Origin of the sequence: Microbacterium resistens (assembly GCF_021172025.1) — a bacterium.
Lineage (GTDB): Bacteria > Actinomycetota > Actinomycetes > Actinomycetales > Microbacteriaceae > Microbacterium > Microbacterium resistens.
Window position 1 is genome coordinate 737,692 of sequence record NZ_CP082781.1, and the last position, 55,940, is coordinate 793,631.

Genomic DNA, 55,940 nt, shown 5'->3' on the forward strand with positions numbered 1-55,940 from the left:
ACCGCATGGCCGAGATCATCCGGGAAGCGGCCCTGGAGGGCGTGCGGGATGAGCTGCCGCACTCGATCGCCGTCACGATCGACGACGTCGCCCCGCGCGAGGACTCGGACATCCTCGACGTGCACGCCAGCATCGTCGTGGAACGGGACAGCCAGAAGGGGATCATCATCGGGCACAAGGGCGCGCGTCTGCGGGACGTCGGCTCGCGCGCGCGGGCCGGGATCGAGGAGATGCTCGGGACGCGGGTGTTCCTGGGGCTGCACGTGCGTGTGGCCAAGGAGTGGCAGCGCGATCCGAAGCAGCTCGGCCGGCTCGGGTTCTGACATGGCGGGCACGGCGCGACAGTGGGTCGCCCCGTCCTGGGGAGCCCCGGAGACCTGGCGGTTCCTCGAGACCCCGGTGCGCGACCCCGGACCCGGCGAGGTGACCATCCGGGTCCGCGCCGCGGGGGTCAACCCCGCGGACGCGAAGCACGTCGCGGCACCGCGCTCCACCGGGCCCGCCGTCGAGTGGCCGGTGCCGATCGGCTACGAGGTCTCGGGAGAGATCGTCGCCCTCGGTCCGGGGACGGCCGGAGAGCCCGTCACCCGGATCGGCTCCGGCCCGGCGGCGCAGGGGGACGAGGTCATCGCCTTCCGGGTCCGTGGCGGCTACGCCTCGGCGCTCACGATCCCGGCCGAGAAGGCCTTCCGGAAGCCGGCGGGGATGGACCATCCCGCGGCGGCGAACCTCCTGCTGGCGGGGACGACGGCGGCCGAGATGCTGGCGGTGACGGAGGTCTCGGCCGGCGACCTCGTGCTCCTGCACGGCGCGTCCGGCTCGGTCGGGATGAGCGCGCTGCAGCAGGCCCGGCGGATCGGCGCCGTCGTCATCGGGACTTCGAGCGCTGCGGGAGCGGACCGGGTGCGCCGGTTCGGCGGGCATCCCGTCGTCTACGGGCCGGGCCTGATCGACCGGGTGCGGACGATCGCCGCCGAGATCGGACGCCCCCTGTCCGCCGCGTGGGATGCCGTCGGCACGGACGAGGCCGTGGAGGCGTCGCTCGCGCTCGTGCAGGATCGGGCGCGGATCGTCACCATCGCCGCCGCGGACCGCGCGTCGGCGGAGGGGTTCCGGTGGATCGCCGGATCCCGGCCGGACAGCGCCCGGTTCCGCGACGACGCGCGAGGGCGCCTCGTGGAGCTCGCCGAACGCGGCGGGCTGGAGGTGCCGGTGTCGCGCACCTTCCCCCTGGCCGAGGCGCCGGCGGCGCTGCGCCTGCTCGCCCAGGGGCACCCGGGCGGTGCCTTCGCCCTGATCCCCTAGCTCCGCCCTCGGGCGGTCAGCGTCCGCCGGAGAAGCCGCCGCCTCCTCCGCCGCCGGAGAAGCCTCCGCCGAACGATCCGCTGGAGGAGGACGAGGAGGACGCGACCGGCGTGGCGTGGAGCGAGGATCCCATGCGCGACAGCGAGGACCCCAGCGACCCGATGGCGTACCCCGTGTACCAGGACGGGGCGGCGTCCTCGTTCTCGTAGTGCACGGCCAGCACGCGGCCCCACTCCTTCTCCATCCCGAAGAGCATGGCGTACGGGAGCAGGCGCTCGTACAGCACGATCACGTCCGCCTGGCCGTCCCGGCGCCGCTCGGCACCCGTGTAGGACTGGAGCATCCGGATCCGATCCGCCTCGGCGAGGCGGATGTACTCGCGTGCGCCCTGGAGGTGCTCCCAGGCCTCCGCTCCCGCCGGGGTCAGCAGACTCATACGCTGCGACAGCACCACGGCCATGACGATCAGCACCGCCGTGAGAAGGATCGAGATCACGAAGGCGGCGATGGCGGCGTCGCGCTGGACGACGAGGCCCGGGACGCTCAGCCCGATCGCGACCAGCCCGGCGAGGACGCCCGCGATGCCGATGACGACGGCCGTGCGCGAGCGCGCCCGACGGATCAGTCCGCGTCGCTCGGCGGCGTCGCGGCCCGCCTTCGGCAGCCGGGAGAGGCGTCCGGCCACGGCGTTGTCGGGCTCGGCGAGGTCGAGCCGTGTCCCGGCGACGCGAGCGGGGAACAGCGCGGCGAGGGCCGCACCGTCCAGCGGGTCAGGGATGCGCGCGGGATCCTGGAGCGTGAGCGTCGGCTTCTTCCCGCCCTCTTCGATCCGGAGGGCGCCGTGCACGCCGAGATGCACGATCTCGGCGGCGGTCGCCCGCGAGGCGGCACCGAGGAGCTCGCCGGCCAGCAGCGGCGGAAGGACCGCCGGCACCTCGTACTGCGCGATGACGACACCGCGTCCCTGCGCGCGGTGGCGACGGCGGACCGCGCCGCGCGCGACGGCCCCCAGGACCGGAACCAGCAGCGCTCCACCGCCGGCGACCGCGTACGGCACGACGTCGGTCACCGCGTCCGGCCTGCTCGCCGGCGACGGCTCCACCGTCCCGGGCTCCATCGCGAACGCGACCGTGATGCCGGCACCCGCGGGCAGATCCCGGGCACCGACGCGGAAGCCGCCCGCTCCGTCCGGGGCGATCTCGCAGGTGTCCCGCGAGCCGTAGCCGCCCCGATAGCACGAACGATCGCCGGTCAGGCGGCCCGCCAGCGCGTCGGAGAACTGGATCGTGGCCTGGAACGCGTCGACCGGCTGCGTGCTGTCGAGCGGGAGCAGATCCCAGTAGAACTCGTCGACGTCCGCGTCGTCCGGCCGGTGCACCACATCGCGCATCGTGTACTCGATGACGTACGTCGTCGAGCCGTGCTGGAAGGAGTCGTCCCCGATCGCGATGAAGAGGACGTCGTCCTCGGAGTCGGTCTCATACGGCACCGACGCGCCGTCGGCGTCCCGCACGGAGACGACGGTGGGGAAGATCGGCACGCCGCGGTACTTCTCCGGCAGGCCCCGGACGATGCCGCGGTTCTGGTCGGTCTCGGGGAACTCGGCGACCACCGTCTCCGTCACCCGCAGCGAGGCGCGACCCGCGTCGTCGAGACCGAGCTCGTAGCGCGCGTCCCACGACGAATAGCGGAAGTCGTTCACATCCGCCGTCGCCGCCGACGGCATGGCGACCGCGACCGCGGCGAGCACCAGGGCGACGGCGGTCAGGACGATGGTTCGGAGTCGTTTCGCCATGTCGGCCAGGCTAACCCGGTCGGGCGGCGCGTCCGGGTCAGTGCCGGGCGTGCTCGGCGATGTACGTCCGCAGCGCCTGCTCGTCGTTCGGCATCTCGGTCACCCGCTGCGGGGCGTCGAGCATGGCGCGCAGCTCGGGGGAGTAGTCCAGGTCGATCCCCAGGGCCTCGTGGATCGTGTCGGCGAACTTCTCCGGCTTCGCCGTCTCCAGCACCAGCATCGGCACCCCGTCCTCGACGAAGCGGCGGGCGACGGCCACCCCGTCGGCGGTGTGCGGGTCGATGACCTCGCCCGAGGCGGCGTGGACCGCTCGGATGGTGGCGACACGGTCCTCGTGCGTGCTCGTCCCGCTGGCGAAGCCGAACTCGCCGTCGAGGCGCGACAGCTCTGCGGAGAGGTCGATCGCACCGGTCTCGGCGAGCTCGGCCCACGCCGCGCGCACCCGGGAGGGGTCGCGGTCCAACAGGTCGTAGACGAAGCGCTCGAAGTTGGAGGCCTTGGAGATGTCCATCGACGGGCTGGACGTCGCGAGGGTCTCTGCGGCCGACCGCGGCCGATACACACCGGTGCGGAAGAACTCGTCCAGGACGTTGTTCTCGTTCGCCGCGAGGACGAGCCGCCGGATCGGCACGCCCATCCCCTTCGCGTAGTACCCGGAGAGGATGTTGCCGAAGTTGCCGGAGGGAACCGTGACGGAGACCGCGCTGTCGGCACGGCGCGGCGCGGGTACGGCGTCGGTGGCACGCAGCCAGGCCCAGAAGTAATAGACCACCTGCGCCGTGATGCGCGCCAGATTGATCGAGTTCACCGCGCCCAGATGCTGGGCCTGCTTGAACGTCAGATCGCCGGAGAGGCGCTTGACGAGGTCCTGGCAGTCGTCGAAGACCCCCTCGACCGCGATGTTGTGGACGTTGTCGTCCTGGAGCGAGTACATCTGGGCGCGCTGGAACGGACTCATCCGGCCCTGCGGGGAGAGCATGAAGACGCCGATCCTGTCCTTGCCGCGCAGCGCGTGCTCGGCGGCGGAGCCCGTGTCGCCCGACGTCGCGCCGAGGATGTTCAGCACGCCGTCGGTGCGCTCCAGCGCGTACTCCAGCGCGTGTCCGAGGAACTGCATCGCCATGTCCTTGAACGCCAGGGTCGGGCCCTCGGAGAGGCCGACCAGCGTGATCCCGCCGTCGATCGCCCGCAGCGGCACGGGGGTCGGGAACACCTCGGGCGCATATGCGGCGCGGCACAGCGCCGCCAGGTCCTCGCGGGGGATGTCCGTCGCGAAGCGGCCCAGGACCTCTGTCGCCAGCTCGGCGTAGTCCAGCTCGCGCCAGGACTCGAGCTCCTCGGCGGACACCGTCGGCAGCGAAGCGGGCACCGACAGCCCGCCGTCCGAGGCCAGACCCTCCAGCAGCGTCTCGACGTACGTCCTCGGCTCCCCGCCGCCGCGGGTGGAGATGTAGTGCACGGATGCTCCTCGATCGTTCGGGGTGTCGGGCCGCGCGACGGGCGCGCCCTTCGATTCTCGCAGGAACCGCGCCCGCTCCGGGCCTCCATGACGCGGAGTGTGCGCCCGGCGGAACGTCGGTGCTAGCATGGCCGCATGCGCGCGGGCGTTCTGCTTCTCCTTATCCGCCGCGACGAGTCCTCGTTCTAAGGGCCCACCTCGTCGCGGTGTTCGCGTTGGCCCGACTCCCGCGAGACCCGAGAAGAGAACGCCCCTCATGAAGAACACGCAGCGCCCCTCGTCCATGCCGGTCCACAAGTACCGGCCCTTCCACGAGCAGATCCGGGTCGACCTCCCGGATCGCACCTGGCCGTCGAATCGCATCACGCAGGCTCCGCGCTGGTGCGCGGTCGACCTGCGGGACGGCAATCAGGCCCTCATCGACCCGATGTCGCCCGAGCGCAAGCGCGTCATGTTCGAGCTCCTCGTGCAGATGGGCTACAAGGAGATCGAGGTCGGGTTCCCGTCGGCGAGCCAGACGGACTTCGACTTCGTCCGCCAGCTGATCGACGAGGGCCTGATCCCCGACGACGTCACCATCCAGGTACTCACCCAGGCGCGCGAGCACCTGATCGAGCGGACCTACGAGGCGATCGCGGGAGCCAAGCAGGCCATCGTGCACCTCTACAACTCCACGAGCGTCCTCCAACGGGAGGTCGTCTTCCGCTCCGACCGGCAGGGGATCATCGACATCGCCCTGAACGGGGCCCGGCTGTGCCGCGAGTACGAGAAGCGCATCCCCGAGACCGCGGTGTACTACGAGTACTCGCCGGAGAGCTACACCGGCACCGAGCTCGAGTTCGCGGCGGACATCTGCAACCAGGTGCTCGAGGTCTTCGAGCCCACGCCGGAGCGCAAGGTGATCATCAACCTCCCGGCGACCGTGGAGATGGCGACCCCGAACGTCTACGCCGACTCGATCGAATGGATGAGCCGTCATCTGAACCACCGCGAGAACGTCATCCTCTCGCTGCACCCGCACAACGACCGCGGCACCGCGGTCGCCGCCGCGGAGCTGGGCTACATGGCGGGCGCAGACCGCATCGAGGGGTGCCTGTTCGGCAACGGGGAGCGCACCGGGAACGTGGACCTCGTCGCGCTCGGGATCAACCTGTTCACGCAGGGGATCGATCCGCAGATCGACTTCAGCGACATCGACCAGGTCAAGCGAACCGTCGAGTACTGCAACCAGCTCCCGGTGCCCGAGCGCAGCCCGTGGGCGGGGGACCTGGTCTTCACCGCCTTCAGCGGATCGCACCAGGACGCGATCAAGAAGGGCTTCGAGGCGATGGCCGCCCGGGCCGACGCCGAGGGCGTCTCCGTCGACGAGATCGAGTGGGCGGTGCCGTACCTGCCGGTGGACCCGAAGGACCTCGGGCGCTCCTACGAGGCCGTGATCCGGGTGAACTCGCAGTCCGGCAAGGGCGGGGTCGCCTACCTCCTGAAGGCCGACCACGCGATCGACCTGCCCCGCAAGCTCCAGATCGAGTTCTCGGGCGTCGTCCAGGCGAAGACGGACGCGGAGGGCGGCGAGGTCACGAGCGAGCAGATCTGGTCGATCTTCTCCGACGAGTATCTGCCGGCGGCCTCGTCCGAGGACAAGTGGGGGCGGTTCGAGCTCCTCGCGACGCAGACCCGCAGCGACATGTCCGGCGAGGTGGTGCTCGACGTCGTGCTCCGCGACGACGAGCAGGAGCTCGCCGTGTCCGGCTCCGGCAACGGGCCCGTCGCGGCGTTCGTGGAGGTGCTGCGCGCGCAGGGCTTCGACATCACGGTCTACGACTACGTCGAGCACGCTCTCAGCTCCGGCGGCGACGCGCAGGCCGCCGCGTACGTGGAACTGCAGGTGGGAGACCAGCGCCTGTGGGGCGTGGGGATCGACGGCGACATCTCGACCGCGTCGCTCAAGGCGATCGTGTCGGGCGTCAACCGGTCGATCCGGGCCCGTGCGGCGGAGCTCGCCGCGGTCTGACCCGATCCGTCCGATCCGGTCCCTCTGATCCGATCCTTCTGATCCGATCCTTCTGATCCGATCCTTCTCTCGCGAGACCCCCTCCGCCCGCCGAAACCCCTCCGGGGAAGCGCGCGTGCGAGGGGGTCTCGGCGTGGAAAGGGGGTCTCGGCGCGTCGCTCGGATCAGTCCGCGGACGGCTTGATGATCGGGATGAGCCCGGTCTCCGCCGCGACCTTGCGGCGGTGCAGGCGTCGCTGCTCCGGGAGGGAGAGGTCGAAGACGACCGCCAGCACCCGGATGACGGCCGTGACGGCGATGCCGACGACGGCCGCGGGGACGATGCCCATCCCGAGCCCGTGGGCCACGACGATGAAGGCGCAGCCGGCGCCGGCCGCCACCGCATACAGCGAGCCGACGTGCATGATGGCCACCGGAAGACCCATCAGCACGTCGCGGAGCATGCCGCCGCCCGCCGCCGCGCACACCCCGATGAAGACCGCGGGCACCGGCGGGATCCCGAAGGCGATCGCCTTGCTCGTGCCGAAGGCTCCGAACATCCCGATGACGACCGCGTCCAGGCCGACGATCACCGCGTTGAGCCGCTGGAAGACGCCCGCCAGCAGCATCCCGACGAGCGCGGCACCGGCGGCGGTGAGCAGATACCAGTTGCTCTGCAGCGTCGCGGGCGGCTGGCCGATCAGGATGTCGCGGATGAGACCGCCGCCCATGCCGATCATGATGCCGATGATCGCCACTCCGAGCAGATCGAGCCGTCGCTGTCCCTGGAACCCCGAGGCGAACATCGCGCCCTGGACGCCGCCGAGGCCGACGCCCAGCAGGTCGGCCCAGAGGGGAATGGAGAAGAGCGGATCGGTCACCCCTCCATTGTCCCCGCCGCGAGGGATAATCGAACAATGCCGACCTACCGAGACGAAGCGGTGGTCCTGCGCACCCACAAGCTCGGTGAGGCGGACCGCATCGTCACGATGCTCTCGCGACGGCACGGCAAGCTCCGTGCCGTCGCGAAGGGGGTCCGGCGCACCTCCTCGAAGTTCGGCTCCCGCCTGGAGCCGTTCATGGTCGCGGACGTGCAGCTGTACGAAGGGCGTTCGCTCGACATCGTGCAGCAGGCCGAGTCGCTCGGCTCCTACGGCGCCGACATCGCGCTGCACTACGAACGGTTCACGGCGGCGAACGCCATGGTCGAGACCGCCGACCGGCTCAACGACGCCGAGGCCACGCCGGAGCAGTACCTGCTGCTCGTGGGCGGCCTTCGGGCGCTGGCGCGCGGCGAGCACGCCGCGCGCAGCATCCTCGACTCCTATCTGCTCCGCGTCATGGCGCTGTCGGGATGGGCGCCCTCGTTCGGCGACTGCGCCCGGTGCTCGCGACCCGGCCCGCACACCACGTTCGTCGCGCAGATGGGCGGGCTCGTGTGCGAGGACTGCGCGCCGGCGGGCAGCGCCCGGATCGCGGCGTCGGCGCTCGATCTGCTGCGCTCCCTGATGGCCGGTGACTGGAGCCGGGTCGATGCGGCCGCCGCCGCCGACGCGTCCGCCGCGTCCGGTCTGATCGCCGCGTACGCGCAATGGCATCTCGAGCGCGGCATCCGCTCGCTCGCCCACGTGGAAGGAGCGCGGTGACCCCTCGCGCGCAGCAGCACCCCCGTTCCCCCAAGCCGTACACGCACCGTGATGCGGTGCCGTACCGCCCTCTGGACTGGACCGGCGAGCAGCCGCCGGCCTTCCCCGCCGTCCCGAACCACGTCGCGATCGTCATGGACGGCAACGGGCGGTGGGCGAATCGCCGCGGGCTCAGCCGCATCGAGGGGCACAAGGCCGGTGAGGAGGTCCTGCTCGACGTCGTCGCCGGTGCGATCCAGGCGGGCGTACGACACCTGTCGGTCTACGCGTTCTCGACGGAGAACTGGGCGCGCTCCCCGGAGGAGGTGCGTTTTCTCATGGGCTACAACCGGGACGTGCTGCACCGGCGCCGCGATCAGCTCAACGAGTGGGGCGTGCGGGTGCGGTGGGCCGGTCGCAAGCCGCGGCTGTGGGGGAGCGTCATCAAGGAGCTGCAGTTCGCCGAGGAGCTCACCCGCGGAAACGACGTGCTCACGCTGACCATGTGCGTCAACTACGGGGGTCGGGTGGAGCTCGTGGACGCGGTCCGCGCCATCGCCGACGAGGTCAAGGCCGGGCGGATGAAGCCCAGCGCCGTGACGGAGAAGGCGATCCGCCGCCACCTCTACGTGCCCGACATGCCCGACGTCGACCTGTTCCTGCGCAGCTCGGGCGAGCAGCGGACGTCCAACTTCCTGCTGTGGCAGTCCGCCTACGCCGAGATGGTGTTCCTGGACACCCTGTGGCCGGACTTCTCGCGCCGCGAGCTGTGGCGGGCGATCGAGGTGTATCTGTCCCGCGATCGTCGCTTCGGCGGCGCGGTGGACGCCCCGGACACGGCGGACCCACCGGCCTGATCTCAGCGCGGACGGGCGGCGGAGAGAGCGCGCAGCCAGCGTCGCGCCTCTCGCGGATGCCGCAGGCGCACGATCGGAAGATCGGGGTGCGCACGCATGATCTCGGGCATCCGCTCGTCCCACTTGTGACGGGTGCGCCGCTGCCAGCGGAGGATGTCGTCCTCGCCCGTCCATGCGGCGCGGGTCCAGATCGCCGGCTCGGTGTTCCCGTTCCACAGTCGCGTGCGGAGGATGCGGCGGGCGAGGGTCCGGCGGATCAGCCGTGCCCGCACGATGCGCCACGGATAGTCGAGCCAGACGACAAGATCGGCTCGGGGCACGAGAACGGCGTCCGTGCCCTGGGACGTGTACTGCCACTCCGTCACCCAGCGCTCCTCGGCGGCGAACGCACGGACGTCGTCGAGGAAGGAGGGACGCGGCGTCCACCCGGCGCCGTGGAAGAGCGCGTCGATCTCGACGTGTCGCACTCCGGCCGCGGCGGCCACCCGCCGCGCGAACGTCGTCTTCCCGGCGCCGGTGATCCCGGCGACCAGAACCCGCAGGGGGAGGACGGGCGAGGCATCCGGGGGCGAGGGCATCCGAGGATGCTACCAACGGAATACATCCTGATTCGATGCGGTTGCATGAAGATGTGAGCAACCCCATCTCGATCGACATCTGGTCCGACATCGCCTGCCCCTGGTGCTACATCGGCAAGCGCAACCTGGAGAAGGGCCTCGCGGCGCTCCGCGACGCGGAGGATGGCCAGAGCCCCGAGGTGGAGATCACGTTCCACTCGTTCGAGCTCTCGCCGGACACACCGGTGGACTTCGACGGCGACGAGATCGACTTCCTCTCCGGTCACAAGGGGATGCCGCGCGAACAGGTCCAGCAGATGCTCGAGCGCGTGACCGGGGTCGCGCGTGAAGCGGGTCTGGAGTACCGCTTCGACCTGCTCCAGCACACGAACACCGTGAAGGCGCACGAACTGCTCCACCACGCGAAGGCGCACGGCCGCCAGCACGAGATGGAAGAGCGGCTCATGGCGGCGTACTTCACCGAGGGGCGCCACGTCGGGCGGATCGACGATCTGGTCGACCTCGCCGTCGAGGTCGGGCTGGACGCCGACGAGACGCGCGCCGCACTGGAGTCGGAGCGTCACCTCCCCGACGTGCGGCAGGATCAGGAGCAGGCGAGGGCCTACGGCATCCAGGGCGTGCCGTTCTTCGTCATCGACGGCAAGTACGGCGTCAGCGGGGCGCAGCCGCCCGCCGCGTTCGAGAACGTGCTCCGCGACCTGTGGGCTCAGCGTGCGGACGGAGCGACTGCGGACGGAGAGCGCGAGCCGGAGACGGCCTGACGCGCGGTCCCGACGCCGGATGACGCCGGCGTGGGCGCGGATCTCCGGGCTCACGCCTGCGCAGGATCCGCCCCGCCGGTCAGACGGCCTCCTGCGCGGCGGGGCCCCTCGCGGGCCGAGAGGACGGGGTCAGCGCGTGAGCGCGGCCTCGATCGCCGACACGATCGCCGGGTCATCCGGTCGCTGCTTCGGCCGGAAGCGCTGGATCGAGCCGTCCGCGCCAACGAGGAACTTCTCGAAGTTCCACTCCACGCGACCGGCCTTGCCGTTCGCGTCCGGAGTCCGGGTGAGCGCCTTGTAGAGCTCGGCGGCGTTGCGGCCGTTCACCTTGACCTTGTCGTTGACGGGGAACGTGACGCCGTACGTCGTGGAGCAGAACTCCAGGATCTGGTCCATCGAGCCGGGCTCCTGGCCGAAGAACTGGTTGCAGGGGAAGCCGAGCACTGTGAAGCCGCGGTCGGCATATGTGCGCTGCAGCTCTTCGAGCTGCGCGTACTGAGGGGTGAGACCGCATTTCGAGGCGACGTTCACGACCAGGACGACGTCGGCGTCGAGATCCTGCAGGGTCGTCTGGGCGCCCGAGGCGTCGGTGAACGGGATGCTGCGGACATCGGCACTCGTCATGCTCCTCAGCCTACGCGCGCGGCGGTGTTCGAGGCCCGATCCTGCGCGGTTCCCCGGCGCCGGCCGCTCGCCGCCACCGGGGTCGCTCATCTGGGAGAATGGAGGGGCCATGACTCTTGCTCCCGCTCCCGCCCGCCCGCTGCAGATCGGTCCGATCCGGATCGAGGCGCCCGTCGTCCTCGCCCCGATGGCGGGGATCACGAACACGGCCTTCCGGCGCCTGTGCCGGGAGTACGGTGCGGGACTGTACGTCAGCGAGATGATCACCTCGCGCGCGCTGGTCGAGCGCAACGCCATCACGATGCGTCTCATCCAGCATCACGAGAGCGAGACTCCTCGGTCGGTGCAGCTGTACGGCGTCGATCCCGCGACGATCGCCGAGGCCGTGACCATCCTCGTCGCCGAGGACCGCGCCGATCACATCGACCTGAACTTCGGATGCCCGGTGCCGAAGGTCACGCGCAAGGGCGGGGGAGCGGCGCTGCCGTGGAAGCGGTCGCTGTTCGCGGATATCGTGCAGCGGGCGGTCAAGGCCGCGGGCTCCGTGCCGCTGACGGTGAAGATGCGCAAGGGGATCGACCGCGACCACCTGACCTTCCTCGACGCGGGGCGCGCGGCGGAGGACGCCGGGGCGGCCGCGGTGGCGCTGCACGCGCGCACCGCCTCCGAGTACTACTCGGGCCACGCGGACTGGAGCGCCATCGGCGAGCTCAAGGAGGCGGTGACCTCGATCCCGGTCCTCGGCAACGGCGACATCTGGTCCGCCGACGACGCGGTGCGGATGATGGCCGAGACCGGTTGCGACGGCGTCGTCGTGGGCCGGGGCTGCCTCGGGCGGCCGTGGCTGTTCGGCGAGCTCGCGGCGGCTCTCGGTCCCGAGGGCTCCGCGGGTCCGCCGGTCGACGCGACCCTCCGTTTCGTGTCCGAGGCGTTCCGGAGGCACGCCGAGCTGCTCGTCGACTTCTTCGAGGACGAGGACCGCGGGTGCAAGGACATCCGCAAGCATGTCGCGTGGTACTTCAAGGGCTACCCGGTCGGCGGGGATCTGCGGGCCGCGCTCGCACGGGTCTCCACGCTCGCGGAGATCGACGACCTTCTCGGCACGCTGGAGGACGCGCCCTATCCGGGCGCTGCCGCCGAGGGGCAGCGCGGCCGTGCGGGGTCGCCGAAGCGGACGGCTCTTCCGGACGGCTGGCTGGAGTCCCGCGAGATCGCTGCGGAGACCGGGGCGATGATGCGCGGAGCGGAGATCGAGAACAGTGGCGGCTGAGACGGTGAGCGGCGCAGTCCGTGCGGGCGCGGCCCGCGGCGACGGCTACGACGCCCACGACGCCGCCCGGTTCTTCGCCGAGACGCACCGCTCCGAACGCGACGACTTCGCGCGGGACCGCGCGCGGGTGCTGCACTCCGCAGCGCTTCGTCGGCTGGCTGCGAAGACGCAGGTGCTCAGTCCCGCCAGCACCGCCGACTTCGCTCGGAACCGGCTCACGCACTCGCTCGAGGTCGCCCAGGTGGGCCGAGAGCTGGCGATCGCGCTCGGCGTCTCGGCGGATGTGGTGGACACGGCCTGCCTGAGCCACGACCTCGGCCATCCGCCGTTCGGGCACAACGGCGAGCGCGCGCTGAACGAGTGGGCCGAGCCCATCGGCGGCTTCGAGGGGAACGCCCAGTCGCTCCGCATCCTGACCCGCCTCGAGGCGAAGGTGCTCGACGACGACGAGCACTCGGTCGGGCTCAACCTCACTCGGGCGAGCCTGGACGCCACGTGCAAATACCCCTGGACGGTGGACAACCCGCTCCCGGATCCGGGAGGGCGTCTCAAGTTCGGGGTGTACCCCGAGGACGAGGCGGTCTTCCGCTGGATGCGGGAGGGCGCCCCGGGGCGGTTGCGCTGCATCGAGGCCGAGATCATGGACCTCTCCGACGACATCGCCTACTCGGTCCACGACTTCGAGGACGCGATCGTCAACGGCTACCTGGATGTGGCCAAGCTCGCCGATCCCGCCGAGCACCACGCGCTCATCGGTCGCATCCAGCAGTGGGTGGGCTACGACTTCACCCGCGAGGACCTGGCCGACGCTCTGTACCGGCTGACCTGCCAGCCGATGTGGCTGAAGTCCTTCGACCGCTCGCGCCGGGACCTGGCGCGGCTGAAGAACCTCACCAGCGACCTCATCGGGCGCTTCGCCCGTGCGGCGGTCTCCGCGACCCGGGAGGCCTACGAGGGGCCGAGGCTGGCGCGGTACAGCGCGCACGTCGTGGTGCCTCCGGTGATCGAGGCCGAGATCGCCGTGCTGAAGGGGATCATGGGCCAGGCGATCGTCACGATCGACGCGCGCCGCGGCGTGTACAAGGAGCAGCGCCGCGTGCTCAAGCGGCTGGCCGATGCACTATGGTCCACGGACACTCTCTGGCGTGCGGGCGCCGACGTGCTGGAGCCGGCGTTCGCCGCGGACTTCCTCGCGGCCGAGACGGATGCGGAGCGAGCGCGGGTGGTCGTGGACCAGATCGCGAGCCTGACGGACCAGACCGCGGTCGACTGGCACAACCGCCTGGTGGGGGACATCGATCCCGCCGAGGTCGGCATCTGGACGCCGCGGCATGCACGGCCGGCGGGCCGGGCGCACGCCGCACGCGGCGCGGACGCCGTCGAGGTGCACTGATGCCGCGCATCAGCCAGGCCGATATCGACGAGGTCAAGGCGCGCACCAACATCGCGGACATCGTGGGCGAACGGGTCTCGCTCAAGTCCGCGGGCGTGGGCTCCATGAAGGGCCTGTGCCCGTTCCACGACGAGAAGAGCCCCAGCTTCCACGTGCGGCCGCAGGTGGGCTTCTACCACTGCTTCGGCTGCGGCGCCTCCGGAGACGTCTACTCGTTCCTGCGGGAGATGGACCACGTCAGCTTCACCGAGGCGGTGGAGCGGCTGGCCGCGCGCATCGGCTACACCCTGCACTACGAGGACGGCGGCGCCGCGCCGGAGACGAGCGGGCGCAGCAGGCTGTACGCCGCGAACACCGCGGCCGCGGAGTTCTTCCGCGGCCAGCTGCTCAGCGCCGAGGCGGAGTCGGCCCGCCGCTTCCTCGGCGAGCGCGGGTTCGACGCGGGCGCCGCGGCGCACTTCGGCGTGGGATACGCCCCGCGCGGCTGGGACGGGCTGCTCAAGGCGCTGACCGCCCAGGGCTTCACCCGTGACGAGCTGAGCGCGGCCGGGCTGGTGTCGACCGGGCAGCGGGGCGTCTACGACCGATTCCGCGGCCGCGTCGTATGGCCGATCCGCGACGTCACCGGGCAGACCATCGGCTTCGGCGCCCGGCGTCTGTACGAGGACGACAAGGGCCCCAAATACCTGAACACGCCGGAGACGCCGATCTACAAGAAGGCCCAGGTGCTCTACGGGCTCGATCTCGCCAAGCGCGACATCTCCCGTGGCGATCCGAGACGGGTCGTGGTCGTTGAGGGCTACACCGATGTCATGGCCTGCCACCTGGCCGGGGTGACCACCGCGATCGCCACCTGTGGCACGGCGTTCGGCGCGGAGCACATCAAGGTGCTGCGCCGGGTGATGGGCGACGACTCCGCGCACGGTGAGGTCGTCTTCACGTTCGACGGCGACGAGGCCGGACAGAAGGCGGCGCTGCGCGCCTTCGCCGAGGACAACCGCTTCACTGCGCAGACGTTCGTGGCGGTGGCGCCGGACGGCCTGGATCCCTGCGACCTGCGCCTGCAGCGCGGTGACGCGGCGGTGCGGTCCCTCCTCTCTGCGAAGGTGCCGATGTTCGAGTTCGTCATCGACCGGAGGCTCGCGTCCTACGACCTCGCGACCGTCGAGGGGCGTGTCGGGGCTCTCCGTGCCGCCGCGCCGATCGTGGCGGAGATCCGCGATCGGCTCCTTCGCCCGGAGTACGAGCGCGTTCTCGCGCGCCGCCTCGGGATGGACCCGGACGACGTCCACGCGGAGGTGCGCAGGCAGACCCCCCGGGCGGCGGAGGGGCGCGAGCAGGGGGCGCGCCCGGCCGACCCGCCGACGGCGCGTCCGGCGGGCGGCGCCGGCCAGGGCGGCGATACGTCGCCGCAGGCCCTCGCCCCGGTGACCCTGGCGGCCCTTCCGCGTACCGGGGTCGCCTCGCTGGAACGGGATGCTCTGACCGGTGCGCTGCAGTACGGCCATCAGGTGGACCATGAGCTTCTCCAGCGCGCGCTGAGCGCTCCGTTCGAGATCCCCGCGCTCGACGCCGTCCGCGAGGCGGTCGCCGCGGCCGGGGACCGCTCTCGTCCCGGGTGGGTCATCGCGGCGGTCGACGCGGTGCGGGAGCCGTACCGGAGTCTTGCCGGCGAGCTCCTGATGCGGGCGTTCCCGGCTCGGGACGAGGCAGGCGCGGTGGCGTCGACGACGGATCTCGCGCGCCGGCTGATCCAGCGGCACCTCGACCGCGAGAAGCACGAGCTGCTGGGCGCGATCCAGCGGGTCCCGCCGGACTCGGACGGCGGGCGCGCCCTGCGCGTGCGCCTCCGGGACATCGACCTCGAACGGCAGCGTTTCGTCGAGTCGTGACGCGTCGACGCCGTCGAACAGGCAGGATGGAGGACATGGCGCGTTTCGAGGGGGACGAGTCGATCGCGATCGACTGCGACGACATCGTGATCGACCGACAGGGACACAGCACGCCCACCCGCGCCGTGGACGGGGTGAGCTTCCGTCTGCAGGCGGGGGAGCTCATGTGCATCGCGGGTGCGACCGGCTCCGGGAAGACGACCCTGGTCGGGGCGCTCGCGGGTTCCACCGACCCCTCGTTGCGGGTGGTCGGCGGAGACGCGCGCGTGTGCGGGATCTCGATCCGTCGCCCCGGGCGTCGGCATCGCGAGCTCACGTACCTCACCGGCTACGTCCCGCAGAACGGCGGGGCGGACCTGAACCCGCAGTTGACCGTCCAGGAGATCATCGCCGAGCCGATCCTTCAGCGGGAGCGTCGCGTGAACACGAAGGCGCTGGCGATCCGGGTGGCGACGCTCCTCGACGAACTGCACCTGCCGCTCGGCGCGGCGGCGAAGTTCCCCTATGAGCTGAGCGCGGGCATGCGCCAGCGCGTCGCGATCGCCCGGTCCTTCGTGCTGGAGCCGCGCGTCCTGATCGCGGACGAGCCCCTGGCGAACCTGGACCTCGAGGTCCGTCACGTCGTGTTCGACGCCATCTCCCGGCGCCGTGCGGACGAGGGCATGGCTGCGCTCCTGGTCAGCAACGACGCCGCCTTCGCCCGGGAACTGGGCGCCGAGACCCTGATGATCCGGGAGGGTCACGTGGTCGCGCGGGGCGCCGGTGCCGATCTCGTCTGGACCCCGGGGACGGAGCCGGACCGGGCGTCGTCGCGGTGAGCAGGACGCCGCGCGGACGACACGCGCGAGGCGCGGCCCGGTTCGGGAGCACGACGCGGATCCTGCTATGATCGATGAGTTGTCCGCGCAGCGGTGAACATTCCCCTGTAGCTCAATTGGCAGAGCAGCCGGCTGTTAACCGGCAGGTTGTTGGTTCGAGTCCAACCGGGGGAGCCAGCAGAAGGCGCCTCGTCCCGTTCGGGACGAGGCGCCTTTCGCCTGTCGCAGAGAAGGTCACAGGGCGACGCCCCGCTCCCGCGCGGATGCGAGACTCGAGGGATGACGGATTCCTTCGAGGCCTTGATCGAGATCGGCGACACGGCCGACGTCTCGGGATGGGACTTCTCCTGGCTCGAGGGTCGTGCGAGCGAGGAGCGGCCGCCGTGGGGATATGCCCGGCTCCTCGCCGAACGCCTGACGAAGGCGACGGCATCGCTCGACATCCAGACCGGCGGCGGGGAGGTTCTCGCGGAGGCCGGCGTCTTTCCGCCGGTCGCCGTCGCGACGGAGTCCTGGCCGCCGAACGTCGCTCGGGCATCGCGTCTGCTGCACCCTCGTGGGGTGGTCGTCGTCGCTGATCCGGACGAGCCGCCGCTGCCGTTCGCGGATGAGGCGTTCGACCTGGTGACCAGCCGGCATCCGGCGACGATCTGGTGGGACGAGATCGCCCGGGTTCTCCGGCCGGGCGGGACCTATCTCGCGCAGCATGTGGGGCCGGCGAGCGTGTTCGAGCTCATCGAGTTCTTCCTCGGGCCCCAGCCCGAGGGGCGGCGCCACCGGCGTCCGGAAGACGAGGCGGCGGACGCGGAGTCCGCCGGGCTGCAGATCACCGATCTGAGGACGGCGACCCTGCGCATCGAGATCCACGATGTCGCGGCGGTCGTCTACCTGCTGAGAAGGGTCGTCTGGTGGGTTCCGGGGTTCTCCGTCGAGCGGTTCCGCCCTCGGCTGCGCGAGCTCCATGACCTCCTTCGCCGAGAGGGCCCGTTCGTCGCGCACGCGACGCGCCATCTCATCGAGGCCCGGAAGCCCCGGCGATGACGGACGACTCGGTCTCCGGCCTCGATCTGGCCCGACGGTTCTACGCCGAGGCGGTCGAGCCTCTCGTCGATGTGCCGCACGCCGCGGCCCTCCTGGGGGAGGGATCCGAGGTGCTCGGCTTCGACACCCTGCGTTCCCGGGACCATGAATGGGGGCCGAGAGTTCAGATCCTCGTGGCGGACGAGCATGGATGCGGCCGACTGGCTCGGCGTGCCCCAGCAGCGGTTGCTCCATGCGACCGCCGGGGAGGTCTTCCGGGACGACGACGGCGCCCTCACCGACATCCGCGACGTGCTCACGTGGTATCCGGACGATGTCTGGGCCTGGATGATGCTCACGACCTGGCACTTGATCGGTGCGGCCGAGCCGCTGCGCGGGCGGTGCATCGAGACGGGCGACGTGATCGGATCGCGTCTGCTGACTGCGAGGCTCTGTCGCCTGGCCATGGAGCTCGTGTTCCTGCAGGAGCGCGCGTACTGGCCCTACGACAAGTGGTTCGGGGCGGCCTTCGCCCGTCTCCTTCCCGCCGCCCAGCTCGCACCGCTTCTCGATCGCGCTCTCACCGCGCGCGGGCAGGAGGCGGCGACGGCTGCGCTTCATGAGCTGTTCACCCGACTCGGGGAGCGGCAGAGCCGCCTGTCCTTGGGGTCCCCGGTGCGACCCCGCCTCGCGCCGTTCGATGTCGGCATCAACGGCGCGATCCGTCCGTATCTCACGATCAACGCGGGCGAGTTCGTGGAGAGCCTCCGTGGGAGCATCTCGGACCCGTCATTGCGCGCGCTCGTCCCGGTGGGGTCCCTCGATCAGCTCACGCACGCCGATGATGCCGTCGTCACGCACACCGACTGGCCGGCTCGGCTCTCTCGCGAGTATCGCGACGCCCTGACGGGGGAGACCTGACCCGAGGCGCGACCCCCCGCAGCCGTTGGCCGTGCGCCTCAACGGAGATCCCGGCGCAGCGGCGCGATGACCGCGATCCCCGCGGCCCCCAACGCGTAGGCGACGAGGACGCCGGCGCCGGCCATGGGGGGAAGCAACGGAGCCGGCCCCAGAGACGTCTCGGCCGCGATCGCGTCGGTCAGGAAGGTGAACCGCGTGAGGGACGCGGTGGCGCCGCCGGGCAGGAACGGGTACAGGACGTTGACGCCCGGGATGACCATCAGGATGTACTCGACCAGATAGAAGTATCCCAGGACGATGCCCATGGCGACGAGGGTATGCCGGGCCAGTGCCCCGACCGCGACTCCGATCAGCATGTAGGCGGCCGCAGCGAGGGCGAGCTGGGTGAGGATCGTCACGAGCGGTCCCGTCGGCATTCCGAAGCGCACGCCCCGGAGTTGCGCCGCCCCGACGAGGACGAGTCCCGCCGTCACCGACGCGGTCACGCCGTACAGGAGGCCGAGGCCGGTGTAGACGACGAGCTTCGCGGCCAGGACCCGGCCACGGCGCGGGATCATCAGGAACGTCGTGGCGATGGTGCGATGACGGTACTCGGCGGTCACGGCGAGAGTGCCGATCAGCGCCGGGACGAACAGCAGCACGCCGCCGAGGCCGAGGAGGAGAGCAGCCCCTTCCGTCGTGTCCAGACCGGGCATCGGCGGCGAGGCATTCTCCGGGCCGATGAGCGCGAGGAGTCCGGGGAGCACCCCGCCGACGCCCATCGCGGCCAGGACGGTCCAGAGAGGCAGGTGTGTCGCCGCAAGCCGAGCGATCTCTCCGCGCACGGCGTTCACGCGGCGACCTCCGCCCCGGTCAGGCGGAGGAACGCGCTCTCGAGCGTTTCACCGTCGGACACCAGATCCGCGATCGGCCCCGACCAGGCGACCGCGCCCTGGTCGAGGAGGACGACGTCATCCGCGCTCTGCTGGATCTCCCCGAGCAGGTGGCTGGAGACGAGCACGGTCCCCCCACGTGCGGCGAAGTCGCGCAGGACGCCGCGCAGCCATGCGACCCCGGCCGGATCGAGGCCGTTGGCCGGCTCGTCCAGCACGAGGGCCTCGGGCTCTCCGAGGAGAGCGGCGGCCAGCGCGAGCCGCTGCCGCATGCCGGTGGAGAAGCCGCCGACACGCCGGTCGGCGTACTGCTCGGCGCCGACCGCGCCGAGCACCGCATCGACGCGGGCGCGAGGCAGTCCGCCGAGCGCGCACAGCGTCCGCAGGTGTGCCCGAGCGGTCATCCGGGGGTGGGCGCCGGCGATGTCGAGGACCGCCCCGACGGTGCGAGCGGGCGCGACGAGGTCGCGATAGGTGTATCCCGAGATCGTGGCGGCCCCGGCATCTGGGCGAATGAGGCCGAGGAGCATGCGGAGGGTCGTCGACTTCCCGGCGCCGTTGGGGCCGAGGAAACCGGTGACGCGCCCAGGGCGGGCGATGAAGCCGACGTCTGCCACGGCGACGACGTCGCCGAAGGACTTACGCAGCCCGACGAGGCGGATCTCGGTGCTCACCGGTCGCTCCCTTCACGGATCGATCGGGCGAGGGCGTCGGCGTCCGGGGTGCTCACGAGCAGCTCGTCGAATCCCGTCTCGGCACGGTCGAGCAGGATCCGCAGCAGAGGCAGACCCCGCTTCATCGACACCAGCCGCCGCACTCCGGACGGATGGGTGAAGACGCCGAGCTTCCGGAACCCCGACACCACGAGACCGGAACGCATGCCGAGGATCTCGGAGGTCCAGCCGGGCGCTGCCGCGGCGTCCCGGACGACGTCGTTCGATGCGGTGAACGACGCCCGGCCGGCCATCGCGGACTCCCACCCCGGGAACAGCACCCGAACGGCGCGTCCCGTGTACTCCACCTCGGTCATGATCCGTTCCCTTCGTAGAATCGATGCAGTGTCGAGAACATTATCATGCTGATAATAATGGAGGTCGCGACGTGACGGAAGCAACCCCGATCGCCGATGTCGTGCTGCATCCGGTGCGGCTGCGGGTCGTGCAGCAGCTGGGCGGACGACAGCTCACGACGGCCCAGCTGCGCGCCGCGCTGCCGGATGTGACGCAGGCCACGCTGTACCGCCATGTGGCGACGCTGGTGGAGGCGGGCATCCTCGTCGTCGTGGACGAACGGAAGGTGCGCGGTGCGGTCGAACGCACGCTGGCGCTGGGCGAGCGGATGGCCCACGTGGACCGGGAGGAGCTGCGTCAGGTGGACGAGGCTGTGCTGAGGACAGCGTTCCTCACCTTCCTCGGCGAGATGTCGGCGGACTTCGATCGGTTCCTCGCCGCGGATCCCGGTCTCCGAGACTTCTCGGGTTTCGGACGGACGGTGCTGTACGTCGACGAGGATGACCTCGCCCGCATCCAGGCAGGCCTGGCCGAACTCCTGTCGCCCTACTTCGAGGCGCGATCGGGTCGGCGCCGGGTCACGCTCTCGACGGTGCTGACGCCCGATCCTGGCGCGACGGTCGAGCTCCGGTAGGCGGTCGGAGCGCTGACTCTCCGTCATCCGACGCGCGCGATCGACGAGGGATGCGCCGCGCGCACCTGTCAGAGGACGGGGAACCCGTGCGGCTCCCCGGTGCAGGGGGCGAGCCAGGTGAAGGCGTGTTGGCAGCCCGCTTCTGTCGCGCGGACCGGTGAGCGTACCCGATAGACGACGTAGGCGTCCGCCGTCAGGGGCTCATCGACGCCCATACTGACAAGGGTCGAATCCGGGTCTTCGGGAGAGGGCAGAGCACACCGAGTCGGTTGATGCGCCGGCGGGTCGCCGCTCGGCGTCGTCCACCACAGGCTCGTCGCGTAATCGTCCTTCCCGCCGGCGCCGATGTCTGGCGAGAGAACGTCGAAGAGCGTCTCCGCGCAGGTGGGGGTGCCGGCAGTGTGGCCGCCGAGACGAGCCGCGACCTCAGCGGCGTCGCCGGCTCCGGGGGCGAGCGGGTAGATCTCGTAGGCCACGAGCGCGCACTCCTGCCAGTAGAACATGATCAGATCCTGCTCGCCGTCTCCATCGCTGTACCGCGGCGTGAGCCAGCACGACACCGCGGTCCAGGAACGCGCCGGCGCGCCCAGTCCTCGGATCGGGCCGCGGATCTGGGACTGACGGGACAGCAGCCCCGCTTGCTCCTGCGCGAGTTCGTCGACGAGTCGATGGGCGTTGTTCGTGTTGATGACCCGCAGAATCGGGTCGGGCGCGAATGCGATGACGGCCAGCAGCGCGAACACACTGATGGTGCCGACGATCCGGCGACGACGCGGGGACCACGGCGCAGACGAAATGCGATCCGGTGTCCCGGTGTCGGTCGCTGGCGACGCGGTCGGAGGATACATGTCGTCTCCCTTCTCCCGGAAGCGGACCCGGCCCCATGCGGGTGCCCTCCCGTCCCCTCCACCGTGCACCGTCGTCGGTCCTCCCGATCACAGGACCGCCCCGACGCGGGCGCGCGGAGCCGATCCCGAAGTTCCGGGGAGAACCGCGTCCGGGAGCCGTTGCGCGCGGGGACGGCACTCGGCTACGGTGCGGACCATGACCCCTGCCCCCGCCGTTCGTCTTCGTGCCCGCACCGACGAGGACCTCGACGCGCTCTACGAGATCGCGTCGGATCTGGACACCTGGGAGGAGCGCAACCCGGGCCGGCCCGTGACCGTGACGCGCGAGGCCTGGCGGTCGCGTCTCGCCGAGCGCGAGGCCGAGCCCGGCGGCAACGTCAGCTTCGTGATCGATGAGGCGGGCCAGGCCGTCGGGACGATCGGGCTCTTCGACTTCGACGGGCTCTCCGGGCATGCGGAGGTGGGGATCGCGCTCACGCCGTCGGCACGAGGGCGCGGGATCGGCACGGAGGCCATCGCGCAGATCCTCGAGTTCGCGTTCGTGCGGTGCAACCTGCACCGGGTGCACCTGGAGGTGATCGGGTCGAACGCGCCGGCGATCCGCGCCTACGAGAAGTCGGGGTTCGTCGTGGAAGGTCGCCAGCGTGAGCACGCGTGGGTCCGCGGCGCGTACACGGACATCGTGCGCATGGGGCTTCTCCGCGCGGAGTGGTTCGCGCGCCGGACCGACGGCGCGGGCGCCCGGACGGCGTGAGGTCCGCACCCGCCGAGGGCTCGACCCTGGCGACCCCTCATGCGGCCGCGTTAGGGACCTCCTCCAGCGAGAAGTAGACCGGGATGCCTCGCTCGCGCGCGATCGCCACGTCCTGATCCGCGCCGCGCGAATCGCCGGGGAGGCGCAGGACAGCGTCGCAGTGCTGCAGGAGCCGCTCCGCCGTGGGGTACATGACCTCGGCGGCGAGCGGGTCGGTCGGCCCGCTCGCCCCCGCGCTGGCAAGGACGGGCAGGGCCACCCACTCTCCGATCATCGGGATGTGTCCCGCCCGGAAGATCGGCCAGGCGGCCTCCTCCAGGCGTTCGAGGTTGCGCGCCATCAGCTCGGGGTCGCCTCCGGTCCCGGATGCGTAGGGGCCGGCGATCAGGATGAGTAGGGGTTTCGTCATGGCGTCAAGATACAGTAAGAACGTGAAGAAATCGGAAGGAACGTGAATGCTCGCCGCAGCACGCAAGGAACTGCTGATGGAGCGATTGCGCACGCACGGGCGCATCGTCGCGAAGGAGGTCGCCGCTGAACTGGGGCTGTCAGAGGACAGCATCCGCCGCGACCTGCGCGAGCTCGACGCGGCCGGACTTGCCGTGCGCGTCTACGGCGGAGCGCTCCCGGCCTCCCCGGCCGTCGTCGACTACACCGCCCGGACCGCCGTCGCGGCCGAGAGCAAGCGCAGGGTCGCCGAAGCGGCGGTCCGCCTGATCGAGCCGGGCAGTGCCGTGCTGCTCGACGGGGGCACGACGGCGCTGGCCGTCGCCGAGGCGCTCCCTCGCCCCTTCACCGGAACCGTCATCACGCACAGCCCCACGGTCGCCGCGGCCCTCCTTCACCACGACGCCGAGATCCTGCTCATCGGAGGCCGCGTCTTCAAGCATTCGGCCGTCGCGTGCGGAGCGGCGGCGATCGAGGCGGCCAGCAGGATCAGCGCGGACCTGTTCCTCCTCGGCGTCACCGGGATCCATCCGCAGGCGGGTCTCACCACGGGCGACGCGGACGAGGCGGCGATGAAGCGCGCCCTCGCCGCCCGGGCGGCCGAGACGTACGTGCTCGGCAGCGCGGAGAAGGTGGGCGCCGCGTCCCGCTTCTGCGTCCTGCCCGTCGACGCGGTCGCCGGGATCGTGATCGACAAGAGCCCCGAGGACCCCGTCTCGCGCGAGCTCGCCGCCGCGGGAGGTCGTCTGGTCCCCGCGCGCTGAGCCCGGGGGCGCCGTATCCTGGTTCCGGCGAACGGAGGAGCACGGTGCGGGCGGACGAGACGGGGAGCGCCCGCAGGACGGAGCTCCGTGAGGACCGAGGCTACTACGCGGGTCTGCGAGGCGTCCGCCATGCCGGCCGTCGCGGGATGCTCGCCGTCGCGGTCGTCCTCGCCGCGTACTTCGCGCTGGCCGGAGCCGGATCCGCTCTCGTGATCCCCGCCGTGGAATCGGCGGGATTCCCGGGGGCGCGCACACCGCTGTCCCTGCTGATGATCGCCCTCATGCTCCCGGTCGTGTGGGGGACGCAGCGTCTCGTCTTCGGCGTGCCCGGGCGGTGGCTGCACTCCGTCTCCGGGCGTTTTCGGGCACGGCTCGCGCGGACGGCGGCGCTGGTCACGGTCCCCGCGTTCGGCATCGTGATCGGCACGGACTGGCTGATGGAGGGCGCACCCGCGTTCGCGCCGATCGCGCCCTCGTCCCTGCTCGCCCTCCTCTTGGGGATCCTTGTCGCGCCGTTCCAGGCGGCGACCGAGGAGTACATGTTCCGCGGACTGATCGGCCGGTCGGTCGCGACCTGGTTCCATCCCGCCTTCGTCGGAACCGCGATGAGCATGGTCGTCACCACCATCCTTTTCGCCTCGTTCCACGGCACCGCGGATCCTTGGCGCCTGGCCTTCTACGCGGTGTTCGGCGCGTGCGCATCGCTCATGACGTGGCGCAGCGGCGGCGTGGAGGCCGCGGTCGTGATGCACACCGTGAACAACATCGCCGCTCTCGTCGGGATGATCGGCGACGGCGGCGCACCGGGATCCTCGGATCAGACCGGCCAGGGGTCGCCGCGTCTTCTTGTGGCGATGGCGGCCTGCGCGGTCGTCACGGGCGTGGTCTGGTGGGCCTCCACACTGGCGGCGCGTCGCGGAACGCCGTCTCGGGCCGAGACGACACCGTAAGACGGATGGGTCTCAGCCCTGCGCGGCCCACATCGCGATCGCGGAGGCGATCGCCAGGGCGAGGGCGACGACGAGGGTGATCCGCGGGATCGCCTTTCGCGCTCGGGGCGAGCGGCGCCCGACGAGCAGGGCTGTGACGGACGCCGCGAGCAGGAGCAGGCCGCCCTGGAGCGCGGCGAGGATCGCGACGTTCTGCGTCGTGGCGCCCGCCCCGATCGTGGGCAGCGCCAGAAGCATGAGGAGGACCGGGGCGACGACGATGACTCCGAGGGAGAGCGACCAGGCACGGCTCGTCCCGTCCTCGGCGCCATCGTCGTGGGGGTGAACGGCGGCCATCACACCGCAGACACGGCCATGGTCGCTCCCAGGCCCACCGTCCCCGCCGCGCCGACGACGGACAGGGCGGCGAACCAGCCCTGCCCCGTCATCATCACCGCGAGCAGCCCGCCGACGGCGACGAGGGCGAACGCTCCGAAGGCGATCCACCAGATGATCCCGCGTCGATCGGCTGCCTGCATGCTGTCCTCCTGGATAACCCACGGCGCCGCCGGAGAGACGGCCCTCACCCTGGTTGTTGCCGGATGAGAGGGTGGGGTTACATCGGATTCCGGATGTAACCTTCCGGGCCGATCCGGCAACAACCAGAAGTGTGGGGTTCGAGATCACGGGTTCACGCCTTCCGCGGCCGGCGTCGGCGGCGGTCGCGCGTGCGTTCGAGGATCTGTTCCGGGCCTACCATGCCGTGATCGTGACGGCGGGCTTCAACCGCCTCGGCGATCTCGGGGCGGCCGAGGACGCCGCCGCAGAGGTGTTTACGGCCGCGTGGCGGCGGCGGAGCGAGCACGAGACCGTGTTCACTCTGCCGTGGCTGTACACGACGCTGCGGAACGTGACCGGGAGCGAGTACCGCCGCCGGGGGAGGGCGTCGCGTCGCTATCAGCGACTGGCGGCGGAGGCTCCCGGTCATCCGACCGTCCTCATCGACGACGACGCCATCGCCGTGCGCCAGGCGGTGGCTCGGATGCGCTCCGACGACCGCGAGGTCATCTGGATGGCGTACTGGGAGGAACTGAGCCGCGAGGAGATGGCGGAGATCCTCGGGTGCTCCGTCGCCGCCGTGAAGGTGCGGCTGCACCGGGCGCGAGAGCGGCTGCGACGGCGGCTCGGCACTGACGAGACGGCGGGCGAGGGGCCCGTCGAGGAGCGGAAGGGGGTGCACGATGGACGATGACGAGCTGACGCGGCGTCTTCACGCGGCACGCCCCGAGACGCCCCGCCGCAACGCTCCGCCGTCCGTCGCGGCCGAGCGCGTCCTGCGACGGATCGTCGCGGACCCCACGGAGCACCGGGGCGCCGCACGCGGCCGGGTCCCCGCGCGTGGTCGGGTCGGCGGGCCCGTCTGGTTCGCGGCGGCCTCTGTGCTGATCCTGGTCGCCGTCGCCGTCCTGGGAGGGATATCGCTGCTGCGGCCGCCGGCCGCGGTCGCCGCCACTCCCGCCCTGCTCGTGGCGGAGCCCGTCCCCGGAACCGCAAGGGAGAACCTGATGAGCATCAGCGAATCGGTCCGTGCCGAGGGCATCGGAGCGAGCGACGTCGTCCGCTTCCAGACCTGGGCGCTCTCGTTCGACCCGGAGTCGGGCGAGCCTCCCTCCCAGATCGTCCCCGAAGAGCATCTGATCCGCCGGTCGGCCGATGGGGCGGTCGAGATCGAGGTCCGCGCAGGGACGCCGACCGCCGCCGACGGCACCGCGGTGCCGGATCCCACGCCCGCGCCCGGCACCGTCCTGTGGACCGACACCCGGCCGGCGGGAGAGGGAGCGGGCTTCTTCGGCGATGTTCCGGGCTCCGCGGCGGAGATGGCGGAGTTCTTCCGGGCCAGCGGCGTGCTCGTCGGCGAGAGCAGCGGGGAGTACTTCTCGGCCGTGCGCCTCCTCCTCTCGGAACGCACCCTCGACGCCGAACAGCAGGCGGCGCTCGTCGAGTTCCTCGCCACGCTCCCGGATGTCGCGGTCGACGGGAGCGTGACGGACCGTCTCGGACGCCGAGGCGTCTCCGTCAGCACGGACTCTCGTGCCCCGAGGGAGTATCGGGATACCCTGGTGCTCAGCGCCGCTCAGGGTGTTCTCGCATACGAGGCGACCTACATCGGCTCCTCGCGCACGGACATCCCCTCCCCGGCGGTGATCGAATACGTGGCGTGGAGATGACCGAACGCCGGGCGGCTCGAACGGAAGGTCCCGGGTATGCATCGGTTGCGGTCTCTGCTCACCGTCGCGGCGGCTGCGCTGCTCGTCGTCGGCGGACTGTTCGCCCCCATGGCGGCACAAGCCTCCTCGGACGACCTCCAGGAACGAGTGGATCAGGTCTTGGCCGCCTATCCGGGCGGCGAGCAGACCGGTCCCGGGGAGATCACGTGGGACGATGGCGCGGTCGTGCTGACGCTTCTCCCGGGGACGGCGGACTCGGCGTTCGCGCGGGGAGTGGGCTCGTGCGCCGACGGGACGTTCTGCGCCTTCAGCGGCTCCTCGCTCTCCGGCGCGCGGATCTCCTTCACCAGCTGTTCGGGGGCCAACTCCGTCGCTCCGCTGGGGAGCCCCGTCCGCAGCATCGCGAACGCCCGCTCCTCCGGTGTGGTCGTCGCCTACAACGGCTCGTCGGCGGTCGCCTCCGTCGGAGCCGGCGCCTGGACCAACACCTCCGCGACGATCACGCGCCTGGGCTGCTGACCGCGTCCCTTTCACGACCGTCCAGGGCGAGCGACATCGCCGCCTCCACATGGATGGCCGTCGTCGGGAAGACCGGGACGGGGGCGTCCTCGGCCCGGATGAGGAGCTCGATCTCGGTGCATCCCAGGAGGATCCCCTCCGCCCCCTCCCGGACCAGGCGATCGATCACGACCTGGAACCGCCGTCGGGACTCCTCGCGCACCACACCGTGCACCAGTTCGGCGTAGATCACGTCGTGGACGACGGCGCGTTCGCCGGCGCTCGGCACGATGGCGGCGATGCCGTGCCGGGCGAGGCGATCGCGATAGAAGGACTGCTCCATCGTGAATGCTGTGCCGAGCAGGCCCACCGTGCGGAGCCCGGCCGCGGCCACCGCAGCCGCGGCGGCGTCCGCGATGTGCAGGAACGGAATCGCGACCGCCTCCTCGATCCGGTCGGCGACGAGGTGCATCGTGTTCGTGCAGAGCACGAGGAGGTCGGCCCCGGCGGCTTCGAGTCGGCGGGCCCGCTCCGCGAGCAGATCCCCGGCAGCCTCCCAGTCACCCCGGGACTGGAGGGCCTCGACCTCGGCGAAATCGACGGAGTCCAGGACGATCCGCGCCGAGTGATGTCCGCCGAGCTCCCGCCGGACGAGTTCGTTCGCCAGGCGGTACCACTCCGCTGACGACTCCCAGCTCATCCCGCCCAGCACGCCCACCGTCTTCATGTCGCCCACGCTACCGTCCTGCGCCCTCCGGACGCCGGTCGCTATCGTCGAGTCATGACCGCGCACGACGCCGCCGGTGCCGAGGATCCGCGCCTGATCGAGATCGCCGTCGAGCTCTATACCGCCCCGCCTGGAGAGTTCGTCGCACGGCGCAACTCCCTGGCGCAGGAGGACGGCGAGCGCGACCGCGCCGCGAGGATCCGGGCCCTGAGGAAGCCGTCCGTCGCGGCGTGGGTGGTGAACGTCTTCGCCACGGAGCGCGCGGACCGGCTCGCCACCGCGCTGGAGCTGGCGGCCGAGCTGCGAGAGGCGCAGGAGGACCTCGACGCCAGGTCGCTCGCGGAGCTGGGAAGACAGCGCCGCGCGCTGACGACCCAGCTCGCGCGCGAGGCCGCCGCGCTCGCCACCGCGCGAGGGGAGCGGGTGACGGAGTCCACCGTCGAGGCGGTGCGCCAGACGATCGCCGCGGCGTTCTTCGATCCGCAGGCCGCCATGGCGGTGGCGTCCGGTCGACTCGTCCGGGAGCTCGAGGCCTCCTCGGGAACCCCGGTCGACCCCGCGTCGGTCGTCGGAGGCGGCGCGCCGTCTGTGATCACCGCGGCCACGGAGGGCCCGCCGACCGACGAGCTCCGCGCACGCCGGGAGCGCAAGGCGGCCGAGCGGGAGGTCCGTGAGGCGGAACAGGAGCTGCAGCGGGCGCAGCGCGCGCAGGACCGAGCGGAACGGGACCACGCCGAGGCCGTGACCCGGACGGAGCGGCTGACGGCCCGGGCTGCGGAGCTGGAGCAGGAACTGGCCCGCGTCCGTGCCGACATCGAGGCGAACGCCGCCGCGGTGGAGGGGGTGAGCGCTGAACGCGCGTCCGCTGCGGAACGGGTGGCGCAGGCGCAGGACCGACTCGACGCGGCACGGTCCGCGCTGCCGGAGCAGTAGTCGCCGGCCGGCGACAGGCCGGAGCAGCGTCAGACGTCGGGCGACGGGTCCGTCAAGCCGTTGCGGAACGCGTAGACGACCGCCTGCACGCGGTCGCGCATGCCCAGCTTCTGCAGGACGCGTCCCACGTGCGTCTTCACGGTCGACTCGGAGAGCCAGAGGCGCTCGGCGATCTCGCCGTTCGACAGTCCCTCCACCAGCGCGTCGAACACGTCCCGTTCACGGTCCGTGAGCACGCGGAGGCGGTCGGATGCCGCCTCTCGCGCCGCCTTCTGTGCCCGGCGGACGGGGTCGTCGGCGGCGCGGGAGAGGGCGCCGAAGCGCCGCAGCAGCTCCGAGGTCACCCGGGGCGCGAGGACGGCGTCGCCGTCGGCGACCGCCTGGATCGCCGCGATGATGTCCTGAGCGTCCGAGTCCTTCAGGAGGAAGCCGCTCGCCCCCGCCTCGATCGCGCCGAACGCATACGCGTCGAGGTCGAAGGTCGTGAGCACCAGCACCCGACCGAGCTCGGCGGATGTGATCTGCCGGGTGGCCTCGATGCCGTCCATCCGTGGCATCTGGACGTCCATGAGGACGACGTCGGGCCGGTGCACCGCGGCCAGAGCGACGGCCTCGATGCCGTCCGAGGCCTCGCCGACGATCTCGATCCCGGTGGTCGCGCCGAGAACCATCGCCAGTCCGGTCCGGATGAGCGCCTGGTCGTCGACGAGCAGGACGCGGATGTCGCTCATCGGTCGTCTCCCGGGAGGATGAGCCGCACGACCCAGCCGGCCCCGTTGCGCGGGTCCAGCGGCCCCGCGTCGAGCGAACCGCCGTAGAGGAGCGCCCTCTCGCGCATCCCCACCAGGCCACGGCCGACGCGCGCCTCCTCGTCCGGCGGCGGGGAGACCGGGCGGCCGTCGTCGTGCACCGTCGCGGTCACCTCGGCTCCGTCCACCCGCACCTCGACACCCACGACACCCGGCGCGACGGCATGGCGCATGGCGTTGGTCAACGACTCCTGCACGACGCGGAAGACCGTCATCTGCTTGCCCGCGGAGACCTCGGCCGTGCCGTCGGAGACCACCGACAGCTCCACGGGCAGACCGATGCCGCGGTACACCTCGACCAGCCGCGGCAGATCCTCGATCCCGGTGCTGGTGCGGGATCCGGCGTCGTCCGCGGCACGCTCCAGAACCCCGAGGGCGCGCCGCATCTCGTCCAGGGAGGACCGTGCGACGCCGCCGATCTGCGTCACGGCCATGCCGGCGCGGTCGGGGTCGGCAGCCAGCACGGCCGTGGCGCCGTCGGCGAGCCGGACGATGACCGAGAGCGAGTGCGAGACGATGTCGTGCACGTCCCGAGCGATGCGCGAGCGCTCCGCGAGCGCCGCGAGCTGCGCCTCCTGGTCGCGCTCGTGCTCGAGGATCCGTGCCCGTTCCAGCAGCGCCTCGACGTAGCGCCGGCGATTGCCGGCGTTCTGGCCCCACAGGAGAGCGACCAGGAGCAGGAGCAGGTCGAACACGAGGTAGGAGATGACGGTCGCGATCACGTTCCCGTCGCGGGTCACCGGCAGCAGACCGATCCCGGTCAGCAGGTGGATCCCCGACTGGGCGACCGTGAGCGCGTAGGCGGCTGCGGCGGCGACCCAGGCGCGCCGCACCGAGTCGTAGACCGCCACCGCGAACACGGCGTAGGCCGCGCCGACCGTGCCCGCATTGCTCCAGAAGGGCATCAGCAGCACCGAGGAGACGAACGCCACCGCGAACACCAGCAGCGGACGCCGGCGTCGGAACAGCACGAGCACGGTGGAGAACACGACCACGACGAGGCCCAGCAGGACATAGGCGAGGACGTCCGGCTGCAGGTCCTCGCCGACGCCGGCTCCGAGCGCGGGGAGCACCGTCAGCACCACCCAGCTCAGCGCCGTGACGGCATCCACCGCCCGGGGGTGACGCTGCCAGCGCCCGGCCGCGCGATCCAGCGGGCTCGGCGGGGCGGATGTCACGTCGCCAGTCTCCCACGCGCGGGGTCGGTCCCGTCGTCCGAGGCCCCCTCGATCCCGGCCGCCGCGTCCGTCTGCGTGGCCCTGAAGCCGACCTCCGCCAGCTCTTCGGGGATGTCCTCCCGGCTCTCCGCCTCGGCGCGACGAGCCGCACGCCGCGCCCGACGCTGCCGGCGCCGCTCTCCCCGGCGCTCGTGCAGGACCACGAGGGCGGGCACGAGCAGCAGCGTCAGCAGGGTCGAGGAGACGAGGCCGCCGATGACGACGATCGCGAGGGACTGCGAGATGAACGCGCCCCCGCCCGTGATCCCGAAGGCCATCGGAAGCAGCGCGAAGATCGTCGCGCACGCGGTCATGATGATCGGGCGCAGGCGCAGGCGGGCGCCGTGGACGACGGCATCGTCGAGGGAGGACCCGGCCCGGCGGTAGTGGTTGATGAGATCGATCAGCACGATCGCGTTCGTCACCACGATGCCGATGAGCATGAGCATGCCGATCATGGCCGGGATGCCCAGCGGCGTCCCGGTGAGCAGGAGCCCGCCGATGGCGCCCGTCGCGGCGAAGGGGACCGAGACGAGCAGCAGGAGCGGCTGCATCAGGGAGCGGAACGTCGCCACCAGGACGATGTACACCAGCGCGATCGCCGCGAGCATCGCGACGCCGAGCTCGCCGAAGGACTGGGCCTGCTCGGCGGCCGCGCCGCCCTCGTCGAGGGTCACCCCGGCCGGCAGCTCTACGTCGTCCAGTGCGGTCTGGACCGCGAGCGCCGCCGCACCGAGATCCTCGCCCGAGGGGGTGACGGAGACGGTCACGGCACGCGCGCCGTCGATCCGCGTGATCGTCGCGGGGGCGGTGACCACCTCGACGCTCGCGACGTCGCCGACACGGATCGGGGTCGCACGCACGTGCTCCAGGTCGCGCTGCGCCTGCGCGAGCCGATCCGCCTCGGCCTGCTGTGCGGCGCCCTCGTCGATCCCCTCGCGGACCGCGCGGATCTGCTCGTCCAGCCCGGTCAGGCTGCCCTCCGCGGCAGCGACGCCCTGCGACAGCTGCTGCACGGCCTTCTGGTACTCGATCGCCGTGATCGTTCCCTGCGCAGCGGGGTGGGGATCGAACGGCGGGGGAGAGGCGAGGAGGGCGGCGAGCTGATCGCGCAGCGCCGCGAGGTCCTGTTCGCCCTGCGCGCGCGCGTCATACAGGTCGTCCAGCTGTTGCTGGGTCTTCGCCTCGGCGTCGGCGCGCGCGTTCGCGGACATCTCCTCCTGCTCGCGCTGGAGGGCGTCGGCGGCGTCCTTTTGGGTCCGCTGCGCCTGCAGGGCCGAGACCGGCAGGGTGAGCGCGCGGATCGCGTCGGGATCGGTCGCCGAGGACTGGGCGCGAAGCACGAGGTCCCTGTTCTTCCCGTCGATCCCGACCTCGCCGAGACGCTCGCCCTCGACGGCCGCCGCGATGGCGCTGCCGATCTCGGGGACCGTGAAGCCCTGCGCCGCGGCGGCGGTGCGGTCCACGGAGACGGCGAGGATCGGAAGCTCGGCCGCGAGGTCGTCGCGCACCTCGCCGACGCCCGAGGCCCCGTCCAGGGCCGCGCTGATGCGCTCGGCCGCCGTCGTGAGCGCCGCCTCGTCCGCGCTCTTCACGATGACGTCGATGGTGGAGGAGGTGGTCTGCGTCGCCTGCGTGGACACGGTGATGTCGTCGGCCGCCCGGAGACCGCGGACGGCCTCGCGGATGCGCGTGAGCGTGCGATCCGGATCCGCGGCCGGTGCGATCACGACGTCGAGCAGGACCGATGCCCCCTGCTCACCGGCGGTGGTGCGGTAGGAGGCCACCCCGTCCACGGAGTCGATCGCCTTCTCCAGCGCGCCCGCGGCCTCGTCGGCGACGGCGAGTGTCGTGTCCAGCGGCATCTTCTGCTCCACCTGGACGGCGCGCGCGTCGGCGAAGCTGCCGAGCATGTCGGTCTTCAGGAAGCCCGCCGCGACGACGGTGCCCGCGAACACGAGGATCGAGACCATCAGGACCGTGACCGGTCGGCGCAGCGAGAACCGGAGCGCGGGGAGGTAGGCGCGCTGCATCCGGGTGACCCGCTCGGAGGAGTCGGTCTCGCCGAGAGGCGTCGTCCCGCTCGCGCCGGCGTCATCGGCGACGTCCGTGTTCTCCGTCGTCCGAACGGCGTCGCGCTCCGTGCCCTCCAGGACCGAGGCGGGCTCCGTGCGCCGCGAGGGGCGCCGCAGGAACCAGTAGGCGAGCACCGGGACGATCGTCAGCGAGACGATCAGGGACGCGAGCAGCGCGATCGTCACGGTGAGGGCGAACGGCCGGAACAGCTCCCCGGCGACGCCGCCGACGAGCGCGACGGGGAGGAACACGGCGACGGTCGTGAGCGTGGAGGCGGTGACGGCGCCCGCCACCTGCCCGACGGCCGTGCGGACGTCGTCGGTGCTGAGCCCTCCCGGCCCTCGCCGGCGGGCGATGTTCTCGATCACGACGATGGAGTCGTCGACGACGCGCCCGACCGCGACCGTCAGCGCCGCGAGCGTGAAGATGTTGAACGAGAACCCGCCCATGCGCAGCCCGATGACCGCGATCAGCAGCGACAGCGGGATCGACACCGCGGTGATGACGGTCGCCTTCGGCGACAGCAGGAACACCAGGATGATGAGAACGGCGAAGAGCAGGCCGAGACCGCCCTCGACAGCGAGGTCGTGAGTGGACTTCTCGATCATGGTGGACTGGTCGAACAGCGTCGTGACTTTCGCGTCGCCGCCCAGCCCGGGCAGCGCCTCGTCGATCGTCGCCGCGACGGCGTGCGACACCTGGACGGCGTTGGCATCCGGGGTCTTGGTGATCGTCAGCCCGAGCGCCGCGCGTCCGTCGGCGCGCGACAGCGTGGTCTGCGGCACGGGAGCGAGCTCCACGGTCGCCACGGCCGAGAGGGGGACAGGACCGTCCATGGTCGGCAGCGGCAGAGCGGCGAGCTCCTCCAGCGTCGTCCCCTCCTGACCGACCTCGATCGCCATGGCCGTCGTCCCGTCGTCACTCGTTCCGGCGGGGACGACGACACCGGCGGTGCGCAGCAGTGCGGAGACCGCGGACGGGTCGATCGATCGCGCCGAGAGCTCGCCGGGGTTCAGCGTCACGAGCACCCGCTCCTGCACCTGTCCGGTCACCTGGACCTTCCGCACCCCAGGCACATGCTCGATCGCGGGGACCAGGGACGCCTCGACGCGCTCGGCGAAGGCGTCGAGATCCTCGGCGCTGGTGAGGGCCAGGCTGAGCACCGGGATGTCGGAAGAGCTGCCCGCGTAGACCTCGGACTGGACGCCGTCAGGACCGGAGGCGATCACGGAGGAGGTCGTGGTGCGCAGGTCCGCGAGGATCTTCTCGTCGTCGGCGCCGAACTTCCACGTCACCGTCACCTGTCCGGATCCGCTCGAGGCGCTCGCGCGGACCTCCTCGACGTCGCCGACCGCCGACAGCGCGTCCGACAGCGGCGCCACGACCTCGCGGTCCAGCGTCTCCGCGGACGCGCCCGGCTTCATGACCGCGACGACGGCCGCCGGCTGCGACATCGACGGCAACAGTTCCTGCGTGGTCGAGGCCGTGGCCCACAGGCCGATCCCCACGACGAGGATGCTGAAGAGGGCGACGACGGCGCGGTTGGCGAGGCTGAGTCTGGTCAGCAGGGTCACGGAACCTCCAGGGCAGGGCGCACCGACGACGCGGACGCGGGGGTGGACTCTGCCACGTTAGGGAGAGGAGGCGACCCGGCACATCGGCTGAGCGGCGGATCCGCCGCCCGCCGGAATGGTCCTTTGGTACCACGGTGGCCGCGCCGGCGCGGCCCATGAGGACCAGGCGGCGGGGACGACGAAGGGGACCCGCCACGGCGGGTCCCCTTCGTGTGTGCGGTGCGACGACCGCAGGTTCTTACCGGGCGCTGCCCTTCAGGGAACCGGTGGTCTGCCCTGCCGGGTCGGCGATGATGCACTGCACGACGCGGTCGTTGAGCTGCTCCCAGGTGTCCTTGGACGGGGAGATGTAGGCCGCGTCCAGCGACGACGAGTTGTAGTCGAGGCCGACGAAGTCGGTGAACGGCTGGCCGTAGCACTGCGTCTCGGCCGCGGCGGTGATGGCGGCGTCGTCGTACTCCCCGTCATCGACCTTGAACTCGAAGAAGACCTCTTCGTCGTGCGGCTGGTCGCACGGCACCACATCGGTGTCCTCGATCATGCCGGTGCCGCTGGCCATCTTGCAGTCGCCCACCTTGAGGCTGAAGATGTCGATGTTGGAGCTCTCGGTGACCTGACCGCTCTCCTCGTCGCGCGGGGCGTCGCCCTTCCCGCCGAGAATGCCGTCGATCACGCTGCAGCCGCTCAGTGCGACCGCCAGGATGGCCGCCGATCCGGCCATCGCCAGGCGCGTGCGCGTCTTCATCATGTGAGTTTCCCCTCCCAAAGCTGTGAAACAGGACTGAATGTCCCCGGAGAACCGTACCGGTGAGAGGGAGCGAACTCAATTCGTTGAACGGAGATTCAGCCTTCGAGGTCGTCGACGCCGGGAACCCAGCTCGCTCCGGGACGCCCCCAGCCCCGCTTGCGGGCGATCTTCTGGACGGTCTTCCATTCCGAATCGGAGAGACGGTCGATGTAGAGCACCCCGTCGAGATGGTCGAACTCGTGCTGCATGATCCGGGCGCGCCAGCCGTCGACCTCGATCACGACGTCTCGCCCGTCGAGGTCGGTGCCCGTGACGCGCACGCGATCCGATCGCCGCAGCGGGAATCGCTCTCCCGGGAAGGAGAGGCACCCCTCGGACTCCTCGTCCGGGTCCGGGGAGCCGGGCTCCAGCGGTGCCATCCAGAGCACGGGGTTGATGATGACGCCGCGCCAGGGGTTGTCGTCGTCATCGACGTAGGAGTAGGTGAACAGGCGCAGCGGCACGCCCACCTGCGGGGCCGCGAGCCCCACCCCGGGGGCGAGGTCCATGGTCTCGAACATGTCCGCGACGAGGGTGCGGATCTCGTCGGTGATCTCGCCGACGGGGGCGGCGGGGGAGTGCAGGACGGGATCGCCCATGATGCGAATGGGAAGAACGGCCACGCCACAACCCTAGTGCGCGCCCCGAGGCCGGTAGGCTCGACGCGTGCACTGGGACGCGACACGGATGATGACGGAAGACGTCGGGGAGCAGCTCGTCGGCGCCTTCCAGAACCCGGGCCTGCTGATGGGCATCCCGCTCGCGCTGGCCGGGGCCGTGTTCATGTCGTTGGGCGCGCAGTACCAGCACCGCGGTGTCGAGAAGGTGGAGCGCCTCAGCGGCGCCGACGGCGCGACCGGACTCTCGATGACCCAGATCAAGGGTCTGCTCACGCGCCCGTCGTGGATCATCGGCACCCTGATGCTCGGGTTCGCGATCGTCTGCCAGCTCGCGGCGCTCTCCGTCGCCCCGCTGATCGTCGTCCAGCCGCTGGGCGCCATCGCCCTGGTCATGACCACGCTGCTGAACGCGCGGGTGTCCGGGCATTCGCCCACGAAGAAGTCCCTGATCGCGATCGCCGCCTGTGTCGGCGGGATCTTCCTCTTCGTGATGGTGGCCGCGCTGTTCGCCACCGAGCACCAGATCACCCAGACCCAGCTCTTCGTGATCCTGACGATCCTGCTGCTGGTCATCATCCTGCTCGGCGCGTGCTTCCTCGTCCTGCGCCGACGGATGCGGGCACTGTTCTACATCACGGGCGCCGGCATCCTGTACGGCTTCGTCGCGACCCTCGCCAAGGTCGTCATCACGCGGATCAAGGACCAGGACTTCGACTGGCTCACGGTGGTGTGCGTGATCGCGCTCCTCGCGGCTGGCGCCGTGGGCGCCTACTTCGTGCAGACCGCGTACAGCTCCGGCCCGCCGGATCTCGTGATCGCCGGGCTCACCGTCATCGACCCGATGATCGCGGTCCTCATCGGTCTGCTGGTGCTCGGCGAGGCCTCCGCCGCGCCGCTGTGGGCGCTGATCGCCTTCGGCATCTTCGGCGCGGTCGCCACCTGGGGCGTCGTGAGCCTCGCCCGATACCATCCGCAGGTCCTCAGCGAGAGCCAGGAACTGCCCATTGAGCGCGGAGGCGGCTCCGCCGGAGGAGCCACGGGGACGACGTCGTCGCGGGCGCCGCTGTCGCCCGAGTCGCCGATCGAGACCTCCGCCCCGGAGGGCGACGGGGAGGGGCGCCCGCCCGGCGGGCACACCGATGCCGGTGCCTGGCCGAACAACGTCGCACCGTTCCGTCGGACCGAGCAGAGCGGGTACTCCGACGATCCCGGACGCGGGTCGGGCACCCGCGGAGGTCAGTAGCTCGGGTCGATGAGGTCGGGGGAGACCTCGCTGGCCGCCGCCTCGTCGATGAAGAAGACCGTGCGCTTGCGCCCCTTGGCTCCGGCCGCGGGCACGTTCGCGTAGTTGGCGCCGGCGAGGGCGAGTCCCAGGGCAGACGCTTTCTCCGCCCCGGTCGCGACGAGCCAGATCCGCTTCGAGGCGTTGATCACCGGGCGGGTCAGGGTGACGCGCTCGGGCGGCGGCTTGGGGGAGTCCCGCACGGCGAGGGCGGCGCGGTCGGTCTCGTTGATCTCCTCCCGGTCCGGGAAGAGCGAGGCGATGTGCCCGTCCGGACCGACGCCGAGGAAGCAGACGGCGAACGAGGGCCAGCGCTGTTCCTCGGTGCCGAAGCGGCCGAGCTCGGCGGCGTAGGCCTCGGCGGCCTCGTCGAGGCCGAGCCCGGAGTCGCTCGCCGCGATCTCGTGGATGTTGGCGGCGGGGACCTCGATGCGATCCAGCAGCGCGGCCCGCGCCTGTCCGGCGTTGCGCTCCGGGTCGTCGGCGGGGACGTACCGTTCGTCCCCCCACCAGAAGTGGACGAGTGACCAGTCGATCTCGCCGGCGTCGGGACGCTCCGCCACCTCGCGCAGGACGGCGGCGCCCATGGATCCGCCGGTGAGGGCGACGTGCGCGAGGCGTCCGTCCTTGGTGCGGGCACGGATGCGGACGAGGAAGCGTTCGGCGACGAGGCGAGCGAGCTCGGCGGGGTCGTCCGCGATCACGACGCGGCGCGCGGTGGAGTCGGCCATGCGGTCAGGCCCCCGACTCCGGCGGAGCGAGACGCTCCCAGCCCTCCGTGATGACCCGGCCGTAGAGCAGGTCGGGGTCGAGCCGGCGCAGCTCCTCGGCGAGGCACTCACGAAGCGTCCGCCGGGGCAGGTGCAGTTCGTGGTCGGGCTGCCCGGGCTGCGTGAGGACCGCCGTCCCGGGAATGGGGCGCTCCAGGAGGATGTCGCCGCCCGCGCGTGTCAGACGGACGGACTTGATCCCCTCCTGCCAGTGTTCGGGATCCTCGTAGGACCAGCGGACGGGGACGTCGAGCGCGAGCTGGAGCCAGCCGGCCAGCAGCGCGGTCGAGGGAGACGCCGCCGCGCCCCGGACCTCGACCGCCGTGACCTCCTGGAAAGGCGGCTGATCGAGCACGGCGGCCAGCTGCTCGCGCCAGTGGGTGAGCCGGGTCCAGGCCAGGTCCGTGTCGCCGGGGGCGTGTGTGCGGCCCAGCAGCGCGAGGCGATCGCGCACGTCCGGTGTCGTCGCCGCATCCGTGATGCGGCGCTGGGCGATGCGTCCCAGGGGCGAGGCAGCCGGGTCGGTGGGCGCCTCCTCGGGCCACCAGGCCACGACGGGCGCGTCCGGGAGCAGGAGGCCCGTGACCAGGCTCTCCTGGTTGCTCGCGGCGTCTCCATAGGCGTGGAGGACGACCACCTCGCTGGCGCCGGCGTCGCCGCCGACGCGGATCTGCGCGTCGAGGTGCGCGTCGCCGTCGCTCGTGGTCAGCACGATCACGCGCATCGGGTGCTCGCGGGAGGCGTCGTTGGCGGCGTCGATCGCGGCCTCTGCCACGCCGTTGCGCGCGGAGATCACCAGGGTGAGCACGCGGCCGAGGGCGACGGCGCCGCCCTCCTCCCTCACCTTGACGAGCTGCTTCGCGACCTGACTGACGGTGGTGTCGGGAAGGTCGATGATCACGGTCGTCTCCAGACTCGTCCGTCGCGGGCCAGCAGGGCGTCCGCCGAGGCGGGGCCCCAGGACCCGGGGGCGTACTGCTCGAGCGGGCCGCTCTGCGCGGCCCAGTACTCCTCGACCGGGTCGAGGATCTTCCAGGACAGCTCGACCTCCTCGTGCCGCGGGAACAGCGGCGGGTCGCCGAGCAGCACGTCGAGGATGAGACGCTCGTACGCCTCGGGGCTGGCCTCGGTGAAGGCGTGGCCGTAGCCGAAGTCCATGGTGACGTCGCGGACGTTGGAACCCGCGCCGGGCACCTTGGAGCCGAACCGGATCGTGACGCCCTCGTCGGGCTGCACCCGGATCACCAGCGCGTTCTGCCCGAGCTCGGAGGTCTGGGAGCGGCCGAACAGGTGCTCCGGCGCGCGCTTGAAGACGACGGCGATCTCCGTCACCCGGCGCCCGAGCCGCTTGCCGGTGCGCAGGTAGAACGGGACGCCGGCCCACCGGCGGGTGTTGATCTCCAGCTTGACGGCCGCATACGTCTCCGTCGTGGAGTCGGGGTTCATCCCCTCCTCGGCGAGGAAGCCGGCGACCTTCTCGCCGCCCTGCCATCCGCCGGCGTACTGGCCGCGGGCGGTGGCCTCGGCGAGGTCGTCGGGAAGGCTCACCGCGGCGAGCACCTTCTCCTTCTCCGCGCGCAGATGATCGGCGCCCAGGCTGATCGGCTCCTCCATGGCGGTGAGCGCGAGCAGCTGCAGCAGGTGGTTCTGGATGACGTCGCGGGCGGCGCCGATCCCGTCGTAGTAGCCCGCGCGGCCGCCCACGCCGATGTCCTCGGCCATGGTGATCTGGACGTGATCGACGTAGTTGCGGTTCCAGATCGGCTCGTACAGCTCGTTGGCGAAGCGCAGAGCCAGGATGTTCTGGACCGTCTCCTTGCCCAGATAGTGGTCGATCCGGAAGATGGAGTCGGCCGGGAACGTCCCTTCCAGCGCGTCGTTGAGAGCGCGCGCGGAGGCGAGGTCGTGCCCGAACGGCTTCTCGATGACCACGCGGCGCCATCCCTGGGTCCCGCGCCTCTCGTCCACCAGGCCGGAGTCCCGCAGCTGCTTGGCCACGAGGGGGAAGTCCTTCGGCGGGATGGACAGGTAATAGGCGTGGTTGCCCATCGTTCCGCGCTCGACGTCGAGCTTCTCGACGGTCTCGCGCAGGCGCCGGAACGCGTCCTGGTCGCCGAACTCGCCCTGCACGAAACGGATGCCCTGCAGCAGCTGCTGCCAGGTCTCGTCACGGAACGGCGTGCGCGCGTGCTCCTTGACGGCCTCGTACACGACCTGGGCGAAGTCCTGGTCCTCCCAGTCGCGCCGGGCGAACCCGACCAGCGCGAAACCGGGGGGCAGGAGCCCCCGGTTCGCGAGGTCGTACACCGCCGGCATCAGCTTCTTGCGGGACAGGTCGCCGGTGACGCCGAAGATCACGAGCGCGCTCGGGCCCGCGATGCGGCTCAGCCGCCGGTCGTCGGGATCACGCAGCGGGTTGTTCCCGGCGGAGATGGGGACGGTCATCGGGAGGCTTCTCCTACTGGGCTGCTTCGAACAGGTCGAGCACGTCGTCCTGCGCCTCGGTTAGGGTGAGGGTCACCACCGGGCGGCCGTGGTCGGCCAGGACCGCGGCGTCGCCGGCGGCCTGGGCCTCGATGAGCTGGCCGAAGGTGAACGGCCGCTCGGGGATCTCCAGGTCCACGTCGGTGCGCTCGAGGATCTGCAGGAACACGCCCTGCGCGGGACCGCCCTTGTGATACTGACCGGTGGAGTGCAGGAACCGCGGGCCCCAGCCGAAGGTGGTGGGCCGGCCGGAGTCGGCGGCGACCATCTCGCGCAGCCCCTGCAGCTGCGGCATCTCGAGGCGGTTCACGTAAGCCTGGATCGAGACGTAGCCGTCCGCCGGGAGCTGCGCCCACAGCGCGTCGAGTACGCCGGCGATCGTCCCGGACGCGGCGAGGGCGGGATCCGTCACGCGGACCTCGACGCCGTCGACCGTGAACGCCGGCGCGGCCGGCTCGGGGCGGGCGTCCAGCAGGCCGCGGGCGGCGATCTTCGCGGACTCCACGTCGGGCTGGTCGAACGGGTTGATGCCGAGCAGGAAGCCGGCGACCGCCGTCGCGTACTCCCACACGACGAACTGGGCGCCGAGCGTGCCCGAGACGAGGATCTCGCCGGGATGACGCTCGCGCAGGTGGAACTCGTCCGCCTCGTCGACGATCCGGACGATCTGGAGGTCGTCAGGGCGTTCCTCGACCTCCGGGGAGACGGGGAGGAGCACGACGGGCAGGACGCCGGTCCCCTCCTTGCCGGTGGACTCGGCGACGAGCTGCTCGATCCAGTCCGGCAGTCCGACGATGTGGGTGCCGTCGGTGATCAGGCCGATCTTGTCGCGCCGGGCGCCGCCGGCGCCGACGGTGCGGGCGATCGCCGCGCCGAGGCGGAGTCCGGGGTTCTCGGCGGAGTCCACGGCGACCTGGAGGAGCGTGGCCTCGGCCTCGTCCAGCAGCTCGGCGATGTCCGCGCCGGCGAGGCCGGAGGGCACGAGGCCGAAGGCGGTGAGCGCCGAGTAGCGCCCGCCCACGTTCGGATCGGCGTTGAACACCCGGTAGCCGGCGGCGCGCGCCGACTCGTCGAGCGGCGAGCCCGGATCGGTGACGACCACGATGCGGCCGCGGGGGTCGATGCCGATGTCGCGGAACGCGGCTTCGAAGGTGCGCCGCTGGGAGTCGGTCTCGACGGTCGAGCCGGACTTGGACGAGACCACCAGGACGGTGCGGTCCAGCCCCGCGTCCAGCGCGGCGAGGACCTGCCCCGGGGACGTCGAGTCGAGGATGGTGAGCTCGACGCCGGCGGTCTGGGAGATCACCTCGGGCGCGAGCGAGGAGCCGCCCATCCCGGCGAGGACGACGCGGTCGACGCCCTGGGCGCGCAGCTCGTCGCGCAGGGCGACGATCTCGGCGACGAGCGGGCGGGACACGCTCACCGCGTCCACCCAGCCGAGTCGCTTGCTCGCCTCCTCCTCGGCGGCCGCGCCCCAGATCGTGGCGTCCCCGCTCGTGATCCGCGACGCGATCAGGTCGCCGACGAGGCCGGGGACGACCGTCTCGATCGCCTCGGCCGGGGCGCCGGTCGTGTGGATCTCGAAGCTCATCGCTGAGCCTCCAGGCCCTGCTCGACCTGGGCGAGCAGACCGTGCCAGGAGTCGATGAACTTCGCGACCCCTTCGTCCTCGAGCACCTGCGTGACGTCGGCGAAGTCGATGCCCGCCTCCGCCAGGGCGGCGAAGACCTCGCGGGAGGCCTCGTACTCGCCGGTGATCGTGTCGCCCACGACCTCGCCGTGGTCGAACGTCGCCTCCAGCGTCTTCTCCGGCATGGTGTTGACCACGCCCTCGGCGACGAGACCGGTCACGTACAGCGTGTCGGGCAGCGACGGGTCCTTGACGCCGGTGGAGGCCCACAGGGGGCGCTGGGCGTTGGCCCCCGCCTCGAGCAGCGCGGTGGCACGGTCGCCGGCGAACGTCTTCTCGTAGAGCTCGTAGGCAAGACGTGCGTTGGCCAGGCCCGCCTTGCCGCGCAGGGCCGTCGCCGCCTCGGTCCCGATCGCGTCCAGGCGCTTGTCGGTCTCGGTGTCCACACGGGAGACGAAGAACGACGCGACGGAGTGGATCGTCGACAGGTCGATGCCCGCGGCCTTGGCCTGCTCCAGGCCGGTCAGGTAGGCGTCGATGACCTCGGCGTAGCGCTCGAGGCTGAAGATCAGGGTCACGTTGACGCTGATGCCCGCCGCCGTCGCGGCGGTGATCGCCGGGAGCCCGGCTTTGGTGGCGGGGATCTTCACCAGGAGGTTCGGACGGTCCACCTTGGCCCACAGCTGCTCGGCCTGGGCGATCGTGCCCTCGGTGTCGTGGGCCAGGTCGGGGGAGACCTCGATGGAGACGCGTCCGTCGACGCGGCCGGTGGACTCCCACACGGGGCGGAAGACGTCCAGCGCGTCCCGGACGTCCTGGGTCGTCGCCTCGAAGATGGCCTCCTCGGCGGTGGCGCCGCGGCCGGCCAGCTCGGCGACCTGCGCGTCGTACGAGGTGTCGTCAGGGTTGGTGATGGCGCCGGCGAAGATCGTCGGGTTGGTCGTGACGCCGACCACGTTGCGGGACGCGATCAGCTCCGCGAGGTTCCCGGAGGTGATGCGGGTCCGGGACAGGTCGTCCAGCCAGATGCTGACGCCGGCGGCGGCGAGCTCGGAGGTGGGGGTGCTCATGCGTTCTCCTTGAGGGTCTCGCGGGCCGCCTCGACGACGGCGTCGGCGGTGATGCCGAACTTCTGGAACAGGGTCTTGTAGTCCGCGGAGGCGCCGAAGTGATCGATGCCGACCGAGCGACCGCGGTCGCCCACGATGCCGCGCCAGCTGAGCGGAGAGCCGGCCTCGACGGAGACGCGGGCCGTGACGGCGGCGGGGAGGACCGACTCGCGGTACGCCTCGTCCTGCTCGGCGAACCACTCCAGCGACGGCGCCGACACCACGCGGGCGTTCACGCCCTCGGCGGCCAGCGTCTCGCGGGCGCTGAGGGCCAGCTGGACCTCGGAGCCCGTGGCGATGAGCAGCACGTCGGGGGTGCCGCTCGGTGCCTCGGCGAGGACGTAGGCGCCCTTGGCCACGTGATCGGCGGAGGCGAGGACGTCGCCGCTCGCCTCACCGTCGCCGCGCTCGAACACGGGGATGTTCTGGCGCGTCAGGGCGATGCCGGCCGGCCCCTCGTGTCGGCGGAGGATCTCCAGCCAGGCGGCTGCCGTCTCGTTGGCGTCCGCCGGACGCACCACCGTGAAGTTCGGGATCGCGCGGAGCGTCGCGAGCTGCTCGATCGGCTGGTGGGTCGGGCCGTCCTCGCCGAGCGCGACGGAGTCGTGCGTCCAGACGAAGATGCTCGGCACGTTCATCAGCGCGGCCAGACGCACCGCCGGGCGCATGTAGTCGCTGAAGATGAGGAACGTGCCGCCGAAGGGCCGGGTGGGCCCGTGCAGGACGATGCCGTTCACGATCGCGCCCATGGCGTGCTCGCGGATCCCGAAGTGCATCACACGGCCGTACGGGTTCCCGGACCACTCGTGGGTCGACCACTGCTCCGGGATGAAGGACGGGGCGTCCTTGATGGTCGTCAGGTTCGACTCGGCGAGATCCGCCGAACCGCCCCAGAGCTCCGGCAGGCGTGCGGCCAGGGCGTTGATCACCTGACCGGACGCGGCGCGCGTGGACACGTCCTTGCCCGCCTCGAAGACCGGGAGCGCGGAGGACACGTCGTCCGGCAGGGCGTGGGCCTCGAGCCGGTCGAGCAGCGCCTTGCGCTCGGGGTTGGCTGCCGCCCATGCGTCGAAGGAGCGCTGCCACTGCGCCCGCTCTTCGGCCGCCCGCTCGGCGAGGCCGCGCGTGCGGGCGAGGACGTCGTCGGCGACGACGAACGTCTTCTCCGGGTCGAAGCCGAGCACCTTCTTCGTGGCGGCGAGCTCGTCGGCGCCGAGGGCGGAGCCGTGGATCTTGCCCGTGTTCTGCTTGCCGGGGGAGGGCCAGCCGATGATCGTCTTGAGGATGATGAGCGACGGGCGGTCGGTCTCGCCCTGGGCCGCCGTGATCGCGGCGTGCAGCTCGGCGACGTCCTCGACGTACTCGCCGGACTTCTTCCAGTCCACGACCTGCACGTGCCAGCCGTAGGCGGCGTAGCGGGCGGCGACGTCCTCGGTGAAGGCGACGTTCGTGTCGTCCTCGATCGAGATCTGGTTGGAGTCGTAGATGGCGATCAGGTTGCCGAGCTGCTGGTGGCCGGCGAGGGACGACGCCTCGCTCGTCACGCCCTCCTGGAGGTCGCCATCGCCGGCGATGACGTAGACGCGGTGGTCGAAGGGGCTCTGCCCGGCCGGGGTCTCCGGGTCGAACAGGCCGCGCTCGTAACGGGCGGCGTAGGCGAACCCGACCGCGGAGGCCAGCCCCTGACCGAGCGGTCCGGTCGTGATCTCGACACCGGCGGTGTGTCCGTACTCCGGGTGGCCGGGCGTCTTCGACCCCCATGTGCGCAGTGCCTTGAGGTCGTCGAGCTCGAGCCCGAAGCCGCCCAGGTAGAGCTGCACGTACTGCGTCAGGGAGGAGTGCCCCGCGGAGAGGATGAACCGGTCCCGGCCGATCCAGCCGGTGTCGGCGGGATCGTGGCGCATCACCCGCTGATACAGCAGGTACGCGGCGGGGGCGAGACTCATCGCCGTTCCGGGGTGGCCGTTGCCGACCTTCTCCACGGCGTCCGCTGCCAGCACGCGGGCGGTGTCCACCGCGCGCCGATCGATCTCATCCCACTGCAGTTCCGACACGCCAGAGCCCTTTCTGAGAGTTTCGAGAGCACCCGCGTCCCTGCGCGTTCCGCGACATCACGGAATGGCCTGGGGACGATCATCGGGCGCGCAAGCGGTTCTCAGCATAGTGCGGATGGATCCGGCGGTCGCAGGTGCGACGCGAACTGTTTCGGCGGTTCGACCCCGCATTCCGGTGGCCTAGACTGGGAATGTTCCGTGTATGCGCAGGAGGAGGCGATCAGCATCTCGACGATCATGAAGCCGGTCGGTGCAGATCGCTCACTGAAGCGGACGATCAAGGCGTACATCGTTCTGACCAAGCCGCGCGTCCTTGAGCTTCTGCTCGTGTCCACGGTGCCCGTGATGTTCCTCGCCCAGGGCGGCCTGCCGAACCTCTGGCTCGTCGCGGCGACCGTCATCGGCGGCTCGCTCAGCGCCGGCTCGGCGGCCGCCTTCAACATGTACCTCGACCGGGACATCGACGCCCACATGCAGCGCACGGAGAACCGGCCGCTGGTCACCGGGGAGGTCTCGCCGCGCGGAGCGCTCATCTTCTCGTGGGCCCTCGCCATCGTCTCCACGGTCTGGCTGTGGCTCACGACGAACCTGCTCACGGCGGCGCTGTCCGCGACCGCGATCTTCTTCTACGTCGTCATCTACACGATGATCCTCAAACGGCGCACGGAGCAGAACATCGTCTGGGGCGGGATCGCGGGCTGCTTCCCGGTGCTCATCGGGTGGAGCGCGGTCACCGGCTCGCTGGACTGGCCGCCGTTCGTGCTGTTCATGCTGGTGTTCCTGTGGACGCCGCCGCACTACTGGCCGCTGTCGATGAAGTACAAGAACGACTACGACGACGTCGACGTGCCGATGCTGGGCGTCACGCGCTCGGCCCCGCAGGTCGGGCTGCAGGTCATCCTCTACGCGTGGGCGACGGTCGCCTGCTCGTTGCTGCTGGTCCCGGTCGCCGGCATGGGCCTCGTGTACACGGTGTCTGCGGCGGTCTTCGGCGGCTGGTTCATCTATGAGTCGCACCGGCTCTACGCCCAGGCCGTGCGGGGCACCTCCCCGAAGCCGATGCGCGTCTTCCACGCCTCCATCACGTACCTGACGCTCATCTTCCTGGCTGTCGCCGTCGATCCGCTCCTGCCGTTCTGACGCGGGCCGGGCCGTGCCATCGGCCCGATCCGCTCAGCCGGCCCTGGTCCACGTCCCGAAGCCCTGCGCGTCGAAGGACGACAGACGCAGCGTGCGCGCCGTGCCCCCGTCGAGGACGAACTCGGCGGACGCCCGCGATCCCGCCGGCGCGTTCTCGGCGGACGGGGAGTATGCGAACACGGGGCCGTCCCAGTCCTCGAGGAGGAGCCGAGCCCTGCCGTCCGGGCCGATCGAGGCCACCAGGCCGTCGTCCGTGCGACGGACCGTCGCCTCCCCGAAGTACGGATTGAGGTAGCGACCGACGAGGGCGGAGTCCGGGGCGGCCGGTGCGGGATCCGCGGGGCGCGGAACGCCCACGAGATCACCGTCGGGCGCCGTGTACGGGGCGAACGCGGCCTCGGCGTCGGCAACCCAGTCGCGGGTGACCTCGCCGAACTGCACGAGATCGAGGAACGCGGCGGCGACGGCCTCCGGCAGGCCCACCGGCGCGCCGTTCGTGAGCACGACGATCCCGAGGTCGAGGTCCGGGACCACCTGGAAGGCGGTCGCGGCGCCGAGCGAGAAGGCTCCGGAGTGGGACACCGCCATGCGGCCGCTGACGAGCGGCGCGGCGTTGAAGCCGAAGCCGTAGTGCCCGGGCCGCTGATCGGTCGACCCGGAGGGGGAATTGACGATCTGCGGCGTCATGGCCTCTCGGAGCAGATCCGGATCGGCCACGGTGCGGGTGCCGGACGAGCCGCCGGCGAGCAGCAGGCGCATCCAGGCGCTCATGTCGTTCGCCGTCGAGGAGACCCCGCCGGCGGGCGACTGGGGGTCCGGATCACGGTCGTACAGCGGCTCGAAGGAGCCGTCCACGAGGGCGTGGAGCCGGGCGCGATCCGGGTGCGAGAGGTAGTCCTCGTGGCGGGCGCTGCTCGAGGTCATGGCGAGCGGCTCGAAGACGGCTCGGTCGATGAGGTCCTCCCACGGCTCGCCGGCGGCCTCGGCCACCGCCTCGGCGCCGACCGTCAGGCCGAAGTTGGAGTAGTGGTACGAGGAGCGGAACGGGGCCAGGGGAAGCAGGCGGAGGCGCGACAGGATTGTGTCGCGGTCGTAGCCGATGTCCTCGAGGTCGTCGCCGGATCCGGTCGCGAGGCCCATGCGGTGGCTGAAAGCGTCGCCGATCGTCGCCCGCTCGGACACGACGGGGTCGGACAGCTCGAAGTCGGGGAGCACGGATGAGATCGACGTCGACCAGTCAACGCCGATCTCGCGTCCCACCGCGGCGACGGCGGTGGCCGAGAGCGGCTTGGAGATCGAGGCGATCTGGAACACGGTATCGGCGGTGACGGGCTGATCGCCGCCCTTCTCGATGAGGCCGTAGCCGTCCGAGAGGAGCAGCCGATCGCCGTGCACGACGGCGATCGACATCCCGGGGACACCGGTGCGGTCGAGACCGTCCCTGGCGAGCTGCGGAAGCGCCCGCACAGCGTCGGCGATGCGCTGCTCGAGCGGTGCCCCCAGGGACACCGCGTCCTGGGCGGGGCTGTCGCCGGTCGCGACCGCAGGGCCCGCGACGGGAGCGGTGCACGCGGTGATCCCGGTCGTGAGGGTCACCAGGACGGTGGCGGCGCTGAGGGTCCGTCGCGGTCGCCGCGACGCGTGGTCCCGGCGGTGAAGTGCCGGGACCTGCGTCCCCAGCGGATGCCGTCGGAGCCCTATCCCCATCTCGATCCTCCTGCTAGCGTCCAGACTCATCCAAGTGACCGGAACAGGACAACGCAAGGACCCTTTCGTGCATTGTCCGCTTGAGGACAGACATGTCGGACGACGACCTTCTCGACCTGCTCCACCGCGAGCGGCTTCCCGACGTGCCGGCCGTGGCGGCACGCACCGGGCTGGACGCGGAACGGACGGCGCAGGCGCTGCGGCGGCTGTCCGCGGAAGGGCACCTGACTCTCCAGGAGGGCGTGATCCTCCTGCACGCGCCGGCGCAGGCCGCCGCGCTCGCGATCGAACGACTGCTCCAGAGCGAGCGGGCCGAGGCCGAGGCGCGCAGCATGCGCCTGGCGTCGATCGTGGACGGCGTGGCTCGCCGGACGGCGTCGTGGACCTTCGGCGAGGCCGTGGCGCGGGGGCGGCTCCCGATCCAGACGGCTCACGGCCCGCACGCGGCGGAGGACCTCTGGTTCGCCGTGCAGGCGTCGCGCGTGGCCCCCGGTGGGAGGGTCAGTGCGGTCCTCACCGACATCGACCGGTACCGGACCAGCAGTCCGGAGCGCTCTCGTGCGTTCGCCCAGGCGATGGGGGCGTACGCGTCGGTACGCGCGATCATCCCCGCCGTCGAGCTGGACGACCGCCTCACCGTGATGGTCGAGGCCTTCCGGGCGTCGGACGTCGAGTTCCGGGTGCTGCCGAGCCCGCCGAGCTGGTTCTGGGTCGACGACGAGGGCGTCACGGCCCTCCCGCTCGTCTGGGGCGAGACCGCGCCGCAGAGCGTGCTGGCCGTGTCGAGTCCCGTCATCGCGGGACTCGCGCAGGACTACTTCGCGCGCCTGTGGCAGCAGGCGCGGCCCGTCGCAGCCGACACCGCCGGATACGGAACGCTGCTGCACCGCATGCGGCGGGGGATGACGCTGGACGCGGCCTCCCGATCCCTCGGGATCACTCCCCGCACCGGCCGCCGCCGGATCGCGGCGGCGATGGAGCGGTACGGCGTGGAGACGCTGTTCGCCCTCGGCGTCGCCTGGGCGGAGGACGGCTGTCCTGGTGCGCCGGTGCGCGCGACGCCTCGGTGAGGGGCACGGGCGGCCCTCCTGTCCGTCAGCCCGTCGTGGACTGCAGGTAGGCGAGGACGGCCTTGACGCGGCGGTTCTCGTCGACGGGGGTCAGGTCGAGTCCCCGGAACACGTTGCCGACGTGCTTGCTCACGGCCGCGTCGCTGAGGACCAGCCTGCCGGCGATCTCCGCGTTCGACAGGCCATCCGCCATGAGGGCGAGGACCTCCCGCTCGCGCGGCGTCAGCCGGGTCAGCGGTCCCTCGCGGCGCGGCCGGAGGAGATGCTGAACCACCTCCGGGTCGATCACGGTGCCGCCGCTGCGGACACGCTCGAGAGACCGGTCGAAGTCGCGGACGCGGTTCACCCGGTCCTTGAGGAGGTAGCCCACCGCGCCCTCGGGCAGCGTGAGGAGTTCCCGCGCGTACGTGTCCGCGATGTACTGGGACAGCACGAGCACCGGCTGCCCCGGGTTCCGCCCGCGGATCCGCAGGGCGGCGGCGAGGCCGTCGTCGCGGTCGCCGGGCGGCATCCGGACATCGGTGAGCACGAGCTCAGGAGGGCACCCGTCCCGCTCCAGCGAGAGATAGGCGTCCAGGAGCTCGGTGGCAGAGGCCGCGGTCGCCACGATCCGGTGACCGAGGCGTTCCAGCAGAGCCACCAGCGCCTCGCGGAGCAGGCCGGAGTCCTCAGCGAACAGGATGCGCATGCGCGTCCTCTCCCGCTGTCGGGATCCGCATCCCCACCCGCGTCGGCCCGCCGCGCGGGCTGCTCACCTGGAACTCGCCGCCGATCGTCTCCACCCGCTCGCGGAGTCCCCGCAGCCCCGTCCCCGCGTCCTCGGCGACCCCGCCGGGCCCCTGGTCCACCACGTCGAGCGCGAACACGGCGGCGTCCCATCGACCGGTCACGTCGACACGGGCGGATGCGGTGTGCTTGGCGGCGTTGGTGACCGCCTCCGTCACGAGGTAGTAGGCGGCGGTCTCGACGGGCGCCGGGAGCCGCCGCGCGTCGAGGCCGGTCAGGTCGAGGGTCATCGGGACCGGGGTGCGGTCCGCGAGCTCCGACAACGCCGCGCGGAGCCCGTGGTCGGTGAGGACGGCGGGATGGATCCCTCGGACGGTCCGGCGCAGCGTCCCCAGTGCGTGCTCGGTCTGCTGCTGCGCGGCCGTCAAGGCCTGCAGCGCCGCGTCGGCGTCCGCTCCCGCGGTCTGTAGCTGTTCCAGCTCCAGGCCGACCATCCCGAGCCGGGCGGCGACGGTGACGAGCTCCTGCTGCACGCCGTCGTGGAGGTCGCGCTCGATCCGCCGGCGCTCGTCCTCCAGCGCCTGCACCAGCACGATCCGGGAGCGGGTGAGTCGTTCGACGTTCCGCGTCAGCTCCTCCTCGCGCGGACCGCAGAGGAACCGCAGCAGCGACGCATGCCCGCCGGCGAGCGCGGAGTTCAGATAGCCGAACAGCCCGAGCGCCGCCAGGCCGAGAGGGATCGTCAGCCACCAGGTGCTCGGCGAGGGCGAGACGACGCCGCCCTCCCACAGCGTGATGGTCGTCTCGCGGCGGATCCCGGTCGCGCCGACGGCGACGAGGAGGACGAGGGCGACGGCCTCGGCGAAGAGAAGCGCGAGGGAGACGCCGCCCAGCAGCACGTCCAGCAACAGCGCGCCGACCTCCCGCCAGGTGGCGGCCTCGGACAGCCGTACCGACAGCCAGATGTGGCGCTGCTCCGGCTCGAGGCGCACATGTGCGGAGCGTTGCACGGGAAAGCCGAGGACCCGGGTCCTCCGGCGTTCGAGCGCCCCGAGCGGCAGGGCCCAGAGCGGCACCAGCAGGAGGGTGAGGACGACGACGGGGAGCAGGATCACGGCGAGCGCGGCGCTGGTCAGCAGGTACAGCAGTGCGCGCCACGGCCAGGCGCTCCCCAGGAACCGCCAGGGCGAGCGCACCAGCGCGCTCCACAGCCGGGGTCCGTTCATGGGATCAGCCTACGGATGGCGCTGGTCGGGAGCGGTCCCGTCGAGCAGAAGGTAGAACCTGCTCTACCCCGAGGGAGGAGCCTGCCCGGTGGCCCCGCCGGAGGCGCCCGGGATCGAATGGCGGCATGAACCGACACCTCGTCCAGGCGTACGACCTCCGCAAGTCCTTCCCGGGAGCCGGCCGCGGCGCGACGGCCACAGAGGTGCTCCGCGGGGTCTCGCTCACGGTGGCGCCCGGGGAGATGGTGAGCATCGTGGGGCCGAGCGGATCCGGCAAGAGCACGCTGCTGTACTGCCTGGCCGGCCTGGAGCCGTACGACGGCGGCTCGGTCCGTCTCCTCGGAACCGAGCTGGGCGGGCTGCGTCGCCGAGCGCTGGCCGCGCTGCGCCGGGAGCATGTCGGATTCGTGTTCCAGTCGTACAACCTGATCCCGTCGTTGAGCGCCGGGGACAACGTCGCGCTGCCGGCGCGCCTCGCCCGGCGCGGTGTCCGGGCGGCGGATGTGGATCGCGTGCTGGAGGAGGTCGGGCTCGCCGGCCGCTCCTCGGTCCTTCCCGGCCGCCTCTCCGGAGGGCAGCAGCAGCGGGTGGCCCTGGCCCGCGTCCTCGCGCAGCGTCCCGACGTCGTCTTCGCCGACGAGCCGACCGGGGCGCTCGACACACGCACGGGCGCGTCGGTCCTGCGGCTGTTGAGGACGGCCGCGGCAGAGGAGCGGAGCGTCGTCCTCGTGACGCACGACCTGGAGGCCGCCGCCCAGGCCGATCGCGTCCTGGTGCTCCGGGACGGCGAGATCCATCGCGAGCTCGGGCGCGCGACGCCGGATGAGGTTCTCGACGCTCTCGCCGCCGCGGGGGAGCGGCCATGATCCGGCTCACGGTGGCGGACCTCGTCCGTCAGGCGCGGATCTGGAGCGGACTGTTCCTCCTGACCATCGTGGTGGGGTTCGTGGCCGGCTTCGCCGCGATGCTGGTGGAGACCGGGCTGGTCCAGGGCGGCGCGGTCAGACAGACCCTGGACGGCGCGAGCAGCATGGTGCTGGTCTTCACCGGGATCAGCGCCGTCATCGTGATCGCGGGCGCGGCGAACCTGACCGTCGCCCTCCAGCAGCGCGGCTACGCCCTCTGGCAGGTCGTCGGGGTGTCACCCTCGCGCGTCGGCGTCGTGGTGCGGGCCCAGCTCGGCCTCGTCGGGATCGGCGGCGGTCTTCTCGGCTGCGCGCTCACGACGACGGTCATGCGGCCGCTGTTCGCGTACTTCTTCCAGACCTGGGGCGACGAGGTGCTGTCGACCCCGCTGCGCCTGGGACCGGTCTCGTTCCTCTGCGTCGGGGTCGGCGTCGGCGTCCTCTGCATGGCCGGAGGACACCGCGCGGCGCGCCGGGCGAGCCGGGTCCCGCCGGTCGAGACGCTGCGCGAACCCGAACCGCCCCGGATCCGCATGGGCGTCCTGCGTGGAGTGCTGGTCGTCGCGACCCTCGGCGGGGTGACCGCGCTTGCCTGGCGGCTCGGCGACGGGGACTTCTCATCGATCGTGAACCGAGGGATGTTCCTGACGCCTGCTGTGGTCGCGCTGATGGCGGCGTGGGGGCCCGTGCTGTATCCCGCGGCCCAGCGGATCTGGTCGGCGCTGGTGCCGGCCCGGATGTCGGGGGCGTGGTTCCTCGCTCGGCACGATGCCCGCTCCCGCGTGAGCCAGAGCACCGCGGTGATCGCGCCGCTGATGGTCGCGATCGCCCTGGTCGGCGGGCTCTACAGCGGGGCGGCGACGCTCGGGGCGGCGGCGCCGGCGTGGACGGGGCAGCAGGGGGACTGGACGCTCCAGACCGAGGCGGTCGCCGTGATGCTGGGCGGTCCGCTGCTGGTGGGGACGACCGGGGCGGCGGTCGCGGTGTTCATGGCGTCCGGGGCCCGCGAGCGCCAGGTCGCGCTGCTGCAGGCGGCCGGCGCCGACTGCGGCGTCATCCTGCGGGCGGCGTGGGGGGAGGCGACGATCCATGCGGCGACGGCGGTTCTCCTCGGCGCGGCGGCGACGGTCATCGGCAGCGGGTTCCTGGCTGCGGGCCTGGGGTTGTCGGCGCCGGTCGTGGCGTGGGGACCGCTCCTGCTGGTCGGCGCGGTCGGCGCCGGCCTGATCACGCTCGCGACGCTCGTCCCCACGGCCGCCGCGCTGCGCATGCCGGTGTCGCGGGTGCTCGCCGCCGAGTGACGGCAGCCCGGATCCTCGCTCCTCCACACCCCCGAAACCCCCTCTCCTCGTCGAAACCCCCTCTGGGATACGTGTGCCCGAGGGGGTCTCGACGGGGCGAGGGGGTTTCGCGGAAGGAGAGACGCCGGAGGATCAGGGGGCGGTCGCGGCGGGCGTCGCGGCGGGCGGGGCGGCAGGGGCGTCCGGGGCGTCCGGGGCGGTGGCAGCGGTGGGGCGCTTCAGGCGCAGGACGACGACGGTGTAGGCGGCGGCGGACAGCGCGGCGAGCACCATGTGGGTCCCGACGAGCACCTCGGGCAGCCCCGTCCGCGCCTGGATCACGCCGACGGCGACCTGGACGCCGATCGCGACGATCAGGGCCAGGAGCCAGGCGCGGGGGCGGAGCCGGCGGACCCCGGCGATCACCGCCAGGAGCAGCACGAGCGCCGCGAGCACGTACCCGGGCCAGGAGTGCACGTGCGCCATCACGGACGCGTCGAACCCGCGCCGGACGATGTCCGCATCGCCGGAGTGGGGTCCGGATCCGGTAGTGAGGACTCCCACGACGATCGTCACGGCGAGCACGAGCCCCGTGACGTGGGTGAGCGCGGCGAACCAGGACGGGACGACCCGCTCTCGCGGCCCGGCCGGTTCGCGCATCCGGACGAGGAACGCGGCGGTGATGCAGACGAGGACGAGGGAGGAGGCGTAGTGGAAGCCGACGATGAAGGGATTGAGTCCCGTCACGACCGTGATGCCTCCGACGAAGGCCTGGGCGATGATGCCGATCACCGTGAGCCACGCGAGGGCGGTGAGGTCGCGTCGGGTGCCGTTCGCGCGGAGCGAGAAGACCGCCGCGACCACGACGGCGAGGAGCAGGGTCGCGTTGAGGAACATGAAACCGGGAAGGCCCGCCGCGGTGCCGATCCCGTAGGCGATCAGTGCGGCGACGATGCCGCTGCCGGCGAACCAGAGGGTGGAGCGCACCGCGCGGCGGCCGCCGACCGCGTGCAGGAGCAGCAGCAGGACGGCGAGCGCCAGCAGGCCCACGACGCCCGTCATGGTCCGGTTCCCGAACTCGATGATCCCGTGATAGCCCTGCTCGGGCGTCGGCACGAGCGAGTCCGGGGTGCACATCGGCCACTCCGAGCAGCCGAGGCCGGAACCGCTGAGCCGCACGGCGCCGCCGGTCCCGATGATGATGACCTCGGCGAGGAACGAGAGCCATGCGAACACGCGCAGGGGCCTGGCCGGGAACGGTGCGGCCTCCGCGCCGCCGCCGGGACGGGGAGGAGCCTCGCGGAGGCGGTGCGGGGCGGCAGGCGAAACGGTGCTCTCGGGCATGGGTCCTCCGGATCCCGCCGGCGGGACGGAAACGGTCCGCATGTCGGAGGGAACCTGTAGAATCGGGGGTGTTGCGATGCGCGCGCTCGTGCGCGTGACATCGAGAACAGTCTAGGCGCGAAGCGTCCATGAGAGGGCCCACCAGCGGCACCCCCATCCCCGCAGACACGACGGGGATGCGGCGTGCCGGGGCGGATGACACCGTTGCGGCCCGATGAGGAGAGTGTGTGATGTCGGATGTGCTGATCGATCGCCCGGAGCTCGATGGTCTGGGGGTGTACGAGTTCGGCTGGCACGACCCCGATGCCGCCGGCGCCAGCGCGAAACGCGGTCTGAGCGAGGCGGTCGTCCGGGACATCTCGGCCCTCAAGAACGAGCCCGAGTGGATGCTGAAGACCCGTCTCAAGGGACTCCAGCTCTTCGGGCGCAAGCCGATGCCGACCTGGGGCGCCGACCTCAGCGAGATCGACTTCGACAACATCAAGTACTTCGTGCGCTCCACCGAGAAGCAGGCCCAGTCCTGGGAGGACCTGCCCGCGGACATCCGTGAGACCTACGAGCGCCTCGGCATCCCGGAGGCGGAGCGTCAGCGCCTCGTCGCGGGCGTCGCCGCACAGTACGAGTCCGAGGTCGTCTATCACCAGATCCGCGAGGACCTGGAGCAGCAGGGCGTCATCTTCATGGACACCGACACGGCGCTGCGTGAGCACCCCGAGTTCTTCGAAGAGTACTTCGGGACCGTCATCCCGGCCGGCGACAACAAGTTCGCGGCGCTGAACACGGCCGTCTGGTCGGGCGGCTCGTTCGTGTACGTGCCGAAGGGCGTGCACGTGGAGATCCCGCTGCAGGCCTACTTCCGCATCAACACGGAGAACATGGGCCAGTTCGAGCGGACGCTCATCATCGCCGACGAGGGCAGCTACGTCCACTACATCGAGGGCTGCACCGCGCCGATCTACAAGAGCGACTCGCTGCACTCGGCCGTCGTCGAGATCATCGTGAAGAAGAACGCCCGCGTGCGCTACACGACGATCCAGAACTGGTCGAACAACGTCTACAACCTCGTCACCAAGCGTGCGGTCGCCCACGAGGGCGCGACCATGGAGTGGGTCGACGGCAACATCGGCTCCAAGGTCACCATGAAGTACCCGTCCATCTACCTGATGGGCGAGCACGCC

The 55,940-nt window shown here is 71.5% G+C and carries 54 protein-coding genes and 1 tRNA gene (2 of these 55 only partly in view); 27 read left to right on the plus strand and 28 right to left on the minus strand.

The genetic code is table 11. The annotated features are described in order from the left end of the window. Both era and K8F61_RS03470 read left to right on the plus strand, forming a co-directional pair. On the plus strand, positions 1-323 hold the end of the coding sequence (gene era, locus K8F61_RS03465) for a GTPase Era (RefSeq protein ID WP_231820694.1). It extends 643 nt beyond the left edge of the window; only the last 323 of its 966 coding nucleotides appear in the window; the start codon falls outside the window, past its left edge; it ends in the stop codon at positions 321-323. Between the two features lies 1 nt (position 324). Next, a complete protein-coding gene (locus K8F61_RS03470) occupies positions 325-1,305 on the plus strand; it encodes an NADP-dependent oxidoreductase (RefSeq protein ID WP_231820695.1) in 981 nt (326 codons plus the stop codon). A 16-nt stretch (positions 1,306-1,321) separates the two neighbouring features. Here the strand turns inward: K8F61_RS03470 and K8F61_RS03475 are convergent, their stop codons facing one another. Together K8F61_RS03475 and thrC are read right to left on the minus strand one after the other, a co-directional pair. Next, the gene (locus K8F61_RS03475) at positions 1,322-3,100 is read right to left on the minus strand and encodes a DUF2207 domain-containing protein (protein ID WP_231820696.1); all 1,779 of its coding nucleotides are present in this window, start codon (positions 3,098-3,100) and stop codon (positions 1,322-1,324) included. A 37-nt stretch (positions 3,101-3,137) separates the two neighbouring features. Beyond that, positions 3,138-4,559: a threonine synthase gene (gene thrC / locus K8F61_RS03480; protein ID WP_231820697.1), complete on the minus strand. Its 1,422-nt coding sequence runs from the start codon at positions 4,557-4,559 to the stop codon at positions 3,138-3,140. Between the two features lie 256 nt (positions 4,560-4,815). Between thrC and leuA the strand changes: the two genes are divergently transcribed. Next, positions 4,816-6,570 (plus strand): 2-isopropylmalate synthase, encoded by a 1,755-nt coding sequence (gene leuA / locus K8F61_RS03485; RefSeq protein WP_067242651.1) that lies wholly within the window; start codon positions 4,816-4,818, stop codon positions 6,568-6,570. 164 nt (positions 6,571-6,734) lie between these two features. On the opposite strand, the gene K8F61_RS03490 is transcribed toward leuA, so the two are convergent. Further along, a complete protein-coding gene (locus tag K8F61_RS03490) occupies positions 6,735-7,430 on the minus strand; it encodes a trimeric intracellular cation channel family protein (protein WP_067242649.1) in 696 nt (231 codons plus the stop codon). Between the two features lie 36 nt (positions 7,431-7,466). On the opposite strand from K8F61_RS03490, the gene recO reads away from it, so the two are divergent. Further along, complete coding sequence (gene recO, locus K8F61_RS03495; protein WP_067242647.1) at positions 7,467-8,195, plus strand: DNA repair protein RecO; 729 nt, start codon at positions 7,467-7,469, stop codon at positions 8,193-8,195. Next, positions 8,192-9,031 carry an isoprenyl transferase gene (locus K8F61_RS03500; protein WP_067242645.1) on the plus strand — a complete coding sequence of 280 codons (840 nt, stop codon included), beginning with the start codon at positions 8,192-8,194 and terminating at the stop codon, positions 9,029-9,031. The genes recO and K8F61_RS03500 overlap by 4 nt, the downstream gene beginning before the upstream one ends. Before the next feature lie 2 nt (positions 9,032-9,033). Here the strand turns inward: K8F61_RS03500 and K8F61_RS03505 are convergent, their stop codons facing one another. Beyond that, positions 9,034-9,609: a P-loop NTPase family protein gene (locus tag K8F61_RS03505; protein ID WP_231820698.1), complete on the minus strand. Its 576-nt coding sequence runs from the start codon at positions 9,607-9,609 to the stop codon at positions 9,034-9,036. A gap of 53 nt (positions 9,610-9,662) precedes the next feature. On the opposite strand from K8F61_RS03505, the gene K8F61_RS03510 reads away from it, so the two are divergent. Then, positions 9,663-10,370, plus strand: coding sequence for a DsbA family oxidoreductase (locus tag K8F61_RS03510; protein ID WP_231820699.1), 708 nt, complete (start codon positions 9,663-9,665; stop codon positions 10,368-10,370). A 129-nt stretch (positions 10,371-10,499) separates the two neighbouring features. Here K8F61_RS03510 and K8F61_RS03515 read toward each other — a convergent pair whose 3' ends face one another. Beyond that, positions 10,500-10,994 (minus strand): glutathione peroxidase, encoded by a 495-nt coding sequence (locus K8F61_RS03515; RefSeq protein WP_067242639.1) that lies wholly within the window; start codon positions 10,992-10,994, stop codon positions 10,500-10,502. 109 nt (positions 10,995-11,103) lie between these two features. Between K8F61_RS03515 and dusB the strand changes: the two genes are divergently transcribed. The 7 genes from dusB (at position 11,104) to K8F61_RS03550 (ending at position 18,308) form a co-directional block, all read left to right on the plus strand. Further along, complete coding sequence (dusB, locus tag K8F61_RS03520; RefSeq protein ID WP_067242637.1) at positions 11,104-12,264, plus strand: tRNA dihydrouridine synthase DusB; 1,161 nt, start codon at positions 11,104-11,106, stop codon at positions 12,262-12,264. Between the two features lie 4 nt (positions 12,265-12,268). Beyond that, on the plus strand, positions 12,269-13,657 hold the full coding sequence (locus K8F61_RS03525) for a deoxyguanosinetriphosphate triphosphohydrolase (RefSeq protein ID WP_231820700.1): 1,389 nt from the start codon (positions 12,269-12,271) through the stop codon (positions 13,655-13,657). After that, complete coding sequence (gene dnaG, locus K8F61_RS03530; RefSeq protein WP_231820701.1) at positions 13,657-15,549, plus strand: DNA primase; 1,893 nt, start codon at positions 13,657-13,659, stop codon at positions 15,547-15,549. The genes K8F61_RS03525 and dnaG overlap by 1 nt, the downstream gene beginning before the upstream one ends. Positions 15,550-15,584: 35 nt before the next feature. Beyond that, positions 15,585-16,367: an ATP-binding cassette domain-containing protein gene (locus tag K8F61_RS03535; protein WP_067244611.1), complete on the plus strand. Its 783-nt coding sequence runs from the start codon at positions 15,585-15,587 to the stop codon at positions 16,365-16,367. Positions 16,368-16,468: 101 nt separating this feature from the next. Further along, positions 16,469-16,544, plus strand: a tRNA-Asn gene (locus K8F61_RS03540). 102 nt (positions 16,545-16,646) lie between these two features. Next, positions 16,647-17,408, plus strand: a complete 762-nt coding sequence (locus tag K8F61_RS03545; RefSeq protein WP_231820702.1) for a class I SAM-dependent methyltransferase — start codon at positions 16,647-16,649, stop codon at positions 17,406-17,408. Between the two features lie 186 nt (positions 17,409-17,594). Further along, the gene (locus K8F61_RS03550; RefSeq protein WP_231820703.1) at positions 17,595-18,308 is read left to right on the plus strand and encodes a DUF4037 domain-containing protein; all 714 of its coding nucleotides are present in this window, start codon (positions 17,595-17,597) and stop codon (positions 18,306-18,308) included. Between the two features lie 38 nt (positions 18,309-18,346). Here the strand turns inward: K8F61_RS03550 and K8F61_RS03555 are convergent, their stop codons facing one another. From K8F61_RS03555 to K8F61_RS03565, 3 genes are read right to left on the minus strand one after another with little or no spacing between them, the layout of a single operon-like run. Further along, on the minus strand, positions 18,347-19,141 hold the full coding sequence (locus K8F61_RS03555; protein WP_231820704.1) for an ABC transporter permease: 795 nt from the start codon (positions 19,139-19,141) through the stop codon (positions 18,347-18,349). After that, positions 19,138-19,854 carry an ABC transporter ATP-binding protein gene (locus tag K8F61_RS03560; protein WP_231820705.1) on the minus strand — a complete coding sequence of 239 codons (717 nt, stop codon included), beginning with the start codon at positions 19,852-19,854 and terminating at the stop codon, positions 19,138-19,140. Before K8F61_RS03560 ends, K8F61_RS03555 begins: the two co-directional genes overlap by 4 nt. Next, positions 19,851-20,210, minus strand: a complete 360-nt coding sequence (locus tag K8F61_RS03565) for a hypothetical protein (protein WP_067244600.1) — start codon at positions 20,208-20,210, stop codon at positions 19,851-19,853. Before K8F61_RS03565 ends, K8F61_RS03560 begins: the two co-directional genes overlap by 4 nt. Before the next feature lie 71 nt (positions 20,211-20,281). Here K8F61_RS03565 and K8F61_RS03570 point away from each other — a divergent pair, with 71 nt between their 5' ends. Further along, positions 20,282-20,824, plus strand: coding sequence for a helix-turn-helix domain-containing protein (locus K8F61_RS03570; protein WP_231820706.1), 543 nt, complete (start codon positions 20,282-20,284; stop codon positions 20,822-20,824). Positions 20,825-20,892: 68 nt separating this feature from the next. On the opposite strand, the gene K8F61_RS03575 is transcribed toward K8F61_RS03570, so the two are convergent. Beyond that, positions 20,893-21,672 carry a hypothetical protein gene (locus K8F61_RS03575; protein ID WP_231820707.1) on the minus strand — a complete coding sequence of 260 codons (780 nt, stop codon included), beginning with the start codon at positions 21,670-21,672 and terminating at the stop codon, positions 20,893-20,895. 196 nt (positions 21,673-21,868) lie between these two features. Here K8F61_RS03575 and K8F61_RS03580 point away from each other — a divergent pair, with 196 nt between their 5' ends. Continuing rightward, positions 21,869-22,426, plus strand: coding sequence for a GNAT family N-acetyltransferase (locus K8F61_RS03580; RefSeq protein WP_231820708.1), 558 nt, complete (start codon positions 21,869-21,871; stop codon positions 22,424-22,426). A gap of 37 nt (positions 22,427-22,463) precedes the next feature. Here K8F61_RS03580 and K8F61_RS03585 read toward each other — a convergent pair whose 3' ends face one another. Continuing rightward, positions 22,464-22,835, minus strand: coding sequence for a DUF4406 domain-containing protein (locus K8F61_RS03585; protein WP_231820709.1), 372 nt, complete (start codon positions 22,833-22,835; stop codon positions 22,464-22,466). A gap of 46 nt (positions 22,836-22,881) precedes the next feature. On the opposite strand from K8F61_RS03585, the gene K8F61_RS03590 reads away from it, so the two are divergent. Both K8F61_RS03590 and K8F61_RS03595 read left to right on the plus strand, forming a co-directional pair. Continuing rightward, on the plus strand, positions 22,882-23,637 hold the full coding sequence (locus tag K8F61_RS03590; protein ID WP_231820710.1) for a DeoR/GlpR family DNA-binding transcription regulator: 756 nt from the start codon (positions 22,882-22,884) through the stop codon (positions 23,635-23,637). A 44-nt stretch (positions 23,638-23,681) separates the two neighbouring features. Continuing rightward, entirely contained in the window at positions 23,682-24,587 is a 906-nt protein-coding gene (locus K8F61_RS03595) for a CPBP family intramembrane glutamic endopeptidase (RefSeq protein ID WP_231820711.1), read from the plus strand. Between the two features lie 12 nt (positions 24,588-24,599). Here the strand turns inward: K8F61_RS03595 and K8F61_RS03600 are convergent, their stop codons facing one another. Continuing rightward, positions 24,600-24,923 (minus strand): hypothetical protein, encoded by a 324-nt coding sequence (locus K8F61_RS03600; protein WP_067244592.1) that lies wholly within the window; start codon positions 24,921-24,923, stop codon positions 24,600-24,602. Beyond that, positions 24,923-25,105, minus strand: a complete 183-nt coding sequence (locus tag K8F61_RS03605; protein WP_067244590.1) for a hypothetical protein — start codon at positions 25,103-25,105, stop codon at positions 24,923-24,925. Before K8F61_RS03605 ends, K8F61_RS03600 begins: the two co-directional genes overlap by 1 nt. Before the next feature lie 224 nt (positions 25,106-25,329). Here K8F61_RS03605 and K8F61_RS03610 point away from each other — a divergent pair, with 224 nt between their 5' ends. From K8F61_RS03610 to K8F61_RS03620, 3 genes are read left to right on the plus strand one after another with little or no spacing between them, the layout of a single operon-like run. Next, positions 25,330-25,818, plus strand: coding sequence for an RNA polymerase sigma factor (locus K8F61_RS03610; protein WP_169797663.1), 489 nt, complete (start codon positions 25,330-25,332; stop codon positions 25,816-25,818). Continuing rightward, a complete protein-coding gene (locus K8F61_RS03615; protein WP_231820712.1) occupies positions 25,808-26,794 on the plus strand; it encodes a hypothetical protein in 987 nt (328 codons plus the stop codon). Before K8F61_RS03610 ends, K8F61_RS03615 begins: the two co-directional genes overlap by 11 nt. 36 nt (positions 26,795-26,830) lie before the next feature. Continuing rightward, complete coding sequence (locus K8F61_RS03620; RefSeq protein WP_067244584.1) at positions 26,831-27,313, plus strand: hypothetical protein; 483 nt, start codon at positions 26,831-26,833, stop codon at positions 27,311-27,313. Here K8F61_RS03620 and K8F61_RS03625 read toward each other — a convergent pair. After that, positions 27,294-28,019, minus strand: a complete 726-nt coding sequence (locus K8F61_RS03625; RefSeq protein ID WP_067244581.1) for an aspartate/glutamate racemase family protein — start codon at positions 28,017-28,019, stop codon at positions 27,294-27,296. The two genes, K8F61_RS03620 and K8F61_RS03625, sit on opposite strands and share 20 nt — an antisense overlap. Positions 28,020-28,073: 54 nt before the next feature. Here K8F61_RS03625 and K8F61_RS03630 point away from each other — a divergent pair, with 54 nt between their 5' ends. Next, complete coding sequence (locus K8F61_RS03630; protein WP_231820713.1) at positions 28,074-28,952, plus strand: serine/threonine-protein kinase; 879 nt, start codon at positions 28,074-28,076, stop codon at positions 28,950-28,952. 29 nt (positions 28,953-28,981) lie between these two features. Here K8F61_RS03630 and K8F61_RS03635 read toward each other — a convergent pair whose 3' ends face one another. The 5 genes from K8F61_RS03635 to def all read right to left on the minus strand — a co-directional run bounded on the left by K8F61_RS03635 (position 28,982) and on the right by def (position 36,038). Then, positions 28,982-29,683: a response regulator gene (locus tag K8F61_RS03635; RefSeq protein WP_231820714.1), complete on the minus strand. Its 702-nt coding sequence runs from the start codon at positions 29,681-29,683 to the stop codon at positions 28,982-28,984. Further along, positions 29,680-30,939: a sensor histidine kinase gene (locus tag K8F61_RS03640; RefSeq protein WP_231820715.1), complete on the minus strand. Its 1,260-nt coding sequence runs from the start codon at positions 30,937-30,939 to the stop codon at positions 29,680-29,682. The genes K8F61_RS03635 and K8F61_RS03640 overlap by 4 nt, the downstream gene beginning before the upstream one ends. Next, positions 30,936-34,628 (minus strand): efflux RND transporter permease subunit, encoded by a 3,693-nt coding sequence (locus K8F61_RS03645; protein ID WP_231820716.1) that lies wholly within the window; start codon positions 34,626-34,628, stop codon positions 30,936-30,938. Before K8F61_RS03645 ends, K8F61_RS03640 begins: the two co-directional genes overlap by 4 nt. 238 nt (positions 34,629-34,866) lie before the next feature. Next, a complete protein-coding gene (locus K8F61_RS03650) occupies positions 34,867-35,376 on the minus strand; it encodes a septum formation family protein (protein WP_067244568.1) in 510 nt (169 codons plus the stop codon). A gap of 95 nt (positions 35,377-35,471) precedes the next feature. Beyond that, positions 35,472-36,038, minus strand: a complete 567-nt coding sequence (gene def, locus K8F61_RS03655) for a peptide deformylase (RefSeq protein ID WP_084344432.1) — start codon at positions 36,036-36,038, stop codon at positions 35,472-35,474. A gap of 64 nt (positions 36,039-36,102) precedes the next feature. Between def and K8F61_RS03660 the strand changes: the two genes are divergently transcribed. After that, the gene (locus K8F61_RS03660) at positions 36,103-37,278 is read left to right on the plus strand and encodes a DMT family transporter (protein WP_231820717.1); all 1,176 of its coding nucleotides are present in this window, start codon (positions 36,103-36,105) and stop codon (positions 37,276-37,278) included. Here the strand turns inward: K8F61_RS03660 and pgl are convergent. From pgl to tkt, 6 genes are read right to left on the minus strand one after another with little or no spacing between them, the layout of a single operon-like run. Then, entirely contained in the window at positions 37,272-38,048 is a 777-nt protein-coding gene (gene pgl, locus K8F61_RS03665; RefSeq protein ID WP_231820718.1) for a 6-phosphogluconolactonase, read from the minus strand. The genes K8F61_RS03660 and pgl overlap by 7 nt on opposite strands. Positions 38,049-38,052: 4 nt before the next feature. Beyond that, positions 38,053-38,988: a glucose-6-phosphate dehydrogenase assembly protein OpcA gene (locus tag K8F61_RS03670; protein ID WP_067244561.1), complete on the minus strand. Its 936-nt coding sequence runs from the start codon at positions 38,986-38,988 to the stop codon at positions 38,053-38,055. Continuing rightward, positions 38,985-40,532, minus strand: coding sequence for a glucose-6-phosphate dehydrogenase (gene zwf / locus K8F61_RS03675; RefSeq protein WP_067244559.1), 1,548 nt, complete (start codon positions 40,530-40,532; stop codon positions 38,985-38,987). The genes K8F61_RS03670 and zwf overlap by 4 nt, the downstream gene beginning before the upstream one ends. Positions 40,533-40,545: 13 nt before the next feature. Next, on the minus strand, positions 40,546-42,162 hold the full coding sequence (locus K8F61_RS03680) for a glucose-6-phosphate isomerase (protein ID WP_067244557.1): 1,617 nt from the start codon (positions 42,160-42,162) through the stop codon (positions 40,546-40,548). Continuing rightward, entirely contained in the window at positions 42,159-43,271 is a 1,113-nt protein-coding gene (gene tal, locus K8F61_RS03685) for a transaldolase (RefSeq protein ID WP_067244554.1), read from the minus strand. Before tal ends, K8F61_RS03680 begins: the two co-directional genes overlap by 4 nt. Then, on the minus strand, positions 43,268-45,364 hold the full coding sequence (tkt, locus tag K8F61_RS03690; protein WP_067244552.1) for a transketolase: 2,097 nt from the start codon (positions 45,362-45,364) through the stop codon (positions 43,268-43,270). Before tkt ends, tal begins: the two co-directional genes overlap by 4 nt. 237 nt (positions 45,365-45,601) lie before the next feature. Between tkt and K8F61_RS03695 the strand changes: the two genes are divergently transcribed. After that, positions 45,602-46,504 carry a heme o synthase gene (locus K8F61_RS03695; RefSeq protein ID WP_067244618.1) on the plus strand — a complete coding sequence of 301 codons (903 nt, stop codon included), beginning with the start codon at positions 45,602-45,604 and terminating at the stop codon, positions 46,502-46,504. Between the two features lie 33 nt (positions 46,505-46,537). On the opposite strand, the gene K8F61_RS03700 is transcribed toward K8F61_RS03695, so the two are convergent. Next, complete coding sequence (locus tag K8F61_RS03700; RefSeq protein ID WP_231820719.1) at positions 46,538-48,211, minus strand: serine hydrolase; 1,674 nt, start codon at positions 48,209-48,211, stop codon at positions 46,538-46,540. 92 nt (positions 48,212-48,303) lie between these two features. Here K8F61_RS03700 and K8F61_RS03705 point away from each other — a divergent pair, with 92 nt between their 5' ends. Next, positions 48,304-49,281 (plus strand): hypothetical protein, encoded by a 978-nt coding sequence (locus K8F61_RS03705; RefSeq protein WP_231820720.1) that lies wholly within the window; start codon positions 48,304-48,306, stop codon positions 49,279-49,281. A 25-nt stretch (positions 49,282-49,306) separates the two neighbouring features. Here K8F61_RS03705 and K8F61_RS03710 read toward each other — a convergent pair whose 3' ends face one another. Both K8F61_RS03710 and K8F61_RS03715 read right to left on the minus strand, forming a co-directional pair. After that, on the minus strand, positions 49,307-49,969 hold the full coding sequence (locus tag K8F61_RS03710) for a response regulator transcription factor (RefSeq protein WP_231820721.1): 663 nt from the start codon (positions 49,967-49,969) through the stop codon (positions 49,307-49,309). Continuing rightward, positions 49,950-51,233 carry a sensor histidine kinase gene (locus K8F61_RS03715; RefSeq protein ID WP_231820722.1) on the minus strand — a complete coding sequence of 428 codons (1,284 nt, stop codon included), beginning with the start codon at positions 51,231-51,233 and terminating at the stop codon, positions 49,950-49,952. Before K8F61_RS03715 ends, K8F61_RS03710 begins: the two co-directional genes overlap by 20 nt. Before the next feature lie 125 nt (positions 51,234-51,358). Between K8F61_RS03715 and K8F61_RS03720 the strand changes: the two genes are divergently transcribed. Both K8F61_RS03720 and K8F61_RS03725 read left to right on the plus strand, forming a co-directional pair. Then, a complete protein-coding gene (locus tag K8F61_RS03720) occupies positions 51,359-52,099 on the plus strand; it encodes an ABC transporter ATP-binding protein (RefSeq protein ID WP_231820723.1) in 741 nt (246 codons plus the stop codon). Then, the gene (locus tag K8F61_RS03725; RefSeq protein ID WP_231820724.1) at positions 52,096-53,439 is read left to right on the plus strand and encodes an ABC transporter permease family protein; all 1,344 of its coding nucleotides are present in this window, start codon (positions 52,096-52,098) and stop codon (positions 53,437-53,439) included. The genes K8F61_RS03720 and K8F61_RS03725 overlap by 4 nt, the downstream gene beginning before the upstream one ends. A 132-nt stretch (positions 53,440-53,571) precedes the next feature. Here K8F61_RS03725 and K8F61_RS03730 read toward each other — a convergent pair whose 3' ends face one another. Then, positions 53,572-54,762 carry a COX15/CtaA family protein gene (locus tag K8F61_RS03730; protein ID WP_231820725.1) on the minus strand — a complete coding sequence of 397 codons (1,191 nt, stop codon included), beginning with the start codon at positions 54,760-54,762 and terminating at the stop codon, positions 53,572-53,574. 230 nt (positions 54,763-54,992) lie between these two features. Between K8F61_RS03730 and sufB the strand changes: the two genes are divergently transcribed. Then, a protein-coding gene (gene sufB / locus K8F61_RS03735; protein ID WP_067244536.1) for a Fe-S cluster assembly protein SufB crosses the window boundary here: on the plus strand, positions 54,993-55,940 show its 5' portion. It continues 471 nt past the right edge of the window; 948 of the gene's 1,419 nt are visible here — the first part of the coding sequence; its start codon is at positions 54,993-54,995; the stop codon falls past the right edge of the window.

Bases quoted from the DNA above. Each gene is read 5' to 3' on its own strand.
- K8F61_RS03475 (WP_231820696.1), bottom strand. From the start codon at position 3,100: ATGGCGAAACGACTCCGAACCATCGTCCTGACCGCCGTCGCCCTGGTG.
- K8F61_RS03635 (WP_231820714.1), bottom strand. From the start codon at position 29,683: ATGAGCGACATCCGCGTCCTGCTCGTCGACGACCAGGCGCTCATCCGG.
- K8F61_RS03620 (WP_067244584.1), top strand. From the start codon at position 26,831: ATGCATCGGTTGCGGTCTCTGCTCACCGTCGCGGCGGCTGCGCTGCTC.
- K8F61_RS03550 (WP_231820703.1), top strand. From the start codon at position 17,595: ATGGATGCGGCCGACTGGCTCGGCGTGCCCCAGCAGCGGTTGCTCCAT.
- recO (WP_067242647.1), top strand. From the start codon at position 7,467: ATGCCGACCTACCGAGACGAAGCGGTGGTCCTGCGCACCCACAAGCTC.
- K8F61_RS03730 (WP_231820725.1), bottom strand. From the start codon at position 54,762: ATGCCCGAGAGCACCGTTTCGCCTGCCGCCCCGCACCGCCTCCGCGAG.
- dusB (WP_067242637.1), top strand. From the start codon at position 11,104: ATGACTCTTGCTCCCGCTCCCGCCCGCCCGCTGCAGATCGGTCCGATC.
- K8F61_RS03470 (WP_231820695.1), top strand. From the start codon at position 325: ATGGCGGGCACGGCGCGACAGTGGGTCGCCCCGTCCTGGGGAGCCCCG.
- K8F61_RS03710 (WP_231820721.1), bottom strand. From the start codon at position 49,969: ATGCGCATCCTGTTCGCTGAGGACTCCGGCCTGCTCCGCGAGGCGCTG.
- K8F61_RS03535 (WP_067244611.1), top strand. From the start codon at position 15,585: ATGGCGCGTTTCGAGGGGGACGAGTCGATCGCGATCGACTGCGACGAC.
- K8F61_RS03605 (WP_067244590.1), bottom strand. From the start codon at position 25,105: ATGCAGGCAGCCGATCGACGCGGGATCATCTGGTGGATCGCCTTCGGA.
- K8F61_RS03590 (WP_231820710.1), top strand. From the start codon at position 22,882: ATGCTCGCCGCAGCACGCAAGGAACTGCTGATGGAGCGATTGCGCACG.
- K8F61_RS03705 (WP_231820720.1), top strand. From the start codon at position 48,304: ATGTCGGACGACGACCTTCTCGACCTGCTCCACCGCGAGCGGCTTCCC.
- K8F61_RS03545 (WP_231820702.1), top strand. From the start codon at position 16,647: ATGACGGATTCCTTCGAGGCCTTGATCGAGATCGGCGACACGGCCGAC.
- K8F61_RS03575 (WP_231820707.1), bottom strand. From the start codon at position 21,672: ATGTATCCTCCGACCGCGTCGCCAGCGACCGACACCGGGACACCGGAT.
- leuA (WP_067242651.1), top strand. From the start codon at position 4,816: ATGAAGAACACGCAGCGCCCCTCGTCCATGCCGGTCCACAAGTACCGG.
- K8F61_RS03630 (WP_231820713.1), top strand. From the start codon at position 28,074: ATGACCGCGCACGACGCCGCCGGTGCCGAGGATCCGCGCCTGATCGAG.
- K8F61_RS03650 (WP_067244568.1), bottom strand. From the start codon at position 35,376: ATGATGAAGACGCGCACGCGCCTGGCGATGGCCGGATCGGCGGCCATC.
- K8F61_RS03585 (WP_231820709.1), bottom strand. From the start codon at position 22,835: ATGACGAAACCCCTACTCATCCTGATCGCCGGCCCCTACGCATCCGGG.
- dnaG (WP_231820701.1), top strand. From the start codon at position 13,657: ATGCCGCGCATCAGCCAGGCCGATATCGACGAGGTCAAGGCGCGCACC.
- K8F61_RS03580 (WP_231820708.1), top strand. From the start codon at position 21,869: ATGACCCCTGCCCCCGCCGTTCGTCTTCGTGCCCGCACCGACGAGGAC.
- K8F61_RS03565 (WP_067244600.1), bottom strand. From the start codon at position 20,210: ATGACCGAGGTGGAGTACACGGGACGCGCCGTTCGGGTGCTGTTCCCG.
- K8F61_RS03615 (WP_231820712.1), top strand. From the start codon at position 25,808: ATGGACGATGACGAGCTGACGCGGCGTCTTCACGCGGCACGCCCCGAG.
- K8F61_RS03715 (WP_231820722.1), bottom strand. From the start codon at position 51,233: ATGAACGGACCCCGGCTGTGGAGCGCGCTGGTGCGCTCGCCCTGGCGG.
- K8F61_RS03600 (WP_067244592.1), bottom strand. From the start codon at position 24,923: ATGGCCGCCGTTCACCCCCACGACGATGGCGCCGAGGACGGGACGAGC.
- K8F61_RS03720 (WP_231820723.1), top strand. From the start codon at position 51,359: ATGAACCGACACCTCGTCCAGGCGTACGACCTCCGCAAGTCCTTCCCG.
- K8F61_RS03695 (WP_067244618.1), top strand. From the start codon at position 45,602: ATGAAGCCGGTCGGTGCAGATCGCTCACTGAAGCGGACGATCAAGGCG.
- pgl (WP_231820718.1), bottom strand. From the start codon at position 38,048: ATGGCCGACTCCACCGCGCGCCGCGTCGTGATCGCGGACGACCCCGCC.
- K8F61_RS03660 (WP_231820717.1), top strand. From the start codon at position 36,103: ATGATGACGGAAGACGTCGGGGAGCAGCTCGTCGGCGCCTTCCAGAAC.
- tal (WP_067244554.1), bottom strand. From the start codon at position 43,271: ATGAGCACCCCCACCTCCGAGCTCGCCGCCGCCGGCGTCAGCATCTGG.
- zwf (WP_067244559.1), bottom strand. From the start codon at position 40,532: ATGACCGTCCCCATCTCCGCCGGGAACAACCCGCTGCGTGATCCCGAC.
- K8F61_RS03505 (WP_231820698.1), bottom strand. From the start codon at position 9,609: ATGCCCTCGCCCCCGGATGCCTCGCCCGTCCTCCCCCTGCGGGTTCTG.
- K8F61_RS03680 (WP_067244557.1), bottom strand. From the start codon at position 42,162: ATGAGCTTCGAGATCCACACGACCGGCGCCCCGGCCGAGGCGATCGAG.
- K8F61_RS03515 (WP_067242639.1), bottom strand. From the start codon at position 10,994: ATGACGAGTGCCGATGTCCGCAGCATCCCGTTCACCGACGCCTCGGGC.
- K8F61_RS03625 (WP_067244581.1), bottom strand. From the start codon at position 28,019: ATGAAGACGGTGGGCGTGCTGGGCGGGATGAGCTGGGAGTCGTCAGCG.
- K8F61_RS03700 (WP_231820719.1), bottom strand. From the start codon at position 48,211: ATGGGGATAGGGCTCCGACGGCATCCGCTGGGGACGCAGGTCCCGGCA.
- K8F61_RS03725 (WP_231820724.1), top strand. From the start codon at position 52,096: ATGATCCGGCTCACGGTGGCGGACCTCGTCCGTCAGGCGCGGATCTGG.